Annotated in this window: 39 protein-coding genes, 2 tRNA genes and 1 pseudogene; 15 read left to right on the top strand and 27 right to left on the bottom strand. The window is 66.2% G+C overall.

Translation table 11 applies throughout. The features are described from left to right. On the bottom strand, nt 1-413 hold a 413-nt coding region (locus tag RMP09_RS05245), incomplete at its 3' end, for a LacI family DNA-binding transcriptional regulator (protein ID WP_310564950.1). Nucleotides 414-522: 109 nt separating this feature from the next. On the opposite strand from RMP09_RS05245, the gene RMP09_RS05250 reads away from it, so the two are divergent. From RMP09_RS05250 to RMP09_RS05260, 3 genes are all read left to right on the top strand, one after another. Then, nucleotides 523-1425, top strand: a complete 903-nt coding sequence (locus tag RMP09_RS05250; RefSeq protein ID WP_310564951.1) for a sugar phosphate isomerase/epimerase — start codon at nt 523-525, stop codon at nt 1423-1425. Between the two features lie 24 nt (nt 1426-1449). Further along, on the top strand, nt 1450-2460 hold the full coding sequence (locus RMP09_RS05255) for a Gfo/Idh/MocA family oxidoreductase (protein ID WP_310564952.1): 1011 nt from the start codon (nt 1450-1452) through the stop codon (nt 2458-2460). 113 nt (nt 2461-2573) lie between these two features. Continuing rightward, nucleotides 2574-3365, top strand: coding sequence for a TIM barrel protein (locus RMP09_RS05260; RefSeq protein ID WP_310564953.1), 792 nt, complete (start codon nt 2574-2576; stop codon nt 3363-3365). A 73-nt stretch (nt 3366-3438) separates the two neighbouring features. On the opposite strand, the gene RMP09_RS05265 is transcribed toward RMP09_RS05260, so the two are convergent. From RMP09_RS05265 to RMP09_RS05275, 3 genes are read right to left on the bottom strand one after another with little or no spacing between them, the layout of a single operon-like run. Then, nucleotides 3439-4602 (bottom strand): Gfo/Idh/MocA family oxidoreductase, encoded by a 1164-nt coding sequence (locus tag RMP09_RS05265; RefSeq protein ID WP_310564954.1) that lies wholly within the window; start codon nt 4600-4602, stop codon nt 3439-3441. Nucleotides 4603-4624: 22 nt separating this feature from the next. Beyond that, complete coding sequence (locus RMP09_RS05270) at nt 4625-5551, bottom strand: TIM barrel protein (RefSeq protein WP_310564955.1); 927 nt, start codon at nt 5549-5551, stop codon at nt 4625-4627. 37 nt (nt 5552-5588) lie between these two features. Beyond that, on the bottom strand, nt 5589-6491 hold the full coding sequence (locus tag RMP09_RS05275; protein ID WP_310564956.1) for a sugar phosphate isomerase/epimerase: 903 nt from the start codon (nt 6489-6491) through the stop codon (nt 5589-5591). A 182-nt stretch (nt 6492-6673) separates the two neighbouring features. On the opposite strand from RMP09_RS05275, the gene RMP09_RS05280 reads away from it, so the two are divergent. Beyond that, nucleotides 6674-7711, top strand: a complete 1038-nt coding sequence (locus tag RMP09_RS05280) for a LacI family DNA-binding transcriptional regulator (RefSeq protein WP_310564957.1) — start codon at nt 6674-6676, stop codon at nt 7709-7711. A 4-nt stretch (nt 7712-7715) separates the two neighbouring features. Here RMP09_RS05280 and RMP09_RS05285 read toward each other — a convergent pair whose 3' ends face one another. The 4 genes from RMP09_RS05285 to RMP09_RS05300 form a co-directional block, all read right to left on the bottom strand. Continuing rightward, the gene (locus tag RMP09_RS05285; RefSeq protein WP_310564958.1) at nt 7716-8141 is read right to left on the bottom strand and encodes a hypothetical protein; all 426 of its coding nucleotides are present in this window, start codon (nt 8139-8141) and stop codon (nt 7716-7718) included. Between the two features lie 94 nt (nt 8142-8235). Continuing rightward, a complete protein-coding gene (locus RMP09_RS05290) occupies nt 8236-9255 on the bottom strand; it encodes an ABC transporter permease (RefSeq protein ID WP_310564959.1) in 1020 nt (339 codons plus the stop codon). Between the two features lie 16 nt (nt 9256-9271). After that, on the bottom strand, nt 9272-10813 hold the full coding sequence (locus RMP09_RS05295) for a sugar ABC transporter ATP-binding protein (RefSeq protein ID WP_310564960.1): 1542 nt from the start codon (nt 10811-10813) through the stop codon (nt 9272-9274). Nucleotides 10814-10881: 68 nt separating this feature from the next. Then, nucleotides 10882-11811: a sugar ABC transporter substrate-binding protein gene (locus RMP09_RS05300; RefSeq protein WP_310564961.1), complete on the bottom strand. Its 930-nt coding sequence runs from the start codon at nt 11809-11811 to the stop codon at nt 10882-10884. A 251-nt stretch (nt 11812-12062) separates the two neighbouring features. Here RMP09_RS05300 and iolC point away from each other — a divergent pair, with 251 nt between their 5' ends. The 4 genes from iolC to iolB all read left to right on the top strand — a co-directional run bounded on the left by iolC (nt 12063) and on the right by iolB (nt 17724). Beyond that, nucleotides 12063-14018, top strand: coding sequence for a bifunctional 5-dehydro-2-deoxygluconokinase/5-dehydro-2-deoxyphosphogluconate aldolase (iolC, locus tag RMP09_RS05305; protein WP_310564962.1), 1956 nt, complete (start codon nt 12063-12065; stop codon nt 14016-14018). Between the two features lie 17 nt (nt 14019-14035). Continuing rightward, nucleotides 14036-15913: a 3D-(3,5/4)-trihydroxycyclohexane-1,2-dione acylhydrolase (decyclizing) gene (gene iolD, locus RMP09_RS05310; protein ID WP_310564963.1), complete on the top strand. Its 1878-nt coding sequence runs from the start codon at nt 14036-14038 to the stop codon at nt 15911-15913. A 63-nt stretch (nt 15914-15976) separates the two neighbouring features. Further along, nucleotides 15977-16903 (top strand): myo-inosose-2 dehydratase, encoded by a 927-nt coding sequence (iolE, locus tag RMP09_RS05315; protein WP_310564964.1) that lies wholly within the window; start codon nt 15977-15979, stop codon nt 16901-16903. 17 nt (nt 16904-16920) lie between these two features. Then, nucleotides 16921-17724, top strand: coding sequence for a 5-deoxy-glucuronate isomerase (gene iolB, locus RMP09_RS05320; RefSeq protein ID WP_310564965.1), 804 nt, complete (start codon nt 16921-16923; stop codon nt 17722-17724). Nucleotides 17725-17865: 141 nt separating this feature from the next. On the opposite strand, the gene RMP09_RS05325 is transcribed toward iolB, so the two are convergent. Continuing rightward, the gene (locus tag RMP09_RS05325; RefSeq protein ID WP_310564966.1) at nt 17866-18084 is read right to left on the bottom strand and encodes a hypothetical protein; all 219 of its coding nucleotides are present in this window, start codon (nt 18082-18084) and stop codon (nt 17866-17868) included. A 242-nt stretch (nt 18085-18326) separates the two neighbouring features. Here RMP09_RS05325 and RMP09_RS24050 point away from each other — a divergent pair, with 242 nt between their 5' ends. Next, nucleotides 18327-18515 carry a hypothetical protein gene (locus RMP09_RS24050; protein ID WP_409559686.1) on the top strand — a complete coding sequence of 63 codons (189 nt, stop codon included), beginning with the start codon at nt 18327-18329 and terminating at the stop codon, nt 18513-18515. Here RMP09_RS24050 and RMP09_RS24055 read toward each other — a convergent pair. The 8 genes and pseudogenes from RMP09_RS24055 to RMP09_RS05370 all read right to left on the bottom strand — a co-directional run bounded on the left by RMP09_RS24055 (nt 18469) and on the right by RMP09_RS05370 (nt 25873). Continuing rightward, nucleotides 18469-19726: pseudogene (locus RMP09_RS24055) on the bottom strand (tyrosine-type recombinase/integrase). The gene RMP09_RS24050 and the pseudogene RMP09_RS24055 sit on opposite strands and share 47 nt — an antisense overlap. Before the next feature lie 185 nt (nt 19727-19911). Further along, nucleotides 19912-19988: transfer RNA gene (locus RMP09_RS05340), tRNA-Arg, on the bottom strand. Between the two features lie 62 nt (nt 19989-20050). Continuing rightward, nucleotides 20051-20127 (bottom strand) — tRNA-Pro (locus RMP09_RS05345). A gap of 56 nt (nt 20128-20183) precedes the next feature. Next, entirely contained in the window at nt 20184-21443 is a 1260-nt protein-coding gene (locus RMP09_RS05350; RefSeq protein ID WP_310564969.1) for an acyl-CoA dehydrogenase family protein, read from the bottom strand. A gap of 42 nt (nt 21444-21485) precedes the next feature. After that, nucleotides 21486-22571 carry a phosphotransferase family protein gene (locus tag RMP09_RS05355; RefSeq protein ID WP_310564970.1) on the bottom strand — a complete coding sequence of 362 codons (1086 nt, stop codon included), beginning with the start codon at nt 22569-22571 and terminating at the stop codon, nt 21486-21488. 34 nt (nt 22572-22605) lie between these two features. Continuing rightward, entirely contained in the window at nt 22606-23325 is a 720-nt protein-coding gene (locus RMP09_RS05360) for a Crp/Fnr family transcriptional regulator (RefSeq protein ID WP_310564971.1), read from the bottom strand. A 244-nt stretch (nt 23326-23569) separates the two neighbouring features. Then, nucleotides 23570-24349: an oxepin-CoA hydrolase, alternative type gene (locus RMP09_RS05365; RefSeq protein WP_310564972.1), complete on the bottom strand. Its 780-nt coding sequence runs from the start codon at nt 24347-24349 to the stop codon at nt 23570-23572. Nucleotides 24350-24352: 3 nt separating this feature from the next. Further along, nucleotides 24353-25873: a 3-hydroxyacyl-CoA dehydrogenase gene (locus tag RMP09_RS05370; protein WP_310564973.1), complete on the bottom strand. Its 1521-nt coding sequence runs from the start codon at nt 25871-25873 to the stop codon at nt 24353-24355. 76 nt (nt 25874-25949) lie between these two features. Between RMP09_RS05370 and RMP09_RS05375 the strand changes: the two genes are divergently transcribed. Continuing rightward, the gene (locus RMP09_RS05375) at nt 25950-28076 is read left to right on the top strand and encodes a hypothetical protein (protein ID WP_310564974.1); all 2127 of its coding nucleotides are present in this window, start codon (nt 25950-25952) and stop codon (nt 28074-28076) included. A 76-nt stretch (nt 28077-28152) separates the two neighbouring features. Here RMP09_RS05375 and RMP09_RS05380 read toward each other — a convergent pair whose 3' ends face one another. From RMP09_RS05380 to lexA, 3 genes are all read right to left on the bottom strand, one after another. Further along, nucleotides 28153-29160: a D-2-hydroxyacid dehydrogenase family protein gene (locus tag RMP09_RS05380; RefSeq protein WP_310564975.1), complete on the bottom strand. Its 1008-nt coding sequence runs from the start codon at nt 29158-29160 to the stop codon at nt 28153-28155. Between the two features lie 117 nt (nt 29161-29277). Continuing rightward, nucleotides 29278-29658, bottom strand: a complete 381-nt coding sequence (locus RMP09_RS05385) for a hypothetical protein (protein ID WP_310564976.1) — start codon at nt 29656-29658, stop codon at nt 29278-29280. 137 nt (nt 29659-29795) lie between these two features. Continuing rightward, complete coding sequence (gene lexA, locus RMP09_RS05390) at nt 29796-30482, bottom strand: transcriptional repressor LexA (RefSeq protein WP_310564977.1); 687 nt, start codon at nt 30480-30482, stop codon at nt 29796-29798. Between the two features lie 117 nt (nt 30483-30599). Between lexA and RMP09_RS05395 the strand changes: the two genes are divergently transcribed. Then, nucleotides 30600-31580 carry an asparaginase gene (locus RMP09_RS05395; RefSeq protein WP_310564978.1) on the top strand — a complete coding sequence of 327 codons (981 nt, stop codon included), beginning with the start codon at nt 30600-30602 and terminating at the stop codon, nt 31578-31580. Nucleotides 31581-31654: 74 nt separating this feature from the next. Here RMP09_RS05395 and adk read toward each other — a convergent pair whose 3' ends face one another. The 6 genes from adk to RMP09_RS05425 all read right to left on the bottom strand — a co-directional run bounded on the left by adk (nt 31655) and on the right by RMP09_RS05425 (nt 35608). Then, a complete protein-coding gene (gene adk / locus RMP09_RS05400; protein ID WP_310564979.1) occupies nt 31655-32311 on the bottom strand; it encodes an adenylate kinase in 657 nt (218 codons plus the stop codon). Nucleotides 32312-32458: 147 nt separating this feature from the next. Beyond that, nucleotides 32459-33229, bottom strand: a complete 771-nt coding sequence (gene kdsB / locus RMP09_RS05405) for a 3-deoxy-manno-octulosonate cytidylyltransferase (protein ID WP_310564980.1) — start codon at nt 33227-33229, stop codon at nt 32459-32461. Next, on the bottom strand, nt 33226-33432 hold the full coding sequence (locus tag RMP09_RS05410) for a Trm112 family protein (protein WP_310564981.1): 207 nt from the start codon (nt 33430-33432) through the stop codon (nt 33226-33228). Before RMP09_RS05410 ends, kdsB begins: the two co-directional genes overlap by 4 nt. Before the next feature lie 25 nt (nt 33433-33457). After that, entirely contained in the window at nt 33458-34501 is a 1044-nt protein-coding gene (gene lpxK, locus RMP09_RS05415; RefSeq protein ID WP_310564982.1) for a tetraacyldisaccharide 4'-kinase, read from the bottom strand. 22 nt (nt 34502-34523) lie between these two features. Further along, a complete protein-coding gene (locus RMP09_RS05420) occupies nt 34524-34946 on the bottom strand; it encodes a biopolymer transporter ExbD (RefSeq protein ID WP_310564983.1) in 423 nt (140 codons plus the stop codon). Nucleotides 34947-34966: 20 nt separating this feature from the next. Beyond that, a complete protein-coding gene (locus RMP09_RS05425; protein ID WP_310564984.1) occupies nt 34967-35608 on the bottom strand; it encodes a MotA/TolQ/ExbB proton channel family protein in 642 nt (213 codons plus the stop codon). 390 nt (nt 35609-35998) lie between these two features. Here RMP09_RS05425 and xseA point away from each other — a divergent pair, with 390 nt between their 5' ends. From xseA to RMP09_RS05440, 3 genes are all read left to right on the top strand, one after another. Continuing rightward, nucleotides 35999-37240 (top strand): exodeoxyribonuclease VII large subunit, encoded by a 1242-nt coding sequence (xseA, locus tag RMP09_RS05430; protein ID WP_310564985.1) that lies wholly within the window; start codon nt 35999-36001, stop codon nt 37238-37240. Nucleotides 37241-37349: 109 nt separating this feature from the next. After that, complete coding sequence (locus RMP09_RS05435) at nt 37350-37931, top strand: Fe-Mn family superoxide dismutase (protein WP_310564986.1); 582 nt, start codon at nt 37350-37352, stop codon at nt 37929-37931. A gap of 248 nt (nt 37932-38179) precedes the next feature. Then, a complete protein-coding gene (locus RMP09_RS05440; RefSeq protein WP_310564987.1) occupies nt 38180-40414 on the top strand; it encodes an NADP-dependent isocitrate dehydrogenase in 2235 nt (744 codons plus the stop codon). 93 nt (nt 40415-40507) lie between these two features. On the opposite strand, the gene RMP09_RS05445 is transcribed toward RMP09_RS05440, so the two are convergent. After that, a complete protein-coding gene (locus RMP09_RS05445; RefSeq protein ID WP_310564988.1) occupies nt 40508-40972 on the bottom strand; it encodes a DUF192 domain-containing protein in 465 nt (154 codons plus the stop codon). A gap of 174 nt (nt 40973-41146) precedes the next feature. Between RMP09_RS05445 and RMP09_RS05450 the strand changes: the two genes are divergently transcribed. Then, on the top strand, nt 41147-41642 hold a 496-nt coding region (locus RMP09_RS05450), incomplete at its 3' end, for an isocitrate/isopropylmalate family dehydrogenase (RefSeq protein WP_310564989.1).

Consider the following 41642-nt stretch of genomic DNA (forward strand, 5'->3'; position numbering starts at 1 on the left):
CCCACCGCCGGCGTGTCGGGCGCCGAGACGATCAGCGCCTGGCGCAGGTAGCGGCGCGGGCCGATGGCGCGCACCAGGGCCGCCTCGTCCTCTTCGGGCGTGGTGACGCGGTGCACCACCAGGCGCTTGTCCAGCATCGCCACGCCGCGCTGCATGGCCTGGTTCAGGCGCCGGAAAAACGGCGAGGGGTTGTCGGGCAACACGATGTCGATGTGGACCAGGCCGTGCTGCGTGTCCGGCAGCACGCGCGGGATGCCCAGCTGCCGCGCCGCCTGCACCACCTTCTCCCGTGTCTTCACCGAGGCCGTGTCGCGCTCGTTGAGCACGCGGTCCACGGTGGCCACGCTCACGCCCGCCAGCTGGGCAATTTCGGTGAAACGGGCGGTCTTTTTGCGGCGCTTGGGGTTTTCCATGATTTGACGATTTTTCGTCAATTATCCAGGCGCGGTTGGCGCCGGGCAAACCTACATTGCGCTGGCCGTGCAGCCTGTGCGTGGCACCAGAACGCCAAGGAGACAAGCCATGAAGATTGCCCTCGACCCGTACATGATCCGGCACCTGCCGCTGACCGAGCTGCCCGCCGCGGTGGCCGCGCTGGGCTACGACCAGATCGAACTCTCGCCCCGCTCGGACTTTCTGGACTGGTGGGTCATGCCCCGCGCCACCAAGGAACGCATGACCGGCTTCAAGGCCGCGATGCGCGCCGCCGGCGTCGGCCTGGCCACGCTGCAGCCCATGTACCGCTGGGCCAGCCCGTTCGAGGACGAACGGACCTGGGCCGTGCGCTGCTGGAAGAAGGCGATCGAAGTGACCGTGGAAATGGACTGCCAGCTGATGATTTCCGAGTTCGGCCGCGGTGCGTCGCCCGAGCGTTCGGTCGGTGAGCGCCCTGGCGCCAACACCAAAGAAATGTGCGAGGCCGCCTGGTTCCGCAGCATGGACGAGCTGCTGCCCATCTTCGAGCGCGAAGGTCTCACGCTCAGCGTCGAGCCGCACCCCGAGGACTGGATCGAGCAGATGCAGCCAGCGGCCGACATCGTCAAGAACATTGGCTCCAAGGCCCTGAAGCTGTCCTACATCGCGCCGCACACCTTCTATTACGGCGACGACATGGCCGCCATGATCAAAGAGGCCGCGCCGGTGCTGGCCCATGTGCGCGTGGCCGACACCTTCAACCACAAGAAGAGCAGCCAGCTGCGCTACATCGTCAACCCGCCGGGCTCTACGCAGATCCGCGTGCACCAGCACCTGGACATGGGCCAGGGCGAGATCGACTGGGACGTCTTCTTCCGGACGCTGGCCGAGGTGAAGTTCAACGGCGTGCTGTCGTCCTGCGTGTTCGCCTGGGAAGAGCGCGCCGACGAATCCAGCCGCTTCATGCGCACCGAGATGCAGCGCCATCTCGACAAGTTTTCCAACCAGTAATTCCATCCCCTTCGGAGAAATCTCATGACCTTGAACATTGGCGTCATCGGCACCGGCATGATCGGCCGCGACCACACCCGCCGCATCCAGCAAGTCCTCTCGGGCGCCCAGGTGGTGGCCCTGTCCGACGTGAACGCCGCCAGCGCCGAAGCCGTGCGCAAGGACCTGGCGCCCAACGCGAAGATCTACGAGACGGGCGAAGCCCTGATCGCCGCGTCCGAAGTGCAGGCGGTGCTGGTCACGTCCTGGGGCGCGACCCACGAGCCCTATGTGCTGGCCGCCATCGCCGCCGGCAAGCCGGTGTTCTGCGAGAAGCCGCTGGCCACCACCGCCGACGGCGCGCGCCGCATCGTCGAGGCCGAAGTGAAGTTCGGCCGCCGCCTGGTGCAGGTCGGCTTCATGCGCCGCTACGACGCGGGTTACGTCGCGCTCAAGCAGGCCGTCGAACAGCACACCGGCGCGCCGATCCTGGTGCACGCCGCCCACCGCAACCCGGCCGTGCCCGAGGCCTACGTCACGCCCATGGCCATCCACGACACGATGATCCACGAGATCGACGTGTTCCGCTGGCTGCTGAACGACGACTATGTCTCGGCCCGCGTGCTCTACCCGCGCAACGCCGCGCGCAGCCACAGCAAGCTGCGCGACCCGCAGGTCGTGGTTCTCGAAACCCAGAAGGGCGTGCTGATCGACGTCGAGATCTTCGTCAACTGCGCCTACGGCTACGACATCCAGTGCGAGGTGGTCGGTGAAGACGGCACGGCCAAACTGCCCGAGCCCATGACCGTGGACATGCGCCTGGGCGCCAAGCGCCAGAGCACCATCCTGACCGACTGGAAAGACCGCTTCGTCGCCTCCTACGACGTCGAGCTGGCCGACTTCATCGCTGCCGCCTCGCAGGGCGGCGCCACCGGCCCCAGCGCCTGGGACGGCTACGCCGCCGCGGTCACGTCCGACGCCTGCGTCAAGGCGCAGGAGAGCAATGGCCAGGCGGTTGCGATCGAGCTGCCCGCCCGCCCGTCGCTGTACGCCTGAGCCCCCACGCTCCGCCGCTGCGCGGGTCGCTGCCCCCCAAGGGGGCGCGTTCCGCCTTGGGGCGGCCCGGCGGCGGAACATCCCCACCATCCATCGATACAAGAGAAAACACCATGCGCTTTTCCCTCAGCCACATCCTGGCCCCGCGCCACTCGCCCGCCCAGTTCTTCGCCATGGCCCGCGCCCTGGGCGTGACCGACGTCGAGATCCGCAACGACACGCCCAACGTGGTCGGCACCCTGCCGGGTTCGTTCGTCAAGACCGCGGCCGAAGCCGCCGGTGTGAACCTGCTGTCCATCAACGCGCTGTACCCGTTCAACGTCTGGAACGACGACCGCCGTGCCCAGACCGAGCGCCTGGCCGACTACGCCGCCGCCAGCGGCGCCAAGGCCCTGGTCATGTGCCCGCTCAACGACGGCACGCCGGTCTCGCACGCCGACGTGGTGACCGCGCTCAAGGCCATCAAGCCCATCCTCGAATCGCGTGGCATCACTGGCCTGGTCGAGCCGCTGGGCTTCCCCGTCTCGTCGCTGCGCCGCAAGGCCGACGCCATCGCCGCCATCCAGGAAGCCGGCGGTGAAGGCCTGTTCAAGCTGGTGCACGACACCTTCCATCACCACCTTGCGGGTGAGACCGAGTTCTTCCCCGAGTGGACCGGTCTGGTGCACATCTCCGGCGTGGCCGATGCCGACGTGACCGTGGACCAGATGCTCGACGCCCACCGCGTGCTGGTCGACAAGCGAGACCGCCTGGGCAACGTGGCGCAGATCCGCGCCCTGCTGGCCGCCGGCTACAACGGCCCGTTCAGCTTCGAGCCCTTCGCCACCGAGGTGCAGGAACTGGCCGACCCGCAGGCCGCGCTGGCCGACAGCATGGGCTGGCTGCGCGAACAAGTGGCCGCCTGAAAGCGGTCGGCAAGTGGTTCGAAGGGCACAGGCGCTGCTCGGCGTCTGCGCCCTTCTGGACATCTGAAGCGTTTCAGATGTAGTCCACCCAGGTCGCGCCCGCATCGGCCGAACGCACGCAGCTTTCGACCCAGCGCACGCCTTCGATGCCGGCTTCGATGCCGGGGTAGTGGACATCGATGGCTTCTCCCCGGTCGCTTGCCACCATGGCCTGTGCGTAGCGCACATACAGGTTGGACCAGGCTTCGAACAGGCCCTCGGGGTGGCCACCACCAATGCGGTCGTCGGCCAGGGCGTTCGGGTGCAGATAGCCCATGCCGCGCTCCAGCACCTGCAGGGGCTTGCCCTGCACTTCGAACGTCATCTGGTTGGGGCGTTCGTCCCACCACTCGATACTGGCCTTGCTGCCGATCACGCGCACCTTCTGGCCGTGCATGGAGCCTGCGTTCACCGCACACGACCACACATAGCCCACGGCGCCGGTGTCGTACTCCATGATCGTGAAGGCGTTGTCTTCCAGCGGCGCGCGGCTCTTCACGAAACTCTGGCGCGAGCACATCAGGCGCTTGATCTTCAGCTGCGGCAGCATCACCTCGCTCAGGTACAGCGGGTGCGTGCCGATGTCGCCCAGCACATAGCTGGGACCGGCCATCTTTGGGTCCACGCGCCACTTGGTCGCCGGGTTGGCGGCTTCCACCGCTTCGTTGTGGAAGCCGTGCGCGAACTGCATCTGCACGATGCGGATCTCGCCCAGTTCGCCGGCCGCGATCATCTCGCGCGCCTGCTCGATCAGCTGGTGGCCGGCGTAGCCGTAGGTCACGCCGACGACTTTCTTTTTGGCGGTTGCCAGGGCCCGCAGCTCTTCGGCTTCGGCCGTGGTGAAGCACAGGGGCTTCTCGCACACCACGTGCAGGCCGGCTTCGAGCGCGGCTTTGCTGATGGCGAAGTGCGTGCCGTTGGGGGTGGCGATGGACACGGCTCGGATGCCGTCCGGGCGATGGGCTTCGGCTGCGAACATGGCCTTGTAGTCTGCATAGCATCGCTCGGCGTCCACGCCGATGCCGGTGCCGAAATCGCGGCCGCGCTGGGCGTCGATGTCGAAGGCGCCGGCCACCAGCTTGAACACGCCGTCGCGCAGCGCTGCCGAGCGGTGGATGTAGCCGATCTGGCTCTGGCGCCCGCCGCCGACCATGCCCCAGGGGATGGATGCAGGAACGAGGTTTTCTCCGTTGATCATGGTGTGTGTGCTCCGTGTGTGTTCAGTGAAAACCGACGCTTTTGAGAAAGTCGCGGCTGGCCTTGACGTCGTTCATGACCGAGCCCTTGTTGCGCGGATCGCGTTCCTGCTCGACCGTGATGTAGCCCTGGTAGCCGATGTCGGCCAGCGCCTGGCGGATACCGTCGTAGTCCAGAGAGCCCTGGCCGATCGGGCACATCACGCCCTCGGCGCAGGCTTCGAAGAAGCGGATGCGTTTGGCCAGCACCGCGTCGAACGCCGCGCGGTCAATGTCCTTGAAGTGCACATAGTCGATGCGGTGCGCGTACCTGCGCAGCCAGGTGGAGGGGTCCATGCCGGCGTAGTAGCTGTGGCCGGTGTCGATGCACAGGCCGGCCACCTCGTGCGGGATGTCGGCCATGATCTGGTCGATCTCGTCAGCAAACTCGATGTAGCCACCCGCGTGGGGGTGGATCACGGTGCGGATGCCGTAGGTGTTCCACGACAGTTCGGCGATGGCGCGGATGTGGCCGACCATCGTCTGCCATTGTTCTGGCGACAGGCGCGGTGCCCGGTCGCTGTGGCCAGCGGCGTAGTCCCGTTCGTCGTGACCCCAATCCATCACCACCAGGTAGGGCGCGGCAAAGCGCTGGCCTTCTTCGGTGGGCAGCTTGGGCAACTGGCGGATCAGCGCGCAGATCTCGTGCGTCTGGCGCAGCAGGTTTTGTCCGTTGGCAGGCGCCACCAGGTCGTCGAAGATGGTGCCTGCCACGATGCGCAGGCCGTTCTTGTCCAGCTCGGCCGACACGGTGGCAATGTCCAGCGGCATGTAGCCGTAGGGGCCGAGTTCGAGGCCCTGGTAGCCGGCCTGGCTGGCCTCGCTCAGCACGTTGGTCCAGTGCGGCAGGTGCGGGTTCTTGACGTCGTCGACGCCCCAGCAGCAGGGGGCGCTCATGATGTGGATGCTCATGGGTGGGGTGGTGAAAATAGAAGAATGAAAAAGGTGCTCAGCGCTGCGCGTGCTTGTCGAGGTGGCGCTGCATCTCGGCGCGCATGAAGCGGCTGGATTCGTCGGCGCGGTCTTCCCAGGCGAACACGCAGGACGACAGCACGCCGTCGAACTTCACCTCGGCCAGGGTGCCGAAGAACAGGTCCCAGTCGATCTCGCCCTGGCCCATGTCCAGGTGCTGGTGCACGCGGATCTGCGTGGAGCCCGGCGGGTTGACGATGTAGCGCAGCTGGCTGCTTTTCTTGTGGTTGAAGGTGTCGGCCACGCGCACGTGGGCCAGCACGGGCGCGGCTTCGCGGATCATCCCGGCCATGTCGTCGCCGTAATAGAAGGTGTGCGGCGCGATATAGCTGAGCTTCAGCGCCTTGGAGCCGATGTTCTTGACGATGTCGGCCGCCGGCTGCATCTGCTCGATCCAGTCTTCGGGATGCGGCTCCACCGACAAGGTGAGGCCTTCGCGCTCGAAGATCGGCAGCAGCTCGTCCATGCTGCGGAACCAGGCGGCTTCGCACATTTCTTTGGTGTTGGCGCCGGGGCGCTCACCGACCGAGCGCTCGGGTGACGAACCCCGGCCGAACTCGCTGATCATCAGCTGGCAGTCCATCTCCACGGCGACCTCGATCGCCTTCTTCCAGCAGCGCACGGCCCAGGTCCGCTCGTCTTCGAACGGGCTGGCCCAGCGGTACATGGGCTGCAGCGTTGCCAGGCCGACGCCGGCCGAACGCATCGCGGCCTTGAAGCCGGCCATGCGCTCTTTGGTGGCGCGGGGCATGACCCACCAGTCCAGGAAGTCCGAGCGGGGCGAGAGTTCGATCTGGTCGTAGCCCAGCGCGGCCACCGCCGACGGCAGCTCGGTCAGCGGCAGGTGCCGGATCATGTACGGGTCGAGGGCGATTTTCATGGCGTGTCTCCTGTGGCTGTCAATTTATCATTGCTCTGATAGTCTGTTTGCCTTTTGCATGGGGCCTCGGCTGCATCAGGAGCAGGCGTGGATTGTTGATTTCCCATAGGTGAAATGCAATGCAGAGGTCGATTCAGCTATCAGGCACATCACCGCTTCATTGAAGATCTGATAGAACTATCATGGGTAGAGACAAAAGCAGCGAACCGACCATGGCCGATGTGGCCCGTCAAGCCGGTGTGGGCGTGGCCACGGTGGACCGGGTCATCAACCGGCGTGCCCCGGTGCGCGAAGACACGGTGCTTCGCGTGCTGGCCGCGGCCGAAGCGCTGGGCTTTCGTCGCGCCGGTCTGATCCGCCGCCGAGCCGGCGAGCAGACGCGGGCGCCCACGCTGGGATTTGTGTTGCAGAGCGCGCGTTCGCCCTTCTACCGGACGCTGGGCGCCGCCCTGCAGGCCGCCGCCCAGGCCATGTCAGCGCCGTCGCCCAAGGTGGTGTTGTCCTACCTGGAAGACCTGACGCCACGCCGCGTGGCCCAGGGCATCGTCGAGTTGGGGCAGTCCTGTGACGCGGTCGCCGTGGTGGCCGCCGACCACCCGCAGATCTCCCAGGCGGTGGAGTCGGTGAGCGCGCAGGGCGTGCCGGTGTTTGCCCTGGTGTCGGACCTGACGGCGCCCTCGCTGGCGGGCTATGTGGGCGTGGACAACCGCAAGGTGGGCCACACCGCGGCCTGGACCATGGCCCGCCTGTGCCGTCCCGGCAAAGTGGGGCTGATCCTGGGCAGCCACCGCTACCTGTGCCAGGAGCAATGCGAGGTCAGCTTCCGTTCCTGGCTGCGCGAGAGCGCGCCGGCCTTTCAGGTGCTCGAATCGCTGGTCAGCCTCGAAGACGTGGGCCTGGCGCGGGCCACCACGCAGGAGTTGCTGCACCTGCACCCGGACCTGGTGGGCGTCTACGTCGCCGGGGGCGGGGTCGAAGGCGTGATCGAGGCGCTGCGAGAGGCGGCGCGGCCTGATCTGGTGGTGGTCTGCCACGACCTGACCGAGGTGACGCGGCAGGCCGTTCTCGACGGCTGTGTCACGCTGCTGCTGTCACACCCTTATGACTGGATGGCGGTGCGCCTGTGTGAGGCCATGGTGTCGGCGGTGCGCACGCCGCCCGGTGGCACCAAACTTCAGGCGGCACTGCCGTTTGTGGTCTGCACGCCCGCCAACATGTGAGGGCTCAGACCGACGCCTGCTGGATGAAGCCTGTGGCCGCCAGCAGCCACAAGGTGCCAAAGACGAAGGGCAGGGCCTTGGCGGCCCAATTGCCGCGGTTGCCGGCGCCGTGCGGCGTGAGCTGGCACAGCCGGTCCAGCCCGGCGGCCCGGTAGGCGCGCTCGATGACGTGTGAGGCATCGAGCGCGGCGTAGATGCTGATGCCGATGACCGCCGACACCGCCATGCCGAACAACGGAAAGCCCTTCACCAGCCAGCGGTGCTGGTCGACGTTGAGCGTGCCGTAGGCGGTGAACAGCAGACCTTGCGAGAGGATCAACCACATCAGCCGGTGGTTGATCAGGTTGTCCTCATGGGTCCACTGCTCGCGCAGCGCGTTGTAGAAGCTCCAGTCGTTGGGGGTCGGAGGGGCGTCTGGCAGATGGCTCATGGTCGGGTGGCGCTGTTCGGTGGCGGCTGCAAAAAAGCCACCTGAGGTCGCCCTGCAGGTGGCTGAAAGTCCGAGGAGGGACCGTCGATGAAACTCAGGCGCGGCGCTTGCGGTTGCGGTACTGGTCCGCGACCACGGCGGCCACGATGATCGCGCCCTTGACCATCTCCTGGTAGTAGGCGTCGATGCGGATGAAGGTGAAACCCGAGGTCATCACGCCCAGGATCAGCACGCCGATCACGGTGCCGGTGATGCGGCCCTTGCCGCCGACCAGCGAGGTGCCGCCGATCACGACCGCGGCGATGGCGTCGAGCTCGTACATCACGCCCATGCCGGACTGGCCCGAGATGGCGCGGGCGGCGGTCACGGTACCGGCGATACCCGCCAGCAGACCTGCGATGGTGTAGATCCAGATCAGGTGGCGGTTGACGTTGATGCCCGAGACGATGGCGGCCTGGCGGTTGGCGCCGATGGCGTAGGTGAACTTGCCAAAACGCGTGTGGCGCAGCACCACGTGGAAGATCGCCGCGACGATCAGGAACAGATAGACCGGGTTGGCGCCGGAGCCGATCCAGGCGAAGTCGTCGGTCAGCATCGACACCGGCATGCCGCCGGTGAACCACTTGGCAAAACCGCGCGCGGCCACCATGGTGCCCAGCGTGGCGATGAAGGGCGGGATCGCGGTGTACGCAATCAGCGAGCCGTTGATGCAACCGATGACCAGGCCGGTGAGTGCGCCCGCCAGGATGGGCCAGATGATGGGCAGGTCCACCAGCGTCGGGAACACGGCGCGCGGGAAGTCGCTCACCTGCGCCAGGCTGGCCGCGACCACGGCCGATGCCGCGACCACTGAGCCGGATGAGAGGTCGATGCCGCTGGTGATGATCACCAGGTTGACGCCGATGGCGATGATGCCGATCACCGCCATCTGCAGGATGATGATCTGCAGGCGGTCCAGGTTGAAGAGGAAGCTCTGGTCGTTGACGATCCAGCCCAGCACTTCGAAGAGCAGGCAGATGCCGACCAGCACGGCGAAGATGCTCGCCTCCTGGGGCATCTTGAACTTGGAGGATGTGTTCAGTGTCATGGCGGTTTTTGCGACTTGGGTGTTCATGGGGTGTCCGTCCGGTTCACTTGGAGGCCAGGTCCATCACGCTGACCTGGTTGGCTTCGCTGCGGTCGAGGATGCCGGTGATGTGGCCTTCGTGCATCACCGCGACGCGGTCGCTCATGCCCAGCACCTCGGGCATTTCCGACGAGATCATCAGGATGGCCACGCCCTGACCGGCCAGCTCTGAGACGAGGCGGTGGATCTCGGCCTTGGCGCCGACGTCGATGCCGCGCGTGGGCTCGTCCAGGATCAGGATCTTGGGGTTGGTCAGCAGCCAGCGCGCGACCAGCACCTTCTGCTGGTTGCCGCCGGAGAGGTTTTGGATCACCTCCTGCATGTCGGGCGTCTTCACGCGCAGGCGCCGGGCCATGTCGATCGCGTCTTTCGTCAGCTGCGCGCTCTGCACGAAGCCCAGCTTGTTCACATAGCGCTGGTTGAGCACCGCCATCTCGGCGTTGGTCTGGATGTCCAGGCACAGGAAGCAGCCGGTGTCCTTGCGGTCTTCGGTCAGGAAGGCCATGCCGTGGCCCATGGCCTTGGCGGGGGTGTCGATGCGGACTTCTTCGCCCTTGATGCGGATGCTGCCGCTGGTGGCCGGCGTCACGCCGAACAGGGTCTCGGCCACGTTGGAGCGGCCCGACCCCACCAGGCCAGCCAGGCCCAGGATCTCGCCGGCGCGGATGTCGAAGGACACGTCCTCGAAAACGCCCTTGAGGGTGAGGTTCCGGACCGACAGCACGACCTCGCCGATCGGCACTTCCTGCTTGGGGAACATCTGCGTGATCTCGCGGCCCACCATCATCTTGATGATGTCGTCGCGCGTCACCGCGCTCGATGCGCAGGTGGCGATGTATTGGCCGTCGCGGAACACCGAAAACTCGTCGGCGATCTCGAACAGCTCGTTCATCTTGTGGGTGATGTAGATGATGCCCTTGCCCTGTTCGCGCAGCGTGCGGATGATCGCGAACAGGTGGGCCACTTCCTTTTCGGTCAGGGCCGAGGTGGGCTCATCCATGATCAGCACGTCGGAGTTCCAGGACACGGCCTTGGCGATCTCCACCATCTGGCGGCTGGCCACTGACAGGGTCTGGATCTCGGCCAGCGGGTCGATCTGGATGTTCAGTCGCGCGAACAACTCTTCGGTGCGGCGCCGGAGCTCGGCGTGGTCGACGAAGCCGAAACGGTTCTTGGGCTCGCGGGTGATCCAGACGTTTTCCGCCACCGTCATGTGCGGCATCAGGTTGAGTTCCTGGTGGATCATGGCAATGCCCTGGCTCAGCGCATCGATCGGCGACTTGAGCGTGACGGGCTGGCCCTTGAGGCGGATCTCGCCCTTGTCCGGCGTGTAGACGCCGGCAATGATCTTCATCAGCGTGGACTTGCCCGCGCCGTTTTCGCCCATCAATGCATGCACCGTGCCGGCCCGCAACTGGAAGCCCACGTTGTCCAGGGCGACCACGCCGGGGAAGGCTTTGCGGATGCCCCGGATTTCGAGCAGCGGCGCGGTGAGGCCGGCCTGGCCGGCCGCTGCGGGGCGCTCCAGGGTGGCGTTGTCGGTCATGAGAGGGGTCTCCAGTCACACAAAGGGGAAAAGGGCAGCCCATTGGGCTGCCCTGGGCGGCAAAACGATCAGTTCTTGCCTGTGTACTTGGCCAAATTGGCCGGCGTCACAAGTTCGAACGGCACGTTCACGAAACGGTCCACGGGTTGCTTTTTGATCAGCTTGAGTGCGGTCTCAATGGAACCCGATCCCTGACCGGCGGCATTCTGGAACACGGTGACTTTCAGATCGCCGCCCTTCATGGAAGCCAGCGCATCGGGCGTGGCGTCGATGCCAGCCACGAGGGAGGAGGAGGACCACTTCTTGGCGGCCTTCAGCGCGTTGATGGCGCCCAGGGCCATTTCGTCGTTGTTGGCGATGACGGCGTCGAACTTCACACCCGAGGACAGCCAGTTGGTCATGATGTCCTGGCCCTGGGTACGGTCCCACTTGCCTTCGCGCTTGTCCGCGATCTTGATGCCGCTGCATGCTTTGGTAGCCACCACGTCTTCGATGTCCTTGGTGCGGGTGCGGGCGGCTTCGTTGGACAGTTCGCCCATCAGCACCAACACCGAGCCTTTGCCTTTGAGCAGGCGGCAGACCTCCTGTGTCTGCACGGTGCCAGACACTTTTTCGTCAGAGGCCACCACGGCAACACCCGCGGGCAGCTTGTCGAAATCCACCGGTTTGCGGTTCACATAGACCAAGGGAATCTTGGCGTCGGTCACCATCTTGGTGATCTTGGGTGTCACGTCGGTGTCCACCGGGTTGACGATGATGGCGTCGTACTTCTGCGCAATCATGTTCTGGATCTGGCTGAGCTGTTTGCCCACGTCATTGCCAGCGTCTTCCACTTGCACGGTGGCACCTGCCTTTTTGCCCGCGTCCAATGTGCCGTTTTTCAGGATCGTCAGAAACGTATCGAGCTGGGCCATGGCCAGACCGACCTTCTGGGCGTGGGCGGCCATGGGGGCCAGCAGGGTGCTGGAAATGGCGGCTGCAATCAAAAGCTTCTTCATCTGTGTCTCCAATGGGTTGAGGATGTTTGCCAGAACCGACCCGTGCTTCGGCTCGTCGGAATTTGCGACCGTTCTACGGTTGGCAGGGTGAACTGTAGGCGTTTTGGAAAATTATTTTCTAAGTATTTACACCGAGAGAAAATAATTTCTGTAAACACTAGACTTCGTCAAAACCCGCCATGCCAGCGCATTTTTTGCAAGGCTGTGGCGGCCGCCCACCCCGCTTGTCCTCTGAACGAGTCCTACACCCGATGCCATCACTTCAATTCCCATCCGGTCGCCGCCACGACCTGGCCTGCCTGGGCCGGCTGGCGGTCGACCTCTACGCCCAGCAGTTCGGCAGCCGCCTCGAAGACGCGCGCAGCTTCGCCATGTACCTGGGCGGCAGCTCGGCCAACCTGGCCTTCGGCGTCGCCCGCCTGGGCTGCAAGAGCGCCATGATCTCGCGCGTCGGCGACGAACAGATGGGCCGCTTCCTGCTGGAGCGCCTGCAGGCCGAAGGCTGTGACACCAGCCAGGTGCAGATCGACAAGGACCGCCTCACCGGGCAGGTGCTGCTGGGCTTGAAGGACCGCGACACCTTCCCGTTGCTGTTCATGCGCGAGAACTGCGCCGACATGGCGCTGGACGCCGCAGCCATCGACGAGGGCTTCATCGCCCAGTGCCGCGCGCTGGCCATCACCGGCACGCACCTGTCGACCGACGGCACCCGCGCCGCTGCCCACAAGGCGCTGCAGGCTGCGCGCCGCCACGGCACGGTGACGGTGCTGGACATCGATTACCGCCCGGTGCTCTGGGGCCTGACCGGCCGCGGCGCCGGTGAGAACCGCTTCGTCGACGACGCGGGTGTGACGCGCCAGCTGCAGCAGAGCCTGCCGCTGTTCGACCTGCTGGTCGGCACCGAAGAAGAGTTCTTCATCGCCGGCGGCGTGGCCGACGACATCATCGCCAGCCTGCGCGCCGTGCGCGCCCTGTGCCCCACCGCCACGCTGGTGGTCAAGCGCGGTGCGCTGGGCTGCTGCGTGATCGAGGGCGCCGTGCCCGACGACATCGACGCCGCGCCGACCTACCGCGGCGAGCGCGTGGAAGTGCTCAACGTGCTGGGCGCGGGCGACGCCTTCCTCTCCGGCCTGATGGCCAGCCTGCTGCAGGGCAAGGACTGGGCCGAATCCACCAAAATCGCCAACGCCTGCGGCGCCATCGTGGTCTCGCGCCACGCCTGCTCCGCCGCCATGCCCACGCCGGCCGAACTGGCCCACTGGTTCGGCGGCAGCCGCAACCCGAAGGTGGACGCCGACGAGCAGCTGGCCCACCTGCACCGCGTCACCGCCGCCCGCCCGGGCTGGGACGACCTCTGCGTGATGGCGTTTGACCACCGCAGCCAGTTCTACGACATCGCGCGCGCCGCCGGCGCCAGCGATGCGAAGGTGCCTGCGCTCAAGCAACTGCTGGTGCAGGCGGCCGAACAGGTCGAGCGCAGCCGCCAGCTGCAGGGCCACACCGGCGTGCTGATCGACGGCGGCGACTACGGCCGCGACGCGCTGGCCAGCGCCACCGGCCGCGGCTGGTGGGTGGGCCGCCCGGTCGAGCTGCCGGGCTCGCGCCCGCTGCGCTTTGACGGCACCCGATCCATCGGCAGCGCACTGATTCACTGGCCGACCGAGCAGGTCGTCAAGTGCCTGGTGCACTACCACCCGGACGATGCGTTCGAGCTGCGCCTGCAGCAGGAGCAGACCGTGCTGGAGCTGTGGGAAGCCACGCGCGAAAGCGGCAACGAACTGCTGCTGGAGATCATCCCGCCCAAGGGCATTACGCCCGACGGCACGGCCGACGCGGCCGTGCTGCGCGCGGTCAAGCGCTTCTACAACCTGGGCGTCAAGCCCGAGTGGTGGAAGCTCGCGCCGATGCAGGAGCAGGGCTGGCGCGAGCTCGAGGCCCTGATCAGCGAACGCGACCGCCACTGCCGCGGCGCCGTGATCCTGGGCCTGAACCAGCCGCTGGATTTCCTGGCCGCGAGCTTCGCCAACGCCACCAACCCCATCGTCAAGGGCTTCATGGTCGGGCGTACGCTCTGGGCCGATGCCTCCCTGAAATGGTTCAAGGGTGAGATGGACGACGCGGCTTTCGTGGACGAAGTCGCCCGCAACTTCGCGGTGCTGGTGGATGCCTGGCGCTCGCGTCACACCGCCCAGCGCGCCGCCGCCTGAACACACCGACCCAAGACATGAAAACCGTACGACTCACGATGGCGCAGGCGCTGGTGAAACACCTGGCCGCCCTGCGGATGGAGGTGGAGCACCTCGATGGCCACACCTCGATCGAACCCTATTGCGGCGGCGTGTTCACCATCTTCGGCCACGGCAACGTGGCCGGCCTGGGCGAGGCCCTGGTGGCCGAACGCGAGCGCCTGACCACCTACCGCGCCCACAACGAACAGACCATGGCGCACGCCGCCATCGCGTTCAGCAAGGCGCAGTTCCGTCAGCGCATCATGGCCGTGTCCACCAGCATCGGCCCGGGTGCGACCAACATGGTCACGGCCGCGGCCGTGGCCCACGTGAACCGCCTGCCGGTGCTGCTGCTGCCCGGTGACGTGTTCGCCACCCGCCGCCCCGACCCGGTGCTGCAGCAGATCGAGAGCTTCGGCCAGGGCGACGTCAGCGCCAGCGACTGCTTCCGCCCGGTCACGCGCTACTTCGACCGCCTGACCCGTCCCGAGCACATCCTCACCGCGCTACCGCGCGCGATCCAGATGATGACCGACCCGGCCAACTGCGGCCCGGCCTGCCTCTCGCTGCCGCAGGACGTGCAGGCCATGGCCTTCGACTGCCCCGAAGACTTCCTCAACCCCGGCGTGCTGCGTTTCCGCCGTCCGCCGGCGGACGAGCGCGAACTGGCCCACGCCGTCGCCCTGTTGCGCAGTGCGAAGCGCCCGCTCATCGTGGCCGGGGGCGGCGTGCTCTACAGCCAGGCCTGGGCCGCGCTGCGCGCCTTCGTCGAAACGCACGGCGTGCCCGTGGTCGAGTCGCACGGCGGCAAGAGCAGCCTGCCCTGGGACCACCCGCTCAACCTCGGCGCCATTGGCGTCGACGGCGTGTCCTGGGCCAACGACATGGCGCGCGAGGCCGACGTGGTGTTCGCCGTCGGCACCCGACTGCAGGACTTCACCACCGGTTCACACGCGCTGTTCCCGCAGGCGAAATTGCTGAGCCTGAACGTGCAGCCTTACGACGCCGGCAAGTGGAGCGGCACCGCCCTGGTGGCCGACGCCCGCGTGGGCCTGGGCCAGCTCGAAACCGGTCTGGCCGGCTGGGCCGCCGATACCGCCTGGACAGCCCGCGCACAACAGCAGGCCGCGGCCGCCAACGCCCGCATCACCGAGCTGACGACGAACGCGCCCAAGGACATGCTGCCCTACGACGCCGAGGTCATCGGCGCGGTGCGCGACTCGGCCACCGAGCTGGGCCTGGACAGCGGTATCCGTGACGTGGCCCTGTGTGCCGCCGGCACGCTGCCGGCCGAGCTGCACAAGCTCTGGCGCGCCAGCCTGCCGGGCAACTACCACATGGAGTACGGCTATTCGTGCATGGGTTACGAAGTGGCCGGCGGCCTGGGCGTGAAGATGGCCCGGCCCGAGCAGGAGTCCATCGTCCTGGTGGGCGACGGTTCCTACATGATGGCCAATTCCGAGCTGGCCACCTCGCTGCTGCTGGGCCAGAAGATGATCGTCGTGATCCTCGACAACCGGGGCTACGGCTGCATCGAACGCCTGCAGATCAAGACCGGCAGCCCGGGCTTCAACAACATGCTGGACGACTGCGTGCCCGAAGGCGGCGAGCGCAGCAGCATCGATTTCGCGATGCACGCCCGCTCCATGGGCGCCGACGCGGTCCACGTCAAGGACGTGGCCGAACTCAAAGCCGCCATGGTCAAGGCCCGCCAGGCCACGCGCACCCAGGTCATCGTGATCGACACCACCCACCACCGCACCACCGACGGCGGCTGCTGGTGGGAAGTCGCGGTGCCCGAGGTCTCGGGCCGCCGCGAGGTCAACGAGGCCCACGCCAACTACGTCAAGGCCCAGACGCAACAACGCATCTGATCCCGCTTTCGCTTTCTCGCTTTCTATTTCCCATCACAACATCCTTTCTCTGAGAGACACCCCATGAGCTGGAACGTCCGCATTGGCATCAACCCCCTGTCGTGGATGAACGACGACCTGCCGTCCCTGGGCGGCGAAACCCCGCTGGAAACCGCGCTGAAAGAAGGCAAGGAAATCGGCTACGAAGGCTTCGAGCTGGGCAACAAGTTTCCCAAGGACGGCCCGGGCCTCAAGGCCAAGCTCGACGAGTTCGGCCTGGCCTGCGTGTCGGGCTGGTACTCCGGTTTCCTGGCCGAGCTGGAGCCGGGCCAGACCAACGCCACCGCCGTGGCCGCCGAGATCGAGCGCTGCAAGGCCCACATGAGCAAGCTGCAGTACAACGGCGTGAAGGTCGTGGTCTACGGCGAATGCGCCGGCACCGTGCAGGGCCAGATCGACACGCCCGTGTCCAAGCGCCCCACCTTCGCCAATGACGCGTTGTGGCAGGCCTACGCCGAGCGCCTGAACGCCTTCGGCGAGCACCTGCTCCAGACCTATGGCATCCAGCTGGCCTACCACCACCACATGGGCGCTTACGTCGAGTCGCCCGCCGATGTGGACAAGCTGATGGCCCTGACCGACCCGGCCAAGGTCTTCCTGCTGTTCGACACCGGCCACGCCTACTTCGGCGGCGCCGCCACGCCGGTGGACCTGCTCAAGAAACACGTCAAGCGCGTGGTGCATGTGCACTGCAAGGACGTGCGCACCCCCGTGATCGCCCAGGCCCGCAACGACGGTTGGAGCTTTCTGAACGGCGTGATCAACGGCACCTTCACCGTGCCCGGCGACGGCAGCATCGACTACGCCGCCGTGCTCAAGACGCTCAAGGACAACGGCTACGAAGGCTGGCTGGTGGTCGAAGCCGAACAGGACCCGGCCGTGGCGCCGAGCTACCAGTACGCGAAGAAGGGTTACGACACCCTGCGCGGTCTGGTCAACGCCCTGAACTGATCCAACGGAGACGCAACATGGTCAGCCCATTGCTTGCCAAAGCCGCGCCCACCGGACGCGAGATCGTCAACGTCACACCCGAGCGTGCCGGCTGGACCCATGTGGGGTTTCGCGCCCTGCGCCTGGCGGCCGGCGAGTCCGATGCGCTGGACACCGGGGAGCGCGAGCTGTGCCTGGTGGTGCTCACCGGCACGGTGGACGTCACCATCGACGGTGAAACCCACGCCAACCTGGGCATCCGCAACAGCGTGTTCGACGAGGTGTCGCCGGCGGCGGTGTACGTGCCCTCCGGCAAGACGGTGCAGATCCGCGCCGTGCGGGCGGCCGAGGTGGCGTTGTGCAGCGCGCCGGACGACGCGCGCAACCGCAAGGTGAGCGTGCTGGACCCGGCCAAGATGAAGCGCAGCGTGCGCGGCAAGGGCACGAACACCCGCTACGTCTGCGACATCCTGCCGCACGATGACCCGACCGCGGCGCACCTGCTGGTGGTGGAGGTGATGACCCCGGCCAGCCATTCGAGCAGCTACCCGCCGCACAAGCACGACCAGGAAACCCCGCCGACCGAGACTTTGCTGGAAGAGACCTATTACCACCGGCTCAACCCGCCGCAGGGCTTTGCCTTCCAGCGGGTCTACACGGATGACCGCAGCCTGGACGAAGCCTGCGCGGTGGAAGACCACGACGTGGTGATGGTGCCGCGCGGCTACCACCCGGTGGTCGCGCCCCACGGCTACGACCTGTATTACCTCAACGTGATGGCGGGGCCGAACCGGTTCTGGGTGTTCAAGAACGACCCTCAACATGAATGGATGTTGAAGTAGGGATCACCCCCCCTGCGCCGCTGACGCGGCTTCCCCCCTCTCTGGCGCGCCTGCGGCGCTGGGAGGGGCGACGGCATCTGCGGCCCGGCGAAGCCGGTTCCGCGATGCCCCTGGAGTGCGGACTCGCACTCCGGAGAGGTGTCAGGCCAGCTCGTGCCGGTCGGCAGCGGCATACAAATCTTGCGCGAAGGCCGGGTCCGAAGACACCACGTCGTCGGCCATGGCGCGCAGTTGCTCGGCTTCTTCAAAGCGGGTCAGCGGGCGGGCCGGGGTGGCGTTGCGGGTGTCGAACCAGCCAGCGAACATCTCGCGGACGGTGGACAGGAAGTGGGCGGAATGGGAGAAGGTTGCAGTGCTCATGACACGCTCCAAACGACAACAGCGGTTTTGCTGCACTGCAGTATAGGGTTAACCCTATGTTTTGTGCTGGAGAGTTGCGCCTATTTCCCCGTGCATTTGTCCACCACGTCACGTTCTTGGGCCTGAGCCGGTCCTGATGCCCCCGCCAAAACCCGGCGCCAATGCTTCCCGCAGGTGCGCCACAAACGCCGTGACCGCGCGCTGTCGTCCCGACCAAGATTAAACGCAAGGCCGGTTTGCCCATGGGCGTTGCAGGCCTGTGGGCCATCAAGCACCTGGTCTCCGGTGAAGAAATAACGAGCTTCACCATGCTCACGGTGAACGCCGACGATCATGGGCTGGGCAAGCACTTTCACAAGCCTGGTGACGAGAGGCGAATGGTCGTCATCCTGCTGCCTTTCCGGCTGGCTTTCGCTTTGCAGGTGCATTGACATCTGTGCGCAGTCGTTCCAGGTAGTTGGCCCATTCATCCATCATCTCGCGGCGTTGCTCCATGAACTCGGCGCGGTCGTAGGCGGCTCCTAGCGGTCCTGACTTGCCGTGAGCGAGCTGCGCTTCGATGACGTCGGGGTGCATGTTCAGCGTTTCCACCATGATGGTCCTGGCCATGGCTCGGAAGCCGTGCGGCGTCATGTCGTCATTGCTGTAACCCATGCGCCTCAGCGCCACGCGCAGTGTGTTTTCGCTCATGGGGCGTTGTGCACTGACCAAGCTTGGGAACACGTAGGGCGAATGCCCGGTGAGCGGGAACAACTCGCGCAGCAGTGCGACAGCCTGAGAGGCCAGTGGAACGACATGTGGTCGGCCATTGAGCTTGCCGTAGACCGTGCGTTTCATCTTTGCCGCTGGGATGGTCCAGACGCGACCGTCAAGATTGACCTCGTTCCATTGCATGGCCCGCATGTTGCCCGGGCGCTGAAAGAGCAGGGCGGACAGGAGCAGGGCGGCACGTGTGACAGGCTGGCCGGAATAGTCGTGGATGGCCCGCATCAGCTCGCCGGCCTGTGCCGGTTCCAGAATGGCGGCCATGTGCTTGATGTTCAGCGGCTCCAGTGCGCCGTGAAGGTCGGGCGCGGGATTTCCGCTCGCAGCGGCCGGTAGCGACTCCATAGCGGAACACCTGGCCGGCGGTCTGGCGCAGGGTGTGTGCAGTTTCCCGTGCACCCCGCTTTTCAATCTTGCGGAGAGTGTTGAGCAGCATGGGGGCCGTGATCTCCGCTAGGGGAACAGGGCCAATCCAGGGGAACAAGTCCTTTTCCATGCGTTCGAGCCAGCGTTCCCCGTACTGTTTGCTCCATCCGCTGGCCTTGGTGGCATGCAACTCACGCGCGACTTCCTCGAAGCTGTTGGCCTCCAAAAGTTGGGCTTCCAGCCGCTCGATTTGCCGACGTTTGGACGGGTCCGAACCCGATTGCAAGGTCTGACGGGCGGCGTCACGCCCGCTGCGGGCTTGCTTCAGGGACACTGCAGGCTAGGTACCGAGCGCCAGGCGTTTTTCCTTGCTGGAGAAGTAGTACTTCCAGAACCAGCGCTTGGATCCGCTGGGAGAAATCTCCAGGTAGAGACCGCCGGCATCGGTCAGCCGGGCACGTGCCTTGCTCGGCGGGCATACGGCGGATTTGCAGGCGATGTCGGTCAACATAGGGGGAACAACTTTGGCCGAATGGCCAAAAAGGGTGGTTTGTTCCCCTAACTGTTCCCCTGTTTCGATCGAGCTGCAACGGGTCTGCCCGGAATCTTGCGGGACGCGAATTTCAATAAACTGTATTGAAATCAAAGTCTTGCAAGACAATCCGGGATCTCCTGGGACGTCTTGAAACTGATCAATGGCCTGCCCGGAGGGACTCGAACCCCCGACCTGCTGCTTAGAAGGCAGCTGCTCTATCCGGTTGAGCTACGGGCAGATGGTGCCGGTCTGCTGATACAAAAAAGGCCCACAGAGTGGGCCTTTTTGTTCTTCGATGAATGGTCGGAGCGGCGGGATTCGAACTCGCGACCCTCTGCTCCCAAAGCAGATGCGCTACCAGGCTGCGCTACGCTCCGACAAGCCGACGAGTATACCCCGTACGGAAGCCGTTTCGGGGCGGACCGCCCTGGAATCAGCAGCCACGGGTCACGGGCATCTCCACCTCGCCCTTGAGGGCGACGTGCTTGGCCAGTTCCAGCTTGGCGATGGCCACGCGGTGGACTTCATCCGGGCCGTCGGCCAGGCGCAGCGTGCGCTGGTTGGCGTAGCTGTAGGCCAGCGGGAAGTCGTCGCTGACGCCGCCGCCGCCGTGGGCCTGGATGGCCATGTCGATGATGTCGCAGGCCATGTTGGGTGCCACCACCTTGATCATGGCGATTTCGGCCTTGGCGACCTTGTTGCCGACGGTGTCCATCATGTAGGCGGCCTTGAGTGTGAGCAGGCGCGCCATTTCGATCCTGCAACGGGCGTCGGCGATGCGTTCGTGCCAGACCGACTGCGCGGAGATCGGCTTGCCGAAGGCCACGCGCTGGTTCAGCCGCTTGCACATCAGTTCGAGCGCGCGCTCGGCCGCGCCGATGGAGCGCATGCAGTGGTGGATGCGGCCGGGGCCGAGGCGGCCCTGGGCGATCTCGAAGCCGCGGCCTTCGCCCAGCAGCAGGTTGCTGGCCGGCACGCGCACGTTCTTGAGCAGCACTTCCATGTGGCCATGCGGTGCGTCGTCGTAGCCGAACACGCTCAGCGGGCGGACCACCGTCACGCCGGGGGTGCCGGCGGGCACGACGATCATGCTCTGCTGCGAATGGCGCGGCGCTTCGGGGTCGGTTTTGCCCATGACGATGTAGACCTTGCAGCGCGGGTCACCGGCGCCGGACGACCACCACTTGCGGCCGTTGAGTACGTAGTGGTCGCCGTCACGTTCGATGCGGCACTGGATGTTGGTCGCGTCCGACGAAGCCACCTCGGGTTCTGTCATCAGGAAGGCCGAGCGGATCTCCCCCTTGAGCAGGGGCTCCAGCCACTCGTCCTTGATCGCTTCGCTGGCGTAGCGCTCCAGCGTTTCCATGTTGCCGGTGTCGGGGGCCGAGCAGTTGAAGACCTCGGCCGCGAACGGCACACGACCCATGATCTCGCACATGGGGGCGTATTCCAGGTTGGACAGGCCCTCAGGCGCGCGCGGGCTGCGCGGCAGGAACAGGTTCCACAACCCGGCGGCGCGGGCCTTGGGCTTGAGTTCTTCGATGATGGTGGTCGGGATCCAGGCGTTGCCCGCTGCGCGGTTGGCAGCGATCTCGGCGAAGAAGCGCCCTTCGTTCGGATAGATGTGCTCGTCCATGAAAGCCAGCAGGCGCTGGCGCATGTCCTTGACCTTGTCGGTGTAATCGAAATTCATGGTGTTCCTCGGGTGGTGGGGTCTGTGTTGGGTGGAAAAGACTCAGGCCTGCTGCGCAAAACGCCAGGCCATTTCGGCCAGGGGGCGGGCGCCTGCGGCCGACGACACAGCCTGTGCGCTGGACGCGGTGCCCGCTTCCACACGCTTGGCAATGCCCTGCAGGATGGCGGCGAGGCGGAACAGGTTGTAGGCGAGGTAGAAGTTCCAGTCGGCCTTGAGCTGCTCGGGCGTGGCGAAGCCCGTGCGCTCGCAATAGCGGGCGATGTAGTCGGCCTCGGTGGGGATGCCCAGGGCCTGCACGTCCAGGCCGCCGATACCGCGGAAGGCGCCGGGCGGGATGTGCCAGGCCATGCAGTGGTAGCTGAAGTCGGCCAGCGGGTGGCCCAGGGTGGAGAGTTCCCAGTCCAGGATGGCCAGCACGCGCGGCTCGGTCGGGTGGAACATCAGGTTGTCCAGGCGGTAGTCGCCGTGCACGATGGAGACCAGCGATTCGTCGCGCGCCATGGCGGGAATGTGCTGCGGCAGCCATTCCATGAGCTTGTCCATCTCGGGGATGGGCTGGGTGACGGACGCCACGTATTGCTTGCTCCAGCGGCCGATCTGGCGCTCGAAGTAGTTGCCGGGTTTGCCGTAGTCAGACAGGCCGATGGAGGCGGGCCGCACCGTGTGCAACGCGGCCATGACGCGGTTCATCTCGTCGTAGATGGCGCCGCGTTGCTCGCGGCCGAGGTCGGGCAGCGACTGGTCCCACATCACCCGGCCTTCCACGCATTCCATGACGTAGAAGGCGCGGCCGATGACCGATTCGTCTTCGCACAGCACGTGCATCTGCGCCACCGGCACGCCGGTGCCGTGCAGCGCGCCCATGACGCGGAACTCTCGTTCGATGGCGTGGGCCGAGGGCAGCAGCTTGGCCACCGGGCCGGGCTTGGCGCGCATCACGTAGGCGCGTTGCGGCGTGATGAGCTTGTAGGTGGGGTTGGACTGCCCGCCCTTGAACATTTCCAACGACAGCGGACCGGTGAACCCGGTCATGTGCTGCTCCAGCCAGCGCTGGAGGGCCGGGGTGTCGACGGTGTGTTGGGCCGCCACCGGTCTCGTGCCGGTGAAGTTCTGTTGATCTGTCATGCGGTTACGAGGGTTGAGGGACGGCGGGGCGCCGTCAGGTTTCGGCTTCGGCGATGCGCATCAGCATGTCGCGGTTGCGCACCACCAGCCCGCCTTGCTCGATGCGGATCGCGTTCTCGCGCTCCATGGATTTGAGTTCCTGGTTCACCCGCTGGCGCGAGGCGCCCAGCAGCTGTGCCAGTTCTTCCTGCGCCAGTTGCAGACCGATGCGCATTTCGTTGCCGTCCGACAGGCAGGGCACGCCGTAGCTGCGCACCAGGTGCAGCAGCTGTTTGGCCAGGCGCGCGCGCAGCGGCAGGGTGTTGAGGTCCTCCACCAGTCCGAAGAGCGTGCGGATGCGCCGTGCCTGCAGGCGCATCAGCGCTTCGTAGAGCTCCACATGGGCAGCCAGGATCTTCTGGAAATCGTTGCGGGCCACGCACAGCAACGTGGTCGGTCCGTGCGCATAGGCGTCGTGCGTGCGCTGGTCGCCGTCGAACATCGCCACATCGCCAAACCACACGCCCGGCTCCACATAGGTCAGCGTGATCTGTTTGCCCGACAGCGAGGTCGAGCTCACGCGCACCGCGCCGCGCGCCACGGCCGTCCATTCGGACGGCGGGTCGCCGCGCGCGACGATCAGGTCGCCGTCCTTGAAACGCTTGACGTAGGCGCATCGGAGTATGTCGTGACGCAGTGAGGGTGAAAGGCTTGCGAACCAGCGACCACTGTTGATCGCCTCGCGTTCTTCCATTGTCAGAATCGGTTCGTCCATCGCATGTCTTTTGAGTGACTGGGTTTGCAAGGATTGTCACCACTGGGACGCCGTGGTGGCATCAGGGATAGTGCGGGGAACTGTCCCGCAGGTGTCGCGTCGGTGCTCCGTAAATGGGAGCGCGGGGCGCAGGTGATCCGGCGCCGGAACGCCCACCGCCGCACCAGTCCCCGGTTCAGCGAAAACCCGGGGAGCCTCCCCCCCGCCCTGGAGCAGCGGCCAGAGCTGCGCTGCCGTGCGCGGGTTAACGGTACAGCGGGGCGCGCTTGTCGAGGAAGGCCGCGATGCCTTCGCCTGCATTGGCGTGGTGCAGGTTGCGCACGAAGTGGTCGCGCTCGGAAGCCAGCTGGGCGTGCAGGCTGGTCCCCAGCGCTTCGTTGCCCAGTTCCTTGATGCTGGCCAGCGCATTGGGCGCACGCGCGTTCAAGCGCGCAGCCAGCGCCAGCGCATCGGTGAGCGCTTCGCCGGGCTGGCTCACCGTGTTGATGACGCCCATGGTCTGCAGTCGTTGGGCGTCGATGCGGTCGCCGCACATCAGCAGCTGCAGCGCGGTGGCGCGGGGCAGGGCGCGCAGCAGGCTCCAGGTGGCGCCGCCATCGGGCGAGAGGGCCACGTTGCTGTAGGCCATCACGAACACGCTGTTCTGCGCGGCCACCACCATGTCGCAGGCCAATGCCAGCGAGAAGCCCGCGCCGGCGCAGGACCCTTCCACCGCCGCGATCACCGGCTTGGGAAAGGCGCGGATGGTTTCGATCCAGTTGTGCAGGCTTTCGATGGACGCGGCCTGCACCCCGGGCGGCTGCTGGCGGTTGGCCAGCAGCCGCTGCAGATTGCCACCGGCGCAGAAATGGCTGCCTTCGCCGGTGATGACGACACTGCGCACCTCGGGGCTGCTCTCGGCCACGTTCAGGGCTTCGACACCCGCGGCATACATCTCGGGCCCGAGCGCGTTGCGGTGCTCGGGGTTGCTGATGGTCAGCACCATGGTCTGGCCATGGCTGTGGCTCTGGAGGCTGGCGGTCATGGCTCAGGCTTCTTCGTGTGAAAGGCTCAGGCCCAGCGCACCACGGCGGCGCAGCCAGGGGGAGGGACGGTAGCGCGGGTCGGCGTAGACCGTGCCCATGTTGAACAGGATCTCCAGCACGTTGGTCGGGCCGATGCGGTCGCCCATGGCCAGGGGCCCCATGGGGTAGCCCAGGCCCAGCGTGACCGCGACCTCCAGGTCCTTGGGCGAGCAGATGCCTTGCTGGCACATGTCGGCCGCGATGTTCACGATGGTGGCCACCACACGCTGTGTGACGAAACCGCCGCTGTCTTTGATCACGCTGACGGCTTTGCCGTCCTGGGCGAACAGGGCGCGTGCGGCGTCACGCATGTCGGGGCGGGTGGCGGGGTTGGTGGCCAGCACGCGGCGTTTGGTGGCGGCGTCGTCCAGCATCATGTCGATGCCCACGGTGCGCGTCGGGTCCAGGCGCTCGACCGCGGCCAGTGTCGTCACATCCAGCCCCAGCGGCGCCACCAGGATCAGCGCGGCGGCCGATGGCGCCTGCGCCGTCTCGATGCTGGCGCCCAGGTTCTTGAGCAACTGGTACAGCTCGGCCCGGCGCGCCGCCTTGGGCGACACCCACACCGGCGGAAGCTGATCCACCTGAGGGACCGCCGGCTCGGGCGGCACCACGGCAGCGCCGTTGTCATAGGCATAAAAACCTTCGCCCACCTTCTTGCCCACCACGCCGCCGGCCAGGCGCTGCGCGGTGATGACGCTGGGACGGTAACGCGGCTCGTCGTAGTACTGGCGGTAGATGGATTCCATCACCGGATGCGACACGTCCAGCGCCGTCAGGTCCATCAGCTCGAACGGGCCGAGCTTGAAGCCCATCTGGTCGCGCAGGATGCGGTCGATGGTCGCGAAATCGGCCACGCGCTCGCTGGCCACGCGCAGCGCCTCTGTGCCATAACCCCGACCGGCGTGGTTCACGATAAAGCCGGGCGTGTCTTGTGCCGATACCGGTGTATGGCCGAACTGGCGGGTGTAGTCCGTCAGTTGCTGGCAAACCGCCGCGCTGGTCTTGAGTCCCGCGATCACCTCCACCACCCGCATCAGGGGAACCGGATTGAAAAAATGGTAGCCCGCCAGCCGCTGGGGATGCTTCAGCGCGGCCCCGATGGCCGTGACCGACAGCGACGAGGTGTTGGTCGCCAGCACCGTCTGGCTTGGGACGATGGCCTCCAGATCGGTGAACAGGCGTTGCTTGACGTCCAGTTTCTCCACGATGGCTTCCACCACCAGATCGCAGCCCGCCAGGTCGCTCAGGTCAGAGGCGGTCGAGAGGTTCGCCAAGTACCTGTCCTGCTGGGCCGCTTCCAGCCGACCTTTGGCCAGCAGCTTGCTCCAGGTGTCGGCGAGAGCCGCGCGGGCCGCGTCGGCTGCGCCCGGTTGCAGGTCGAACAGACGCACGCGACTGCCCGCTTGCGAGGCCATTTGCGCAATGCCGCGCCCCATGGCTCCGGTACCGACGACACCCACGGTTTGAAATATGGATTGCATATGAAAGTATTAATTAAAAGGCAGTACTTGCAAGCTATGACAAAATGTTCCAACGAAGGAAAGAAGGGACTCTGACGTGCGCCACATCTGGGTTGGCTGTATTTTGCTATCAACCGCCGTTGGCGGTCAGGCGGCCACGCTCGGGCGCCACAGCGGCGCTGCGGTGATCGGTCGCCCGTTGGATGTTCGCGTTCAGGCCTTGCTGGGGCCCGATGAAGACCTGAATGCGCTGTGCGTGCAGTCAGACGTCTTCTATGGTGACACGCAGGTGTCACCGGGCGCGGTGCGCACGGTCGCTCAGAAATCGGCGCCCGACGCCGAAGCGTCCCTGCGCATCCGGGCGTCCGTGCCGATCGATGAGCCTGTCGTCACGCTCTATGTGCGTGCCGGCTGCAACGCACCGTTTTCTCGGCGGTATGTGTTGCTGGCCGATCCGGTCAGCGAACCTCAGTCGGCCGCCGCGCCGGCGGTCGGGGGCTCCTCGGCATTGCCTGCACGGGCACTGCCGTCGGCGAACGCCCTGTCTGCGCCCACCGCTGGCGGAGCCGCGGTCGCTGCGCCGTCCGGGGGGCAGGCTCCGGCGGCCAGCTCCGGTGCGGGCGTTACTGAGCCAGCACCGGCGAGGCCGGCCAAACCAGCGGTGGCGCCCGCGGTCAAGGACAAACCCGCCGGCGTAAAACCGCCCAAACAGGCCAAGCCGACCAGTCTCGTGCGCAAGCCTCCAGCGCCGGCCATGCCGCGCCTGGAACTGGATCCGGTCGATGTTGAGCTGACCCTCGACCGCGATCCTGTGCTCAAGATGTCGTTGTCCATGCTCAGCGAGCCCACTGCATCGGATGCAGAGCGCGCTGCGGCGGCCCGCTTGTGGAAGGCCATCAACGCCTCGCCCGAAGACATCTTGCGCGACAACCAGAAACTCGAAGGACTGGAGGCTGAGGCCAAGGGTCTGCGTGAGCAGGAGGCCCGCAGCAAGGCAACCCTCGAAGCGATGGAGAGCCAGCTGGAGCAATCCCGCTACATGAGCTGGCTGGTCTACGCGCTGGGCGCGTCCCTGCTCGCGGCGGTCTTGGCCCTGGCGTACCTCTGGCGCAAGCGCGGTTCTGCCGCCAGTGGCGACGACAGCGCGGTGCGCGCTTGGTGGGCGGCCGCCGAGGCCGAAAAACAAATGGAATCGGGCCTGGCCATGCCCAACGGCAAGGCCGGTGCGCAGGCGCTCGATCTGGACCTCGACCTCGACCTGGGGACGGCGGGGCAGGGGCGCCATTCGTCTTTCGACAGCATGCGGTCATTGCAAGACAGTGGCCTGGAAGCGGACAGCGCCCCGACGCCGTTGGCCGCCGACAACAAACGCGACTTCGCCGGCAGTCAAATGGGGGTGTCGCGTTCCGTGGCGACCGAAGAGCTGTTCGACGTGCAGCAGCAGGCCGACTTCTTCGTCTCGCTGGGCGAAAACGAACAAGCGATCCAGGTGCTCAAGAACCACCTGGCCGACAGCCAGGAGCCCAGCGCGCTGGCCTACCTTGATCTGTTCAAGCTCTACCACAAGCTGGGGCGCCGCGACGACTACAGCCGTCTGCGCGAAGACTTCAACCGCCTGTTCAATGCCGGTGCTCCGCCGTTTGACCAGTATTCCGACGAAAGCCGGGGTCTGGAAACCTACGAAAGCGCATTCAGCCGTATCCAGGCGCTGTGGCCCCAACCCAAGGTGCTCGACGTGATCGAGCGCTCGATCTTCCGTGAGCAGGGCGATGCCGACGCAGAGGTGTTCGATCTGGAGGCCTACCGCGAACTGCTGCTGTTGCACGCGATCGCCAAGGACATGATCAAGAAGCGCGAGGACACGGAGGGCCGACCGTCAGAAGATTTTCAGCACACGGCCATCAAGCCGCTGAAGGCAGCGGGCAACAAGGCTTTGGCGTCGGCCGTGGCGGCCAGCGTGGTCGCGGGGCGCGAGACCCAGCCCATGGACGTGATTCCGCACGCTTCGCCCCGGCTGGGCCTTGATGTGGATCTGGACGAACTGGTGGAAATCTCGGCGTTTGAAGCATCGTTGCCCGAGGTGCCAGCGCCTGTGCAGCCGACCGCCAAGCCCACACCAGGCCCTGGCGCGTCGCGAGACCTCGATGCGGGCAATCTGATCGATTTCGAGATGTTGGACTTCATGCCGCCCGATGACGATGAGCCGTCGGACAAGATAGGCTGAAGCCGCGCACACAAAAAAAGCGCCGGATTTGCCGGCGCTTTTTTTATGTGGTGTTCGGTGGTGTCGTGTGGCGCCGTCAGCGGCGCACCTGCAAGGCGCCAGGGTTGACGATGTTGGTGGGCGTGCCCTTGATGAAGTTGACGACGTTGTCAAAAGCCGCGGAGAACAGCGTTTCGTAGTTCTCCTGTTCCACATAGCCAATGTGGGGCGTGCAGATGCAGTTCTCCAATCTCAGCAGCGCGTGTCCTTGCAAGATGGGTTCGGATTCGAACACGTCGATGGCCGCCATACCCGGGCGGCCGCGGTTCAGCGCGGTCAGCAGGGCTTCAGGCTCGATCAGCTCGGCGCGCGAGGTGTTCACCAGTAGCGATGTGGGTTTCATGCAGGCCAGATCGTCCAGCGTGACGCATCCCGTGCTGGTTTCGCCCAGCCGCAGATGCAAGGACAGCACGTCGGATTGTTCAAACAGCTGCGCGCGGCTCTCGGCCACGGCGTAGCCATCTGCGTACGCGCTGGCTTGCGCGTCCTTGCTGCCCCAGACCAGCACATGCATGCCAAAGGCGCGCCCGTACGCTGCCACGAGTTTGCCGATGCGGCCATAGCTCCAGATGCCCAGGGTCTTGCCGTGCAACACCATGCCCAGTCCGAAGTTCACCGGCATGGAGGCGGCCTTGAGGCCGGACTGCTGCCAGGCGCCGTGCTTGAGGCTGGCCACGTACTGCGGGATGCGGCGCATCGAGGCCATGATCAACGACCAGGTCAGTTCGGCCGTGGACACGGCCGAACTGGTGCCTTCGCACACGGCGATGCCCCGTTCGGTGCAGGCCTGTACGTCGATGTGGGCGCCGATGCGACCGGTCTGCGCGATCAATTTCAGGCGCGGGAGTTTCTCCACCAACTGCCGTGGGATTGGCGTGCGTTCCCGGATGAGCACCAGCACGTCCGCATCGCGCAGCCGCACCGACAACTGCCCCACGCCTTTGACGGTGTTGGTGAAGACCTTGGCAGGGTAGGGTTCCAGTTTCTCGGCGCAGCGCAGCTTGCGGACGGCGTCCTGATAGTCATCAAGGATCACGATGTTCATGGGCACTATTGTGCCCGCAAGACCCTGCGCCACTGCCCCGCAGCAAGGCGGCCACTTCGCACGCTCGTGTGGGGGGCAGTGGCCGCCCGATCACGTGTTGCTACGCAACCCTTGGGGTCAGTGGTGGACCGCGCTCAGACCGGGTTCCTGTGCCGCGAGGCGCTCCAGTTCAGCGCACACGTCGGCGATGCTGCCCGAGAGGACCACACGCGTGTCGCCCCGCGCACCGTCGCCCTGGCCGTTGGTGGCGCGGACAATCCGAACCGCTGCCGTGCGGTGGGCACAAGGCTGCGGTCCTGGTGGGGCCGTACGACAGGTGGTGGAGGCTTCTGGTGCATCAGCTATGGCTGCGGATCGACCCAGCCAGCCGGCGCGGGTGAAACGCTGAGCAACCGATGTGAGCTTGTGTCGAGCGGATGTGGCCGGCGGCTGGGGCAACCAGCTGTCGATGAGCTGCAGCGGTGCGCTCCAGGTGTTGCGTTGGATGCGGATTCCCATGTGAAACTCCAAAAAGGGGTTGGACACAGGCAGGATTGAGATGAAAGCCTCCAGCGCAGGGATGTGCCAGCCCGGCGTGCACACGCCAGCTGCCAACCGCCCGCCACCCGCGCCGGTGGCACCGACCCGAGGCCGGGTCAGATCAGGAAACTGTTGCGGATAAGGCCCACAGCCAGCCCTTCGATTTCGAAGGGTTCGCCGGGCTCGACCAGGATGGTTTTGTAGTCCGGGTTTTCGGCGTGCAGCTCGATCTGGTTCTGCCGGCGCATGAAACGCTTGACGGTCACGTCGTCACCGAGACGGGCCACCACGATCTGGCCGTTCTTGGCTTCTTTGGTGGACTGCACGGCCAGCAGATCGCCGTCCATGATGCCGACGTCGCGCATCGACATGCCGCGCACGCGCAGCAAGTAGTCGGGCGTGCGCTGGAACAGACTGCGCTCGACGTGGTAGGTCTGGTCCACGTGCTCCTGCGCGAGGATGGGCGAGCCGGCGGCCACGCGGCCGACCAGCGGCAGCACCAGCTGCGACAAGCCCGGAATGGGCAGACCCATCTGGCGGCCCCGGGCGGCGTTGATGGACTGGAGGTCTTCGCTGCGCAGGCGGATGCCGCGGGAGGTGCCACTGACCAGTTCGATCACACCCTTGCGCGCCAGGGCCTGGAGATGCTCTTCAGCCGCGTTGGCCGACTTGAAGCCCAGTTCACTGGCGATCTCGGCCCGGGTGGGGGGCGCGCCGGTGCGGGCAATGGCGCTCTGGATCAGTTCCAGAATTTGTTGCTGGCGGGCGGTGAGCTTGGGCGGGAAAAAGGGCGAGTCGATCATGGGGACCTCGTGGACAATCGGCGAACCAGCGGTGCACAGGCTGCGTCTGCTGGATGTCTGTTCAACTGTTTTCTTATCCAGTGACTGTATTTTTGACCAGTTTCGGAGGTTTGGCAAGTGGGTGATGCAAAAACGCCGCTGAGGCGGGTGATCCTGGGCACGGGCGGCACGATCGCCGGGCGCGCCAGTCGGGCCGGCGACAACGTGGGCTATGTGGCCGGGCAGGTCAGCGCGCAGGACCTGATGGCGGCGGTGCCGCCGCTGGCCGGGTGGCCGCTGGAGGTGGAGCAGGTGGCGCAGATCGACAGCAAGGACATGGGGTTCGCGGTCTGGCAACGGCTGGCGGAGCGGGTGGCCCACCACCTGGCGCGCGAAGACGTGGCGGGGGTGGTCATCACCCATGGCACCGACACGCTGGAGGAGACAGCGTTTTTCCTGCACACCGTGCTGCGGCCCGGCAAACCGGTGGTGTTGACCTGCGCCATGCGGCCGTCCACCGCGCTGGTGCCCGACGGGCCACAGAACCTGCTGGATGCGGTGACCGTGGCCGGCGACCCCCGAGCCCGCGGTGTGCTGGCCGTGTGCGCCGGTGGTGTGCACGCCGCCGAGCACGTGACCAAGGTGCATTCCTACCGGGTGGATGCGTTCGATTCTGGCGACGCAGGCCCGTTGGGTTGTGTGGAAGAGGGTGTGGTGCGCTGGTTCCATGCACCGTCGGCGCAGTCCCAGGCCGAGGTTGTTGATGCCCGTCGCCTGGAGGCCGTGATGCAGGCGGGCGCCATGCCCCGGGTGGCCTGGATGACCAGCCACGCCGACGCCGATGGCACCCAGGTGCGCGCCATGCTGGCCTATGGTGCCATCCACCCGGAGGCCATGCCGCACGGCATGGTGGTGGCGGGGACGGGCAACGGGACGCTGCACCAGGCGCTGGAGGCTGCGTTGCTGGCGGCGCAGGCCCAGGGCGTGCAGGTGCGCCGGGGCACCCGTTGCGCGCGCGGTCGCGTGGTGCCCGGCGCCGCAGGGGCCCTGGAGGACACGCATGGCCTGGCGCCTGCCAAGGCGCGCATCGCGTTGGCGTTGGAACTGATGGGGCTTTGAGTCGGCGCCGCATGGCGCCAGCCGCCCAGAAAAAAGCCCGGCAGTGCCGGGCTTTTTTGCGAGGGTGCAGGCGTTTACTTGGCCAGTGCGTCGAAGGCGCGGGTGGTGATGTCGTCCACCGAACCCATGCCGCTGATGGCGCGGTACTTGGGGGCGGCGGCAGCGTCTTGCTTGGCCCAGTTGCTGTAATAGTCCACCAGGGGACGGGTCTGGGCGCTGTAGACCTCCAAGCGCTTCTTGACGGTTTCTTCCTTGTCGTCGTCGCGCTGGATCAGCGGTTCACCGGTCACGTCGTCGTGGCCTTCCACCTTGGGCGGGTTGAACTTGACGTGGTAGGTGCGGCCGGAAGCCGGGTGCGAACGGCGACCGCTCATGCGCTCAATGATGGCGTCGAACGGCACGTCGATTTCCAGCACGTAGTCCAGCTTCACGCCGGCGGCCTTCATGGCATCGGCCTGGGGGATGGTGCGGGGAAAGCCGTCGAACAGGAAGCCGTTGGCGCAATCGTCCTGCGCGATGCGCTCCTTGACCAGGTTGATGATCAGGTCGTCACTGACCAGGCCCCCGGCCTCCATAACAGCCTTGGCCTGCAGGCCCAGAGGGGTGCCGGCCTTGACCGCGGCGCGCAGCATGTCGCCGGTCGAGATTTGCGGAATGCCGTATTTCTGGCAGATGAAGGTGGCTTGCGTGCCTTTGCCGGCACCGGGAGCACCCAGGAGAATCAGTCGCATCGTTGTCCTTGTTGCAGAGTTTCAATGGATGGGCCGCTTGTCTCGGCGGCTGCCCCGCCGCAGGCGGGCAAAGGCTTTGTTTGAGGATAGCATGCGTCTCCCGCCGCCCTCCTTACAGGCGGGCGCCGTGCTCGCAGACCCGACCGTTCAGGTCGCCGCCAGCAGAGCCCGCACGCGGGCCAGGTCTTCGGGGGTGTCCACGCCGGCGCCGGGCGCCTGCGCACTCAGGTACACGGCGATGCGCTGACCATGCCAGAGCACGCGCAGCTGTTCCAGCGATTCGGTCTGCTCCAGCGGTGCCACGGCCAGGGTGGGGAACTGACGCAGGAAGCCGGCGCGGTAGCCGTAGATGCCGATGTGCCGCAGCGGCGCGGGCGAGGGCAGGGTGTGGCGCTGGGCAGCGTCGGCCATGCCGTCGCGCCACCAGGCGATGGGCGCGCGGCTGAAATACAGCGCGGTGTTCTGCCGGTCCAGCACCACCTTGACCACGTTGGGGTTGAGGAAGTCGTCCATCCGGTCGATGGCGTGGGCCGCGGTGCTCATCACGCAATCCGGGCGCTGCGTCAGTTCGTCGGCCACGGCGTCGATCAGCGCTGGTTCGATCAAGGGCTCGTCGCCCTGCACGTTGACCACCACCGCGTCGTCGGACAGGCCGAGCAGGGTGCAGGCTTCGGCCAGGCGGTCACTGCCCGATGGGTGGTCGCTGCGGGTCAGCAGCACCGGCACGCCGTGGGCTTCACAGGCCTGCACGATGCGGGCGTCGTCGGCCGCCACCACACAGCGGGCGGCGCGGCTTTGTGTAGCGCGCTGCGCCACCCGCACGACCATGGGCAGGCCGGCGATGTCGGCCAGCGGTTTGTCGGGCAGGCGGCTGGAGGCCAGGCGTGCCGGGATCAGGACGGTGAAGCCCTGGCTCATGCGGCGGCCGGCGGTGCGCTCGGGCGGGCGGCTTCGTCCTCGGTCAGGGGCCGCGCTTCGTGTTCCAGAAGGATGGGAATGCCGTCGCGGATGGGGTAGGCCAGTCGTGCGCTGCGCGAGAGCAGTTCCTGGGTGTCGCGTTGGTAGATCAGCGGGCCTTTGGTGACCGGGCAGACCAGCAGTTCAAGCAGTTTGGTGTCCATGCGGGCGATGATAGTGCGGCGGGGGTCAGCGACGGGCCCTGCGCTGGGCCAGCAAGGTGTCGAGCGCCGTCCAGAAGGCCGGCTCCGGCGTCAGCTCCAGCGGCACGGCCCAGGCCTGGACGCCGGGCGGTAGCTGGTCAAAGAGTTTGACCGCGTCTTTTTCGGTGCAGACCACGGTCGCGCCGGGCGGCAGATCGAGCGCGGCGTAGTCTTGCGCCTGGGCATGGTCGGCCATCGGGATGGCGCGCTGAAGCGGCAGGCCGCGTTCGCGCAGCATGTCGAAAAACACCTCGGGTCGGGCGATGCCGGCCACGGCGGTCAGCGGCTGCTGGGTCAGTTCTGCCAGGGGCAGTTGCTGCCCTTGTGGGCCCAGCGCGTGGTTCGCCAGCCGGCGCCGCGCGTCGAAGACGGGCATGCCGGGCGGCACCTCCAGGGAGGCGCCAGTCACGTCGTCCCGCTGCTGGTGCAGCAGCAGATCGGGGGCGAACCGGTCGCCGCGGGCCGGGGGCCACGGTTCGCGCAGCAGACCGGCGGGCAACTGCCAGCCATTGCCACTGCCGCGTTCGTCGAACACCGCGATGGACAGGTCGCGGCCCAGCGCCAGGTGCTGCAGGCCGTCGTCGCACAGCAGCAGGTTGACTTGCGGGTGCGCGGCCAGCAGCGCACGGGCGGCGTCCACGCGCTGCGCGGCCACGAACACCGGCACCCGAGTGCTGCGGTGGATCAGCGCGGGTTCGTCGCCGCAGGCGCTGGCGGGCGTGCCATCTTCCACAGCCAGCACCCCGTCGCCCTCGCGGCCGTAACCGCGCGAGACCACGCCCGGACGCCAGCCGGCAGCCTGCAGGTGGCGGACCAGGGCGATCACAGTGGGGGTCTTGCCGGCGCCGCCGACGACCACATTGCCCACCACCACGACCGGCACGGGCAGGCGGTGCACGGTCAGCACACCGGCGCGGTAGAGGGCTCGGCGGAGCGCCCCCAGGGCGGCGTAGACCAGGGAAACGGGCCAGAGCAGCCAGGCGAGAGGGCCTCGCCGCGACCACACGGCTTGCCAGTGGGCCGGGCTCATGCGCCGTGCGTGGGCAAAGCGGTCAGGACTTGCCGCCCGCCTGCTGGGTGGCGAAGGTCACCTGCACCAGACCGGCACGCCGTGCCGCGTCCATCACGTTGATGACCGACTGGTGGGTGGCGGCCGCGTCGGCGCTGATGATGACCACCACGTCCTTGTTGTCCTGCGCGGCGCGGGCCAGCGCGTTGGTCAGCGTGTCCACGCCGGCGCCTTCAAGCACTTCCTTGTTGATGGCGTAGCGCCCATCGCTGCCGACGGCCACGACCACTTCTTTGGGGTTGGACCGCTGTTGTTCCGCGTCGGCCACCGGCAGGTTGACCTGCAGTTCGGTGAATTTGCTGTAGGTGGTGGTGAGCATCAGAAAGATCAGCACCACCAGCAGGACGTCGATGAACGGGATCAGGTTGATCTCGGGCTCATCGCGGGTTCCGGGGCGGAAATTCATGGCGGCGTCCTCTCGGTCACTCAGCGGCGCAGGGTGGCGAGGTGGCGGGCAAAACGCTCGGCCGCCAGTTCCATGGACAGCAGGTAGTCGTCCACGCGGGCGCGGAAGTAGCGCCAGAAAATCAGCGCCGGAATGGCGACGATCAGGCCAAAGGCGGTGTTGTAGAGCGCGATCGAAATGCCGTGCGCCAGCTGGGCCGGGTTGCCGCCGCCGGGCGTGACGCCCATGCCGCCGTCCGCGCCTTGGGAACCGAAGATTTCAATCATGCCGATGACCGTGCCCAGCAGGCCCAGCAGCGGGGCGGCCGAGGCGATGGTGGCCAGCGCGCCGAGGTAGCGCTGCAGCTTGGCGGCCGCCTGGCGGCCGGCACCTTCGAGGTTGGCACGCAGGTCTTCGTCGCTGGCGCGCGGGTTGCCGCTGAGGGTGCGAAAACCGGAGGCCAGCACCTCGCCGAGCACCGAGTTCTGCTCCAGCTGCTTGACCACGTCCGGGCCGGGCACGCCGTTGCGCGACACCATGATGGCCTCGTCCAGCAGCTTGGCGGGCACGATCTTGGCGGTTTTGAGGCTGATGAAACGCTCGATGACCAGCGCCAGGCCCAGCACGGAGCAGGCGATCAGGGGCCAGATCGGCCAGCCGGCCGCTTGTATGATGGAAAGCAAATCAGGGCTCCAGACGAGGGCCGCCAGCCGGCGGCGCGGTGCGATGCCGGGATTATGGCGCAGGCCTCCCGGCGCCATTTCCGAACCACCCCCCGTGCCGCTTTCAGCGGTGCACAGATTCTGTGGATAACTTTGTGAAGAACCGGGTGTGCAACACGCGCCGGGCCGCACGGAATCTCGCTTCCAACACTTCGATGACAAAACAGGCAGTGCAAATCGCTTTGAAATCAAGGGCTTGCCAGCGGCGCCTTGTGCAGATGCGCGGCGCGGGGCCAAAACCCTGCAACGGCGCGGTGTGTGGACACATTTGCCCCGGAGACGCCTGTGGCTGAGCCGTTTGCCCCTTTGCAGGACGCTGCGGCGCGGCCCGTCTGGGCGGTTGGGCCGCTCATGCGTGCCATTGCGGACAGTCTGTCCGCGCGCTTCAACCCGGTCACCGTGCGCGGCGAGCTTTCGGGCTTTTCGCGCGCGGCCAGCGGGCATTGTTATTTCACGCTCAAGGACGAAGCCGGTCAGCTGCGCTGTGCGCTGTTCCGGCGCTCGGCGGACCAGCTGAACTTTGCCCCGCGCGATGGCATGGTGGTCGAGGCGCTGGGCAAGCTGGACGTGTACGGCCCGCGCGGCGACCTGCAGCTGATCGTGGACCGGCTCAAGCCGGCGGGGCAGGGCAACCTGTTCGAGCAGTTCCTGCGGCTCAAAGCGCAGCTGGAGGCGGAAGGTCTGTTCGACAGCGCCCGCAAGCGCCCTTTACCGGCGCAGCCGCGCAGCATCGGTGTGGTGACCTCGCTGGGGGCGGCCGCCTTGCGCGACGTGGTCACGGCGCTGCGCCGGCGCGTGCCGCATCTGCCGGTGGTGGTGTACCCGGCGGCGGTGCAGGGCGTACAGGCGCCGGCCGAGCTGTGCGCGGCGCTGCAAACCGCGTACCGGCGACACGCCGCATGCGGTGAAAGCGAGGTTCTGCTGCTGGTGCGCGGCGGGGGGGCGCTGGAAGACCTGTGGTCGTTCAACGACGAAACCCTGGTGCGCACGCTCGCCCAGGCGCCCATGCCGGTGGTCTGCGGCGTGGGCCACGAAACCGACTTCACCCTGGCCGATTTCGTGGCCGATCTGCGGGCCCCCACCCCCACGGCGGCGGCCGAGCTGTGCGCGCCGGCACGTGAGCAGCGGCTGGGTGAGCTGCAGTACCTGCAGGAGCGGGTGCAGTCGCTGGTGTGGGCGGGCGTGGACGAACGGGCGCAGGGGCTGGACCGGCTGGCGCAGCGCCTGGGCCGACCTTCGACCCGGTTGCACGACAGCCGCCAGCAACTGCTGGGTCTGCAACACCGCCTGCACGGCGGCGTGCAACTGGCTGTTGCGGCCCACCACAACCGTCGCGCGGCGGTGGCCCAGGCCTTGCCGCAGGCTGTGCGGCGCGCCCAGGAACTGCAGCGCCAGCGCCTGCAGCACAGCGAGCATGCGCTGGACCTGCTCGACCCCCGGCTGGTGCTGCAACGCGGCTACGCCTGGTTGGCCGATGCCCAGGGCCTTGCCGTGACCGGCGTGGCCCAGGTGCAGGCGGGGCAGGCACTGACCGCGACCCTGGCCGATGGCACGCTGGACCTGACGGTCAACGCCGCTGCCCGCACGCGATAAACCCGGTCGCACACGGAATAAAGGCCGTGCCTACAATCCGGCCTCGGTGGAGGGTTGCAGCGTGGCTGTTCCGCCCTCCGTTCACAACACCAACCGCACGAGGAACCCCATGGAACACACCCTGCCCGCACTGCCGTACGCCATCGACGCCCTGGCGCCGCATTACTCCAAGGAAACGCTGGAGTTCCACCACGGCAAGCACCACAACGCCTATGTGGTCAACCTGAACAACCTGCAAAAGGGCACCGAGTTCGAAGCCATGGACCTGGAGTCCATCGTCAAGAAGTCCAGCGGTGGCGTCTACAACAACGCGGCCCAGATCTGGAACCACACCTTCTTCTGGAACTGCATGAAGCCCAACGGCGGCGGCGAGCCGTCTGGCGCGCTGGCCACCGCGATCAACGCCAAGTGGGGCAGCTACGCCGCCTTCAAGGAAGCTTTCGTCAAGAGCGCCGTGGGCAACTTCGGTTCCGGCTGGACCTGGCTGGTCAAGAAGGCCGACGGCTCGGTCGACATCGTCAACATGGGCGCCGCCGGCACCCCGCTGACCACCGCCGACAAGGCCCTGCTGACGGTGGACGTGTGGGAACACGCGTACTACATCGATTACCGCAACCTGCGTCCGAAGTTTGTCGAGACCTTCCTGGACAAGCTGGTCAACTGGTCCTTCGCCGAAGCCAATTTCGCCTGATCGACCCGTGTGGCCGGGCCGCAGAGTGGCCGCCCAACAAAGCCCGAAGGTCTTGCCTTCGGGCTTTTTTTCTGGCCGGATGCAAAAAAAGTCGAAAAATGTTGTTCACTTTTCGCATTGCGGTAAACCAGTTCAAAAAATGAACTTGGGGTCAGAGGCTTGAAAGCAAAATCCCGGACGATCCCCGGCGCCCCCACCGAGCACCCGACTGGTCGGTGGGGAGCAGACAACCACACAGGAGCAACGCGATGACATCGTCTTCCACCATCATCTACACCCTCACCGACGAGGCCCCGCTGCTGGCCACCAGCGCCTTCCTGCCCATCGTGCGCACCTTCGCTGCGCCCGCGGGCGTTGACGTGGCGACCAGCGACATTTCGGTGGCGGCGCGTGTGCTGGCGACCTTTGCTGACTACCTCACGCCCGAGCAGCGTGTGCCCGATGCGCTGAGCGAGCTCGGTCAGCTGACGCTCAAGCCCGAAGCCAACATCATCAAGTTGCCCAACATCAGCGCCTCGGTGGGACAGCTGGTCGCCTGCGTGCGCGAACTGCAGGCCAAAGGCTATGCGCTGCCGGACTATCCGGAAGACCCGAAGACCGACGAGGAAAAAGCCATCCGTGCGATGTACGCCAAGTGCACGGGCAGCGCCGTGAACCCGGTGCTGCGCGAAGGCAACTCCGACCGCCGCGCGCCGCGCGCCGTGAAGGAATTCGCTCGCAAGAACCCGCACAGCATGGCCGAGTGGAGCCAGGCCTCGCGTTCGCATGTCTCGCACATGCACGCCGGCGACTTCTACCACGGTGAGAAGTCGATCACGCTGGACAAGGCACGCGACGTCAAGATGGAGCTGATCACCAACAGCGGCAAGACCATCGTGCTCAAGCCCAAGGTGTCGCTGCTGGACCGCGAGGTCATCGACAGCATGTTCATGAGCAAGAAGGCCCTGCTGGAGTTCTACGAGCGTGAGATCGAAGACGCCCGCAAGACCGGCGTGATGTTCTCGCTGCACGTCAAGGCGACCATGATGAAGGTCTCGCACCCCATCGTGTTCGGCCACTGCGTGAAGATCTTCTACAAGGACGCGTTCGCCAAGCACGGCGACCTGTTCAAGGAACTGGGCGTCAACGTCAACAACGGCATGGCCGATCTGTACGCCAAGATCGCCACGCTGCCGCAGAGCAAGCAGGACGAGATCAAGCGCGACCTGCACGCCTGCCACGAACACCGCCCCGAACTGGCGATGGTCGATTCCGCCAAGGGCATCACCAACTTCCACTCGCCCAACGACGTGATCGTGGACGCGTCCATGCCGGCCATGATCCGCAACGGCGGCAAGATGTGGGACGCCAACGGCCGCCTCAAGGACGTCAAGGCCGTGATGCCCGAGTCGACCTTCGCCCGCATCTACCAGGAGATCATCAACTTCTGCAAGTGGCACGGCGCCTTCGATCCCAAGACCATGGGCACGGTGCCCAACGTCGGCCTGATGGCCCAGCAGGCCGAGGAGTACGGCTCGCACGACAAGACCTTCGAGATCCCCGAGGACGGTGTGGCGAACATCACCGACCTGGCCACCGGCGAAGTGCTGCTGAGCCAGAACGTGGAGCAGGGCGACATCTGGCGCATGTGCCAGGTCAAGGATGCAGCGATCCGCGACTGGGTCAAGCTGGCCGTCAACCGCGCCCGCAACTCCGGCATGCCGGTGGTGTTCTGGCTCGACCAGTACCGCCCGCACGAAGCGCAGCTGATCACCAAGGTCAAGATGTACCTGCACGAGCACAACACCGCCGGGCTGGAGATCCAGATCATGAGCCAGGTGCGTGCCATGCGTTACACGCTGGAGCGCGTGATCCGCGGCCTGGACACCATCAGCGCCACCGGTAACATCCTGCGCGACTACCTGACCGACCTGTTCCCCATCATGGAACTGGGCACCTCGGCCAAGATGCTGTCCATCGTGCCCCTGATGGCCGGTGGCGGCATGTACGAAACTGGCGCCGGTGGCTCCGCGCCCAAGCACGTGCAGCAACTGGTGGAAGAAAACCACCTCCGCTGGGATTCGCTGGGCGAGTTCCTGGCCCTGGCCGTGTCGCTGGAAGACCTGGGCCTGAAGACCGGCAATGCCAAGGCCAAGATCCTGGCCAAGGCGCTGGATGCGGCCACCGGCAAACTGCTGGACAACAACAAGAACCCCTCGCCCAAGACCGGGCAGCTGGACAACCGCGGCAGCCAGTTCTATCTGGCCATGTACTGGGCCCAGGAACTGGCGGCGCAGACCGAAGACGCCGCGCTGGCCGCCCAGTTCGCGTCTTTGGCCCAGCAGCTGACCGACAACGAGCAGACCATCGTGGCCGAGCTGGCGGCGGTGCAGGGCCAGCCGGTGGACATCGGTGGTTACTACCAGCCCGACGCGGAGAAGCTCGCCACCGCGATGCGCCCGAGCCAGACGCTCAACGCCATCCTGGCGTCCGCGGCGGCCTGAGGGGGGCTCTGAGGGGGTTTTCTTCTCGGCTCATAAAAAACAGCCCGCCGGCTCAAGCCGGCGGGCTGTTTTTTTGTGTGGAACCGGGCGGATTCAGTTGGACTTTTTCGTGCCGGCGAACGGCGGCCCGTTGAGCTTGGCCCCGGCCTGCAAACCGCGCTTGGCAAACCAGCCCCGGTTCATTTCCAGCACATAGCGCACCGGTTCGGCCGAGCAGTGCGAGTCGAGCGTTTGCGGCTTCATGTCGGCCAGGTTGACGATGGTGCCGTCGTCGGCGATGAAGGCAGCGGTGAGCGGCAGCAGGGTGTTCTTCATCCAGAAGCACTGGCCGGCGCGCTGCTCGAATACGAACAGCATGCCCTCGTTGGCGGGCATTTCCTTGCGGTGCATCAGCCCGGTGGCGCGCTGCTCCGGGGTGCTGGCCACCTGCGTCTGGATCAGGTGCATGCCCGCCGACAGGGTGACCCGGGGCAGCTGGAGCTGGGGGGCATCCTGGCCCCAGGCCGGCCCGTGCAGGGCGGCAAGCAGACCTATCAGGGGGGCGATCAGACGTTTCATGGGGCAGGCTCTGGACGGCGGAAATGCGGCGATTGTCCCTCATCCGATGCGCGGGATCCGCGGAGGTCGGCCCTTCAATCGGGACTAGAATTTGTCGGCTTGGCCCTGTGAGACGCTCTCCGCTGCAGGGTTGAAACCGTTTCAGAACAAGCCCACCACCCGAGACCCGAATCCATGTACCAGCACATCCAGGTGCCCGCCCAAGGCCAGAAGATCACCGTCAACGCCGACATGTCGCTCAACGTGCCGGACGAGCCCGTCGTGCCGTACATCGAAGGCGATGGCACCGGTCTGGACATCACGCCGGTGATGCTCAAGGTGGTCGATGCCGCCGTGGAAAAGGCCTATGGCGGTCGCCGCAAGATCCACTGGATGGAGGTGTACGCGGGCGAAAAATCCACCCAGGTGTACGGTCCCGATGTGTGGCTGCCCGAAGAAACCCTGCAAGCGCTGCGCGAGTACGTGGTGTCCATCAAGGGGCCCTTGACCACCCCGGTGGGCGGTGGCATCCGTTCGCTGAACGTGGCGCTGCGCCAGGAGCTGGACCTGTACGTCTGCCTGCGCCCGGTGCAGTACTTCAAGGGCGTGCCCTCGCCGGTGAAAGAGCCGCACAAGACCAACATGGTGATCTTCCGTGAGAACTCGGAAGACATCTACGCCGGCATCGAAT

The sequence above is a fragment of the Hydrogenophaga sp. genome (assembly GCF_031426985.1).
Lineage (GTDB): Bacteria > Pseudomonadota > Gammaproteobacteria > Burkholderiales > Burkholderiaceae_C > Hydrogenophaga.

What these genes read in the sequence shown, in the direction of transcription:
- RMP09_RS05250 (WP_310564951.1), top strand. Translation starts at nt 523, where the DNA reads ATGAAGATTGCCCTCGACCCGTACATGATCCGGCACCTGCCGCTGACC.
- RMP09_RS05255 (WP_310564952.1), top strand. Translation starts at nt 1,450, where the DNA reads ATGACCTTGAACATTGGCGTCATCGGCACCGGCATGATCGGCCGCGAC.
- RMP09_RS05260 (WP_310564953.1), top strand. Translation starts at nt 2,574, where the DNA reads ATGCGCTTTTCCCTCAGCCACATCCTGGCCCCGCGCCACTCGCCCGCC.
- RMP09_RS05265 (WP_310564954.1), bottom strand. Translation starts at nt 4,602, where the DNA reads ATGATCAACGGAGAAAACCTCGTTCCTGCATCCATCCCCTGGGGCATG.
- RMP09_RS05270 (WP_310564955.1), bottom strand. Translation starts at nt 5,551, where the DNA reads ATGAGCATCCACATCATGAGCGCCCCCTGCTGCTGGGGCGTCGACGAC.
- RMP09_RS05275 (WP_310564956.1), bottom strand. Translation starts at nt 6,491, where the DNA reads ATGAAAATCGCCCTCGACCCGTACATGATCCGGCACCTGCCGCTGACC.
- RMP09_RS05280 (WP_310564957.1), top strand. Translation starts at nt 6,674, where the DNA reads ATGGGTAGAGACAAAAGCAGCGAACCGACCATGGCCGATGTGGCCCGT.
- RMP09_RS05285 (WP_310564958.1), bottom strand. Translation starts at nt 8,141, where the DNA reads ATGAGCCATCTGCCAGACGCCCCTCCGACCCCCAACGACTGGAGCTTC.
- RMP09_RS05290 (WP_310564959.1), bottom strand. Translation starts at nt 9,255, where the DNA reads ATGAACACCCAAGTCGCAAAAACCGCCATGACACTGAACACATCCTCC.
- RMP09_RS05295 (WP_310564960.1), bottom strand. Translation starts at nt 10,813, where the DNA reads ATGACCGACAACGCCACCCTGGAGCGCCCCGCAGCGGCCGGCCAGGCC.
- RMP09_RS05300 (WP_310564961.1), bottom strand. Translation starts at nt 11,811, where the DNA reads ATGAAGAAGCTTTTGATTGCAGCCGCCATTTCCAGCACCCTGCTGGCC.
- iolC (WP_310564962.1), top strand. Translation starts at nt 12,063, where the DNA reads ATGCCATCACTTCAATTCCCATCCGGTCGCCGCCACGACCTGGCCTGC.
- iolD (WP_310564963.1), top strand. Translation starts at nt 14,036, where the DNA reads ATGAAAACCGTACGACTCACGATGGCGCAGGCGCTGGTGAAACACCTG.
- iolE (WP_310564964.1), top strand. Translation starts at nt 15,977, where the DNA reads ATGAGCTGGAACGTCCGCATTGGCATCAACCCCCTGTCGTGGATGAAC.
- iolB (WP_310564965.1), top strand. Translation starts at nt 16,921, where the DNA reads ATGGTCAGCCCATTGCTTGCCAAAGCCGCGCCCACCGGACGCGAGATC.
- RMP09_RS05325 (WP_310564966.1), bottom strand. Translation starts at nt 18,084, where the DNA reads ATGAGCACTGCAACCTTCTCCCATTCCGCCCACTTCCTGTCCACCGTC.
- RMP09_RS24050 (WP_409559686.1), top strand. Translation starts at nt 18,327, where the DNA reads ATGGGCGTTGCAGGCCTGTGGGCCATCAAGCACCTGGTCTCCGGTGAA.
- RMP09_RS05350 (WP_310564969.1), bottom strand. Translation starts at nt 21,443, where the DNA reads ATGAATTTCGATTACACCGACAAGGTCAAGGACATGCGCCAGCGCCTG.
- RMP09_RS05355 (WP_310564970.1), bottom strand. Translation starts at nt 22,571, where the DNA reads ATGACAGATCAACAGAACTTCACCGGCACGAGACCGGTGGCGGCCCAA.
- RMP09_RS05360 (WP_310564971.1), bottom strand. Translation starts at nt 23,325, where the DNA reads ATGGACGAACCGATTCTGACAATGGAAGAACGCGAGGCGATCAACAGT.
- RMP09_RS05365 (WP_310564972.1), bottom strand. Translation starts at nt 24,349, where the DNA reads ATGACCGCCAGCCTCCAGAGCCACAGCCATGGCCAGACCATGGTGCTG.
- RMP09_RS05370 (WP_310564973.1), bottom strand. Translation starts at nt 25,873, where the DNA reads ATGCAATCCATATTTCAAACCGTGGGTGTCGTCGGTACCGGAGCCATG.
- RMP09_RS05380 (WP_310564975.1), bottom strand. Translation starts at nt 29,160, where the DNA reads ATGAACATCGTGATCCTTGATGACTATCAGGACGCCGTCCGCAAGCTG.
- RMP09_RS05385 (WP_310564976.1), bottom strand. Translation starts at nt 29,658, where the DNA reads ATGGGAATCCGCATCCAACGCAACACCTGGAGCGCACCGCTGCAGCTC.
- lexA (WP_310564977.1), bottom strand. Translation starts at nt 30,482, where the DNA reads ATGATCGACTCGCCCTTTTTCCCGCCCAAGCTCACCGCCCGCCAGCAA.
- adk (WP_310564979.1), bottom strand. Translation starts at nt 32,311, where the DNA reads ATGCGACTGATTCTCCTGGGTGCTCCCGGTGCCGGCAAAGGCACGCAA.
- kdsB (WP_310564980.1), bottom strand. Translation starts at nt 33,229, where the DNA reads ATGAGCCAGGGCTTCACCGTCCTGATCCCGGCACGCCTGGCCTCCAGC.
- RMP09_RS05410 (WP_310564981.1), bottom strand. Translation starts at nt 33,432, where the DNA reads ATGGACACCAAACTGCTTGAACTGCTGGTCTGCCCGGTCACCAAAGGC.
- lpxK (WP_310564982.1), bottom strand. Translation starts at nt 34,501, where the DNA reads ATGAGCCCGGCCCACTGGCAAGCCGTGTGGTCGCGGCGAGGCCCTCTC.
- RMP09_RS05420 (WP_310564983.1), bottom strand. Translation starts at nt 34,946, where the DNA reads ATGAATTTCCGCCCCGGAACCCGCGATGAGCCCGAGATCAACCTGATC.
- xseA (WP_310564985.1), top strand. Translation starts at nt 35,999, where the DNA reads ATGCGTGCCATTGCGGACAGTCTGTCCGCGCGCTTCAACCCGGTCACC.
- RMP09_RS05435 (WP_310564986.1), top strand. Translation starts at nt 37,350, where the DNA reads ATGGAACACACCCTGCCCGCACTGCCGTACGCCATCGACGCCCTGGCG.
- RMP09_RS05440 (WP_310564987.1), top strand. Translation starts at nt 38,180, where the DNA reads ATGACATCGTCTTCCACCATCATCTACACCCTCACCGACGAGGCCCCG.
- RMP09_RS05445 (WP_310564988.1), bottom strand. Translation starts at nt 40,972, where the DNA reads ATGAAACGTCTGATCGCCCCCCTGATAGGTCTGCTTGCCGCCCTGCAC.